The organism is Mesorhizobium sp. M0998 (genome assembly GCF_040318885.1).
Lineage (GTDB): Bacteria > Pseudomonadota > Alphaproteobacteria > Rhizobiales > Rhizobiaceae > Mesorhizobium.
In genome coordinates, this window is sequence record NZ_JAMYND010000013.1 from 55,720 (window position 1) to 111,062 (window position 55,343).

Consider the following 55,343-nt stretch of genomic DNA (forward strand, 5'->3'; position numbering starts at 1 on the left):
TCCGTCAGATCGTAGCCCGCACAGGCGCCCAGTAACGGCCCTTGCCGGTGCGCTTGGCTTCGTACAGCGCATGGTCGGAACAGGTGAGCAGGATTTCCGGATCGCCGCCGTCGGCGGGTGCGAAGGCGCTGCCGACGCTCAAGCCGACATGGATGGCAGAACCGACCCCGAGGTCGAAAGGCACCGAGACCTTTTCGATGGCCCGCTTTGCCAGGTAGGTGGCCTCGATCTCCGAGGTTGCGGGCAAAAGGATGACAAATTCATCGCCGCCAATGCGGAAGACCACGTCCCCCGGACGGAAGCCGCGCTTCAATCGTTCGGCCACCTTGCGCAGCAGCACGTCGCCGACGGCGTGGCCAAAACGGTCGTTGACCTGTTTGAAACCGTCGAGGTCCATGCTGAGCACTGCAAACGGCTTGCCGCCATTGGCGGCCGGCGCCGCAAGGTCGCGGCACATGTCGCGCAATTTCTCCTGCAGGAAGATGCGGTTTGGCAGGCCGGTCAGCGCGTCCTTGATGGCCAGGTCGCGATTGTCCAGTTCGGCGCGGATCATGCGGGCATTGATTGCGTGGTTCTGAAGCAGCACGATGATGACGCCGGCCACATAGAACGGCGTTTGAATTCCGACGATCGGCATTCCGGGCGCCGCAGAAAACAATGCACCGACCACGTAAGGCAGGCTTACGGCCAACATGACGAATATGGCGAAGCGCGGGGTCGCCGCATTGCGTGACGACACCACGCCGACGACGCCTGCGACATTCAAGGCGGCAAGTACGGAAAGCGCCATATTCCCGCTGGCAACACAGCCATAGCAGCCGAGGCCGAAAACGACCGACCAGACGCCGCTGGCTGCCATCAGGCCCGCCAGCGGCCCTTTCGAGCCGCGCCTGCTGGCCTGCTCGCATTCCCGCATCAGCAGAACGCGGACGGTGAAAAGCATCAGGTCGGCGGCAATCCAGGCGTAGGGCCACCAATCCCCGGTGGCAAGAGCGGCGCTGACTGCAACCAACAGAACGCTGATGGTGCCGAACAGGACTGCGAATTTGCGGTCGAAGGTGGTGTCGAGAAGCCGAGCGCGGACAGCTTCCGGTTCCAATTTCATCGGCGAAGAGAACCAGGCAAAGAGGCGAGCGGCGGCGCTCCACGTTTTGCGCGGCTCCTTGGTGATCAGGGATAGGTCGCTTGCCAGTCGAGCGCTCCGTGCCGGTCGACACAGTCTTCGCCGGCATGCTGGGCCAGGGTGATTAACATTCGCTTAGAGCATCCGGCGCAAACCGGGCTTTCGGAACTCCCCGCTCCGCCGCTCTGGAGCAATTCCAGGAAAAGTGTGAAGCGGTTTTCCGTCCGGAATTGCGTCAAAACAAAAAAGATAGAGCGGTTCGGCGTTTCTGCGAAACGATGAACCGCTCTAGCGGATCTGCCGCCGGGTTGCCGGTTTTAGCTTGCCGGCCCCGGTCGTCTGCGGACTGCAGGCCGGCGCGGCGGGCCCGGCTCGGGATCGGTCTTCGCCGCACGTGCCGGCTGCCCATGAGGGGTTTCGATCAGCGTGATCTTCTGCCAGATCTTTCGCGAGAGGTTCGAAGCCAGGTTCTCGATGTCATTGACGCCGTCGATGACCACGGCGTCATTCACCGATTGCGCGAACAGCGCGGCGATCTTGCCGGTGATCGACAGCATTTCGGAGCAGTAGTCGAGATAGCGGGCAAGGTCGGCGGCGTTGGTGATGCGGGCTGGCGAATGCGCAGTCGGCTTGAAACTGGCTGAAAGCGTTGCCGGATCCTTGGTCAGCTGGTGCATGTCGATGACGTGGATCAGCGACCGCAGCCCGTGGAGCTGGCGAAACACCCGCTTGCGCTTGATCCGCTCCTCGGAGCGAATCAGGGCCAGGAAGCCCAGCACCGCGAGGATGATCATGTTGAGGGAGGCTTCGATGCCTTGCACCGACTGGAAGGCATCGTGGTTTCCCGAGATGCGGCCGAGCGGCAGGATTGTGCCGACGAACAGGAACATCAGCGCTCCGACGACGAAGGCGGCGATGATGAGGCCGCGCAGCCACCAGATCGGCGCCTCCAGCGCCTTGGCTGCCTTTGCCAGATCGCGCGACAGCGACACGAGCTCGGCGGCGACGCCGCGCAAGCCTGCATCGGGAAAGCGCTCGGCGACGCGCCCTTCCAGCCGTTCGGCGGTTTCGAGGATCAGTTTCGGATCAAGCGAGCGGTAGCGCATGACGAAATGTCCGATCGGTGCTCAGGGTTCGGCCGGGGCGTTGGTGCGCTTGCCGTAGCGGTTGGGGCCGGGTTGCCCTGGAAACAGGCAAAGCACGAGGAAAGCGATGATCGAGACAACCGGCACGAACAGCACCAGCGCTGCAACGCCCGGCTTGTCGAGGTCGTGCAACCGCTTGACCGCCAGCACCACGTTCGACCAAAGCGAGGCAATGAAGGCGATGAAGAAAATGAACGACCACATGTTGCTCTCGGTGGTGCCCTCCGGCACCAGCGTGAAACGGTAGAGCGGGAAGGCCTGTATGATGGCCACCAGCAGTCCTCCAAGAAAATAGGCCGCGCGGCTGACGCGGCCCGAAGCTTTGAAGAAAAGCCAGATGAGGTCTGATCTATCAGGCAAGCGAATTCCGTCCGTATTCGTTGAGAAAGATCAATCGCGCAGCAATTCGTTGATCGATGTCTTGGAACGGGTTCTGGCATCGACCCGCTTGACGATGACGGCGCAGTAGAGGCTGGGGCCGGGCTCGTTGTTTGGAAAAGGCTTGCCCGGCAGCGAGCCGGCGACGACGACGGAATTAGGCGGCACCTCGCCGTAGAAGATCTCGCCGGTGGCACGGTCGACGATCTTGGTCGACTGGCCGATGAAGACGCCCATGCCGAGCACCGAGCCTTCGCGAACGATGCAGCCTTCGACCACTTCGGAACGGGCGCCGATGAAGCAATTGTCCTCGATGATGGTTGGGCCGGCCTGCATCGGCTCCAGCACACCGCCGATGCCGACGCCACCCGACAGATGCACATTCTTGCCGATCTGGGCACAGGAGCCGACCGAAGCCCAGGTGTCGACCATGGTGCCGCTGTCGACATAGGCGCCGACATTGACGAAGGACGGCATCAGCACGGCGCCGGGCGCGACATAGGCGGAGCGGCGCACGATCGACGACGGCACGGCGCGGAAGCCCGCCTTCTCAAAATCGACGGCGCTCCAGCCGTCGAATTTTGAGGGCACCTTGTCCCACCATACCGCCTGACCGGGACCACCCTTTATGATCTCCATCGGGGTGAGCCGGAACGACAGCAGCACCGCTTTTTTCAGCCACTGGTTGACGTGCCATTTGCCGTCGGCCTGCCGCTCGGCGACGCGGGCGACGCCCCGGTCGAGCAGGTCGAGCGCCGATTGGATGGCCTCGCGCGTCTCGCCGCGGGTTGCGGTCGAAATCGTGTCGCGTTCCTCGAAGGCGTTCTCGATGATCTCCTCGAGGCTCGCGAGATCGGGCTTCGACATGAATTCGCTCCATTACCAAGCTGTTAAGGGCCGGCGCCTTAACCTGTTTGAAAGTCGCGCGGACCCTATGTGAAGGCTTGGGGAGGGTCAATCGCGGCAGCGTCACGGGACGGCGCAGGTGAATGATTGGACGGGTAAAGCAAATATGACTCCCATGGAAAAGGCGGGATGGACGCCGCTGCCGCATTCGGACGAGGATCTGGAGCGATCGAAAAGCGTGCCGGACACGCCGCAAACGCGCGCGGAGACATATCGGCTGGCCTGGAACGACCCCGATTTCATGACGCGGCGCGAGTTGCGCGCGGTCAGGCTGCAACTCGAACTGCTGAAGCCGGAGATGATCCTGGCCGAGCGCGGCATCCAATCGACCGTCATCCTGTTCGGCGGCGCGCGCATTCCCGAGCCCGGCGGCGAAGCCTGGGCGGCCAAGAACGAGACGCAGAAGAAGAACCTCGAGCAAAACAGCAAATATTACGAGGAGGCGCGCAAATTCGCCCGCCTCTGCTCACAGCAGTCGGCCACCTCGTACTATCGCGAATTCGTCGTGGTGACCGGTGGCGGGCCGGGCGTCATGGAGGCCGGCAATCGTGGCGCCGACGATGTCGGCGCGCCATCGATCGGTCTCAACATCGTGCTGCCGCACGAGCAGGCGCCAAACGCCTACGTGACGCCGGAACTCTGCTTCAACTTCCACTATTTCGCGGTCCGCAAGATGCATTTCGTCATGCGTGCCAAGGCCGTTGCGGTGTTTCCAGGCGGCTTCGGCACGATGGACGAGTTCTTCGAGACGCTGACCCTGATCCAGACCGGCCGCATGGAACGCGTGCCGGTCATTCTGTTCGGCAAGGCTTTCTGGGCAAAGGCGATCGACCTCGATTTCCTCGCCGAGCAAGGCACGATCACACCCGGCGATCAGGATATCATCGATTTCGTCGACACCGCCGACGAGGCCTGGGGGATCGTCAGCCGCTTCTATAAACTTTGACATGCAAGCAAGGACTTGAAGCGCGCCGGCTGCCTCAAGCAGGGACTTCCACGATCGCCGTGAGAAAGCTGGCGAGGTCGTCGGTGACGAAGTCCACATCGTCCTCGTTGGCCGGGTCGCGTTCCCAGATTTCCGAGAAGGTCGGCTCGAAATTGCGCGGCACCACCAACACCGTGGTCATGCCCAGCGATTTCGGCACCGACAGGTTGCGGGCAAGATCTTCGAACATCACCGCATTTTGCCCGGTAACGGCGTGGAGTTCGGCAAATTTTTCATAGGATTGCCGCGCCGGCTTGGGGTTCAGTCCGGCTGCGACAATATCGAAAATATCGTCGAAATGCTCGAGAATGCCCAGCTGCCGCGCGGTGCGTTCGGCATGCCGGCGATCGCCATTGGTGAAGATGAATTTACGGCCGGGAAGCTGGCGAATGGCGGTGCCGAGGACGGGATCGGGCACCAGCCAGGAATAATCGATGTCGTGCACTTTCTCGAGAAAATCGTCGGGGTCGATGCCGTGGCGCGTCATCAATCCGTTCAGCGTCGTGCCATATTCGCGATAGAGCTCCTTTTGCAGCTTGCGTGCTTCCTCGCGCGGCAGCGTCAGCAATTCTCCGACGTAGGCGGTCATCTTCACATCGATCTGCGAGAACAGATTCGAATGATGCGGATAAAGCGTGTTGTCGAGATCGAACACCCAGTCGGTGACATGGGCAAAGCGGGCGGGGTCGGGAAGTGTCGTCATACGTCCTTATGGCACGAAACGATCTTTCTAACAGGAGGTTTATCCACAACCTATGCGCGCCCTGGGTGGTAAAAATGGCGCCATGATTAAAATCTTAAGCATCGCCGAAAGGTGACATTCAGCGCTTTGCTGGAACCAAGACGGACCAGTGGGAGCAAGCGATGAATCGCATATTTCTAAAGTCTGCCGCCATCGCTTTCGCCTCCGTCGCGGTCTCGCTTTTGCTGACGCTGATCGTTGTGCCGGCAATGGGATTTTCGATCAATCGCACCATCTGGCTGACATCCACCGTGTGCCCGCTCGCGCTGGCCTGGAGCGTCGGCGCCTATACGTTCTGGCAGGGCGAAAGGTTGCAGACCGCGCATCGCGAGCTCGCCCGCGCCCATGCCCAACTCGCCGCCGCGCACAGGCGCTTGGCGGAAAAGGCGAGCCGCGACGACATGACCGGCATGCTCAACCGCGAAAGTTTCTTTGCCGCTCTCGACGGCTCCCGGCGCAAATCCGATCGCGGGGCATTGCTGATCGTCGATGCCGACCATTTCAAGACCATCAACGACAGCTACGGCCATCTGATCGGCGACGATGCGCTGCTCCTGATTGCAAACGCGATAGAGCGTGGCGTGCGCAGCGGCGACGTGCTTGGCCGCATCGGCGGCGAGGAATTCTGCGCCCTTCTGATTGGTGCCACCGAACACGAGGCCAGGCGCATCGCCGAGCGCATCCGCCGTGAAGTCGAGCGTATCCGTTTCCGGCCCGTCGACGAACGAACGGTTCCGCTGACAGTCAGTATTGGCGGCATCACCTGCGGCAGAGACGCCGCAGTGTCGGAGCTAATGCGCGCCGCCGACCAGCGGCTCTACGAGGCCAAGCATCGCGGCCGTAATCTGTCGATCATCGACCGCGATATTTCCGAAGCCGCCTGAGCTCGGCCCTAAGCCTTCTGCTGCATTCAACCGCGCCGCTGCCAGACCGTCAAAATCCGAAGATGGCGATGCGGAACAGCAGGGCGGCCGCCGCCACCGCCACCAGAGCGATGCCAAGGCCAATGGGAGAGCCCCAGCCATACCACTCCATCGCCAGCTTGGCATATTTGAACTCCTCGGCCGGTGTGAGTGGGCCGCGCGTCGGGGTCTGATTCATGTTTCACTCCTTGCAGGCTGCGACAGGCCTTGCCTTGCGCCTGATGCAGCATATTACTATAATAGCCATAATGTTAGGCAGTTTGATAGTTAGATGATCGAAATAAATTCGTCAAGCATGAATCGGGCCGACATGAAGACCGCCATCAGCCTTGCCATTATGGGCTGGCAGGACGCGACGCAGGCTTATGACGAGGCAGTGGGCGATAGGCTTGGGCTGAGTATGGCGGAACGCCATTGCCTGGCGCTGCTCTATGGCGGCCCGCGATCGGCTGGCGAGGTCGCGGCCGCAACAGGGTTGACGCCGGCCGCGGTCACCGCGCTGATCGACCGGCTGGAGGCGCGCGGCCTGCTGACACGAACGCGCAGCCTTGAGGACAGGCGCAAGGTGGTCATAGAGGCGACGGAACTCACGCGAGAACTATCGACGCGCTATTATGGCGCGATCGCGCAGGAGGGGGAAAAGGTGATCGCCACATTTAGCGACACTGAGCTCGCCACGATCCTGCGCTTCGTTACGGCGTCGCTCGACCTTCAGCGCGACCAGCTGGCCCGGCTGAAGGCCGAGGCTTTGGAAACAGCCGACAGCCTATAGGCTCGCCGGGTCGAGCGCTGGCTCGCCTTTGCGGCGCGCCACGATCGCCGCAAGATCGGCGGTCTCGAAAGCATCACGCAGGGCGGCGAACGACGGCAGCACGAAATAGGCACGCTGGAACTTGTCGATCTCGTAGCCGGTGCGCATCACGGTTTCCAGGTCGAAGGGGACATGGTGCGCCTCACCGCCTTCGACCGCGAACTGAAGCTCCGTGAAGGATGACATAAGCCCGGCGCCGAAAGCCTTCAGCGGCTGGCCCGGCTCGCGTATCAGCCCGTATTCGACGGTGTACCAGTAAAGCCTGGTGATCATCTCGTCGCCGCCGAGCGCAATCACGCTGTCGGCCCTTTTGCCATACATCTGCATGAAGTCGGCAAAGACCGGCTGCGTCAGGATCGGCACGTGACCGAAGAAATCGTGGAACATGTCGGGCTCGACGATGTAGTCGAGCTCCTTTTGGGTTCGCAGCCAGTTGGTGACCGGGAACCGGCGGTTGGCGAGGTGGTCGAAGAACGGTTGGGCGGGAATGAGCCCCGGCACGGCGACGATCTCCCAGCCGGTGAACTTGCGCAGCTTCTCGCTGACCGCACCGAAATCCGGGATCTTATCGAGAAGACCGAGTGCCGCGACGCCGTCGAGGTAGGAATGGTGGGCGAGCTTCCTGGTCAGCTTCGTCTGGCGGTCGCACAGCGTGCGCCACACCGCCTGTTCTTCGTCGCTATAATTGTAGCCCTGCGCCACGGTGAAATCGGTACGGCAGACCGAATAATCGCCGCGAAGGCCTCGCGCAGCGCATTCGCGGGCATAGTCGGCAACGTTCATTGTCATGGCTTGCTCTCCCTGGAAATCATGATCAGCGGATTGCCGGAAATTCTAGCGGGATGGCGCGAGGCAAATCAGCTTTGATGGTGGCTCAAATGCGGGGTTGGAGGTAAAAGACTCCACGATCGAGCTTTGGGAGAGTGAAAATGCCTCAGTTTGATGAATTCGAGATCAAGATGCTCGACATCCTGCAGCGCGACGGGCGCAAGCCGGTCTCCGAATTGGCGCAGGAGATTGGGCTGTCGACGACACCTTGCGCGCGGCGCTTCGAGGCCCTTCAGCAGGCGGGCATCATAAAGGGCTTTGCTGCGGTGCTCAGCCGCCGCGCCGTCGGGCTGATGGTCGAAGTGTTCATCCAGGTGCGCCTCGTAACCCACAGCGACGGCTCGCCCGAAACCTTTATCGCCGCCGTGCAGCGCATGGACGAGGTGTCGTCGTGCTGGACGATGACTGGAGACTACGATTTCCTGCTGCATGTCATGGTGCCGTCGGTCGACGAGCTCAATGCCTTCGTCATGCACCGGCTGATGCGGCTCGAAGGCGTGCGCGACGTACACACGCAGCTTGTGCTGCAGAACATCAAGGGGCCTGGCCATGTGCCGCTTGCACATCTCAGACGATAGGCATTTCTGCGGAAAAGCTGCACACAAACTGCTGAAGCAAGCCAATCTCCGGAACTAGATCGCCGACTACGACATGCGGACCGCCATTGCATAAGGCCCGCCATGAAAATCGTCTTGATCAACCCGCCGCATACCGCCATCGGCAGCCGTGTGCCGGACGACCATCTGCCGCCGCTCGGTTTGCTGGCACTGGGCGGTCCGCTGATCGACGCGGGACATCAAGTGCGGCTTGTGGACGCCGAATTCGGGCCGATGGCGCTTGCCACGCTGGTCCGGGACGCCTTGAGCGACCATCCCCACTGCATTCTGATCGGCCATTCCGGCTCGACGTCTGCGCATCCGACAGCCCTGCTGATCGCCGGCATGGTCAAGCACATCGATCCGGCGGCAATCCTGATTTATGGCGGCGTGTTTCCGACCTATCACTGGCGCGACATACTGGCCGAAACGGATGCCTTCGATGTCATCGTTCGTGGCGAGGGCGAGGCGACCATAGTGGCGCTTGCCGAAGCGCTGGAGAAACGCAAGCCGCTGTCGGATGTGGCGGGCATCGCCTTTCCTGACGATTTGCGCCAGCCCTTTGCCACCAAGCCGGCAAGAACGATCGCCAACCTGGACGACTACCGCATCGGCTGGGAACTGATCGATTTCAGTCGCTACAGCTATTGGGGAGGCAAGCGCGCGGTGGTCATGCAGTTCTCGCGAGGCTGTCCGCATCTGTGCAACTATTGCGGCCAGCGCGGCTTCTGGACGCGCTGGCGGCACCGCGACCCCGTGAAGTTCGCGCGGGAGATTGCCTGGCTATACCGCGAGCATGGCGTCGAACTGATCAACCTTGCCGACGAGAACCCGACGTCGTCCAAAAAAGCCTGGCGCGCCTTTCTCGATGCGATGATCGCCGAGAATGTGCCGGTGCTGATCGTCGGCTCCACCCGCGCCGACGACATCGTCCGCGACGCCGAGAGTCTGCATCTTTATCGCCAGGCCGGCGTCATCCGCTGGCTGCTTGGCATGGAAAACACCGACGAGCAGACGCTTGCATTGATCCGCAAGGGCGGCAGCACCTCATCCGACCGCGAGGCGATACGGCTGCTGCGCCTCAACGGCATCTTGTCGATGGCGACCTGGGTGGCCGGTTTCGAGGACGAAGGCTTGCGCGACCTCTGGCGCGGCTTCCGCCAGCTGATCGCTTATGACCCCGACCAGATCCAGGCGCTCTATGTGACGCCGCATCGCTGGACGCCGTTCTTCAGGATTGCCAGGGACCGCAAGGTGATCCAGCTGGACGCCCGCCTGTGGGACTACAAGCATCAGGTCCTGCGGATGACCCGCCTCAAGCCGTGGATGCTGTTCTTCGCCGTCAAGCTGATCGAACTGGCGGTGCAGTCGCGGCCCAAGGCCTTGGCGCGCATCCTGTTCCACAAGGATCCGGAGCAAAGGCATTCGATGCGCTGGTACACCAGAATGGGCCGCCGCGTCTGGTTTCGCGAAGTCTGGGGCTTTCTGGTCCGCCACCGCCGCCTCAAAAATGGCCCGACGCTCGCCGAATTCTGGGGCGCGCCGCAAGACGAGGAAGAGGAATCGATGGTTGTCGAACGCCTGCCGCGTAAGTCCGTGACCGCTATTTCGCCAAACGCTTGAGCCCCTCAGACACCCGGCCTCACGGCACGATCAGCGTGCCGGCGCCGTGTTCGGTGAACAGCTCGAGCAGCACCGCATGCGGCGTCTTGCCGTTGAGGATGACGACGCCTGCGACGCCGCGCTCGATTGCCTCGATGCAGGTCTCGACTTTGGGGATCATGCCGCCCGAGACCGTGCCATCCTTGATCAGGGCCTTGGCCTCGGCCACGGTCAGCTCGTCGATCAGCTTCTTGTCCTTGTCGAGCACGCCGGGCACGTCGGTAAGGAACAGCAGGCGCGTCGCCTGGCAGGCGCCGGCGATGGCGCCGGCAAAAGTGTCGGCGTTGATGTTGTAGGTATGGCCGTCGCGGCCGGGCGCCACCGGCGCCAGCACCGGGATCATTTCGGACCGCGCCAGGAGGTCGAGCAATGTGCGGTCGACCTCGACAGGCTCACCAACGAAGCCCAGGTCGAGCACCCGTTCGATGTTGGAATCCGGATCGATCATGGTCTTTCGTGCCTTTTCGGCAAACACCATGTTGCCGTCCTTGCCGCACAGGCCGATCGCCCACTCGCCCTCGGCATTGATCAGCGCGACGATCTCCTTGTTGATCGACCCGGCCAGCACCATCTCGACAATCTCGACGGTTTTCTGGTCGGTGACGCGCAAGCCGCCCTCGAATTTGGATTCGATGCCCATCTTGGCGAGCATGGCGCCGATCTGCGGCCCGCCGCCATGCACGACGATCGGGTTGACGCCGGATTGTTTCAAAAGTGCGATGTCGCGGGCGAAAGCCTTGCCGAGCGCGATGTCGCCCATCGCGTGGCCGCCATATTTCACCACGACCGTCTTGTTCTCGTAGCGCTGCATGTAGGGCAGCGCCCTTGAAAGCAGCGCGGCCTGCATTTCGGCGGTGGCGGCGACATCCGTCATCGGCGTGGTTCCCAGCTTGGCATGAACGGCGGCGTCTTAGCGGGAATTAGACGACGGGGCAAACGGCTTTGCTGTCACGATCGATCAAATCACCGCCTATGCCGGCCGCTGCAGCGGCGCCCGTCGGCCCAGCCAGCCCGAGATCCTTTCCATCTGCGCGGCGAACGACAAAAGCGTTTCCTCGTCGCCGGGGCGGCCGGCGGCCTGGACGCCGAGCGGCAGGCCGGCATCGGTGACGTAAACCGGAAGCGTGATCGACGGTTGCCCGCTGACGTTCTGGATCGCCGGCCAGTGGGTGAACCACAGGCTCTTGTCCATCAGCTGGCCGAATAGCGGCTTGAACTTCAGCAGGCCGGCGAGGCGCAGTCTGTCCAGGACATTCTCGATGAATTCGTCGGCGCCTTTCGGGTCCATGGTGCCGCAGGCGAGCGGCGGGTGCGCGATGACAGGCATCAGCACTGCATCATAATGCGCGGTTTCGGTGATAAGCCGGCGCGAGGTTGCGTGCAGCCGCTGCAGGCCGGCATAGATTTCGCCGGCCGAGAGAATTTCACCGAACCGGCTCATCACGCGCGTGGCGCGTTCGATGTCGCCTGAGATGGAGCGGCCGACGCGCAAGGCCTCGCCACGCATCGTGCCGGCCACCGCCGCAGCGACGGTTCTGGCGAAATCGGCGATGAAATCGCGATCGATATAGGGCAGGTCGATCTCCTCGACGCTGTGTCCGCCTTCGCGCCCCAGCCCGATCGCCGCATCCAGAGCTTTCAACGTCTCTTCCGATATCGGCAGGCCGAGCGGCGATTTTCGATAGAAGGCGAGCTTGAGCTTGCCCGGATCGCGCCCGGCGGCCGCAGTGAAACTGCCGTTCGGCGAGGGTGCCGCGTAGGGCGACAGCGGGTCGGGCCCGTGGGTCAGGTCGAGCAGCAGGGCCGTGTCGCGCACCGAGCGAGCCAGCGCATGGTCGACGACGAAGCCGTACCAGCTTTCGGTGACGAGTGGCGTCAAGGGCACCCGGCCGCGCGACGTCTTCAGCCCGACCAGCCCGGTACAGGCCGCAGGCACCCTGATTGAGCCGCCGCCATCCGAGGCATGCGCCACCGGCACGACGCCGGCCGCGACCAGCGCAGCCGCACCGCCTGAGGAACCCCCGGTCGTATGCGCGGTGTCCCATGGGTTGCGGGTGATGCCGAAAGCCGCCGATTCGGTCACCAGCCTCAGCCCGTGTTCGGGTGCGGTGCTGGTGGCGATCGGAATCAGGCCGGCGGCCAGATAGCGTTCCGTCATCACCGAGCTGAAATCGGGGGTGAAGGCCGGGATGCGGCTGCCGCCATGCGTCGGCACGCCTTTCATGGCGATGCCGAGGTCCTTCAGCGCAAAGGGCACTCCGGCAAGCGGCAGCTTGTGGTCGACGGTTTTCGCTCGCGCCCGCGCCGCCTCAAAAAGCGGTTCGGCGATGGCGTTGATCTCCGGCAGGGTGGCCTCGGCCCGGGCGATCGCCGCATCGACGAGATCTTGCGGTGTGATCTCTCCCTTGTGCACGAGTGCGGCCTGGCCGGTTGCGTCATGCTCCCACAGAACCCGCTCGATCGACATGGTCGCCCTCCCGCTCATTGCAAGCTAGCGGGCGGCGATTTCATTGGCAATCGAGGCTGGCGCTGCCGGTGCGCAAGACCATTTCAGTCGTTGCAAATGCATTGCAATCGCCTAATTTGGCGGCGGATGACGCCGCAGGACATCAGCAACCTGATTGTCCGGACTTCGATGAAGGACCGGGCTGCGTTCGATCTGCTCTACCGGCAGACCAGCGCGAAACTTTTCGGCGTCTGCCTTCGTGTATTGAAGGATCGGGGAGATGCTGAAGAAGCGCTTCAAGAGGTCTTCGTCAAGATATGGACGAAGGCGGACCGTTTCGCCGTTTCGGATCTGAGCCCGATCTCCTGGCTGGTGGCCATTGCGCGCAATCATGCGATCGATCGGATCAGGGCGCGGCGAGAGCCTGCCGCCTATATCGATGCCGCGCTCGACGTGGCCGATCCGGCGCCGGGGCCGGAGGCCATGGCCGTGGCGGGCGGTGAGTCCGAACGCATCTACCATTGTCTCGAGGAATTGGAGAAGGATCGGGCGGCGGCCGTTCGGGGCGCCTATCTGGATGGCAAAAGCTATGCCGAACTGGCGGAGCGCTATGGCGTACCGCTGAACACGATGCGGACCTGGCTGCGGCGCAGTCTGTTGAAACTGAGAGAATGCCTGGAAAGATGACGCTGGCTGACGACAATGGACCGGAACGTGGGGGCGACGACCTGTTCGCCGCCGAATACGTTCTTGGCGTTCTGGCCGCCGATGAACGCGAGATCGCGTCGCGCCGCATCGATGCGGACGCCGCCTTCGCGCGCCTTGTCGATGCCTGGGAGGCGCATCTTTCGCCGATGGCCGCCGCCTATCCGGAGACAGAGCCTCCGATCAGGGTCAAGGAAGCATTGGACCGCCGGCTTTTCGCTGCAGAGCCGCGCGCCGGCCTGTGGTCGAGCCTTGGCTTCTGGCGCGGTCTTGCCGCCGCCGCCATTGCGGCGCTGGCGATCTACATCGCCGTGCCTTACTTCCGCCCGTCCACCGAACCGCCGCAGGCGCGGCTTGTCGCCTCGCTGGCGGCCGAAGGCAGCGACGTCAAATATCTCGTCGTCTACGATGCCGCCCGTCACGAGGTCGGTCTTTCTCACGTTTCCGGTGAGCGGGCCGCCGGCAAGGACTTCGAACTGTGGATGATCGAAGGCAAGAAGGCGCCGGTGTCGATGGGCGTCATCCCGGCCGGTGCGACCGCGCATTTGGCCATCCCGCCCGCCGTCCAGGAGAAATTGGCGCAAGGCGCCGTGCTTGCGGTCAGCGTTGAGCCGGCCGGCGGTTCACCGACCGGCCAGCCGACTGGACCGGTGGTCGCAGCGGGCGATCTGAAGAGCATCTGACCGCTTCTCATCGCGGGAAGCAGACCTGAAATCTATCTCCCGTGATTTAGACGCCTGCAAAGCTTGTTGGCGGCTGTCGATCCGCGCTAGGCAAATTGCAGCGACAAAATATTTTTTTGCGGAGAGGGCGAAACTCCAGCATTTCTATCGCGTATCTCCTTGCGTTCCCAAATGAGGGGAACGATAACCCGAGGAGATTGAAATCATGCGTAAATTCGCCACTCTTTTGCTTGCCGGCACGGTCGCCATTTCCGCGCTCGCCACCATTGCCTATGCTCAAAATCCGATGGTCGGCGGCGCCGCTATGTATGCCCAGAAAAACATCGTCGAAAATGCTGTCAACTCGAAGGACCACACGACGCTGGTCGCTGCCGTCAAGGCAGGCGGCCTGGTCGATACGCTGCAAAGCGCTGGCCCCTTCACTGTGTTCGCGCCGACCAACGAGGCCTTTGCGGCACTTCCAGCCGGCACGGTGGAGACGCTGCTCAGGCCTGAAAACAAGGACAAGCTCGTCAAGATCCTGACTTGCCATGTCATCGGCGCCAAAGCGATGGCCGCCGACGTCGCCAAGATGGTCAAGAACGACGGCGGCACCCACAAGGTCAAGACGGTCGGTGGTTGCGAACTGTCGCTCAAGGCCGACGGCGGCAAGGTCACCGTGACCGACGAGAACGGCAACGTCGCCAATGTGACGATCGCCGATGTCGAGCAGTCCAACGGCGTCATCCACGTCGTCGACAAGGTTCTCCTGCCGAAGATGTAACAAACGCACGCTGCCGGCGAAGATATCGCTAAGGGCCTCCCTGCGCACGCTCCGCGCCGTTCACGCAAGATGTGGATAGGCGCGGAGTCCCGCTTTGAGGACAGCGATCGTCACCGGCTTTTGATTTCCGTGTGGCGGTCGAATTTGGCACAAGCAATGACAGGAGGAATGGCCATGAACCGTCGCGAGCTTCTTTTGAGTGGTGCGGCAGCCATTGGCGTTGTCGCAGGCGCCACCGCGCTGCGCATGGGCGGAGCCCAGGATGCACGCGCGGCTGAGACTTTCGAGGTTACCAAGACCGAAGCCGAGTGGCGCGCCATCCTGTCCGACGCGGCCTTCAATGTGCTGCGCAAGGAGGGCACGGAATACCCGGGCACCAGTCCGCTGCTCAACGAGCACCGCAAAGGCATCTTCGCTTGCGCCGGCTGCGGCCTGCCGGTCTATTCGTCAGAGACCAAGTTCGATTCCGGTACAGGCTGGCCGAGCTTCTGGCAGGAAATCCCGAATTCCGTCGGCAAGACCGTGGACAGGTCTTTGGGCATGACCCGCACGGAGGTCCATTGTCGCCGCTGCGGCGGCCATCTCGGCCACGTATTCGACGACGGTCCGCCGCCGACCGGGTTGCGACACTGCATCAATGGCGTTGCCTTGACCTTCAAGCCGGCGACGGCGTGAGGACGGCTGCGACCCTGACTTTGTCGGAGCGCGAGAGGACTTCGTAATGGTTGATTTTGCGCATGACCCCGAAAATCGCTTTTCGGGGTCATGCGCGAGGGCGCCAGGCGGGGGATCCAGCGCGCCTCAATGGCCTCCGCCACCGCCGCCCTGAGCGGCTGGCTTGCGGATCACCAGGGTGAATAGCCCAAGCGTCGCGAACAAAACCGTCAGCATGAAGAATACGTCCATGAACGACAGCAGCGACGCCTGCTGCTGGACCATGCCTGACAGTTTGGAGATGGCCGCCTTGGAGGCGTCGAGCCCGGCGGTCTGCTCGAAGTTGAGCGTCATGTTCTGCAGCTTCTGCTGCGCAGCGGCACTTCCCCATTGCACGTGCTCGGAGAGCCTGGCGTAGTGGAAGGCATTGCGGTCGATCAGCACGGTGTTGATGACTGCCAGGCCGACGGCGCCGCCGAGATTGCGGGTCAGGTTGAACAGGCCAGACGCATTCTTCAGCCGCTCAGGCGGCAAGGTTCCGAGCGCAATGTTGTTGATCGGCACCATGCAAAGCATCATCGAGCAGCCGCGCAGGATCTGCGGGATAAGCAGTTCATAGAAATCCCAGTCGGCGGTAAGATGGGTCATCCACCAGGTCCCCGTGGCGAAGCCGAAGAAGCCGATCATCATCATGATGCGCGGGTCCATCTTGTTCGACAGGATGCCGGAGATGGGCGCAGTGAAGAACATGGCCAGGCCGCTGACGAACAGCGCCTCGCCGATCATCATCGAATCGTAGCCGCGGATCCGCCCCAGGAACACCGGATAAAGATAGGTCAGACCGTAGAGGCCGATGCCGACGACGAAGGAGAACAACGAGCCGAAGGCAAAATTGATATTGCTGAAAGCCCTCAGATCGACAATCGGCTCCTCGGCGGTGAACACGCGCCAGAAGAACAGCACCGCGCCGAAGGTCATGATGACGGCGCAGATGAACACCGCCTGATCCTGCAGCCAGTCGTTGTTGGGACCTTCCTCCAGCACATATTCCATGCAGCCCAGGAAGGCGGCCATGCCGGCAAGCCCCCACCAGTCGAACTTGCTGAACAGCTTGAGATTGGGTTTGTCGAAGTCGATCAGCGACCAGGCAGCCGTCGTCACCAGAATGCCGGGCACGACGTTGACCAGGAACAGCCAGTGCCAGGACATGGCATGGCTGATATAGCCGCCGACGGTCGGGCCGATGGTTGGCGCCAGCGTCGCCACCAGGCCGATCATCGGCGAGACGATGGCGCGACGCGACGGCGGGAAGATGGTGAAGGCGGCTGCAAAGACGCTCGGGATCATGCCGCCGCCGATGAAGCCCTGCACGGCGCGGTAGACGATCATCTGGTCGATATTGGTTGCGGTCGCCGCCAGCGCGCTGGCCGCGGTGAAACCTGCCGCCGAGATTGTGAACAGCACCCGCGTCGACAGCATCCGGCTGAGGAAGCCCGACAGCGGGATCATCACCACCTCGGCAATCAGATACGCCGTCTGCACCCACGGAATCTCGTCCGAACTGGCGCTGAGGCCCGCCTGGATCTCGGCCAGCGAGGCCGAGACGATCTGGATGTCCAGGATGGCCATGAACATGCCGAACACCATTGCCAGGAAGGCGATGACGCGGCGCGTCGAGATGTGGTCGACCGGCACCGGTATGGCTGGCGCCGGCGCCGATCCTGCAGTTAGGGTTGCGGTCGCCATGACCCTTGCTCCCGGTTCCGCTTTACTTCGATGCGGAAGGCGCGGTGCGGCTGTCGACGGCGACGACGACGCTCAGGCCGGCGCGCAGCTTGCCCGTCTTCAGCACATCCGCGGGCACGTCTATGCGAACTGGAACGCGTTGCACCACCTTGGTGAAATTGCCGGTGGCGTTTTCCGGCGGCAGCAGCGAGAACACTGCTCCCGAAGCCGGGGCCAGCGACGACACGGTACCCTCGATGTCCTGACCGTCGATCGCGTCGACCGACACTCTGACCTTTTCACCAGGCACCAGCCGGGCAAGCTGGGTCTCCTTGAAGTTGGCAACGATGTAGAGCTTGTCCATTGGCACGACGACGGCGAGCTTCTGTCCGGGGCTGATCAGGTCGCCCTGCTCGACCGAGCGGTTGCCGACCACGCCGTCATAGGGTGCGCGCAGCACGGTGAAGGACAGATCCCGCACCGCCTTGTCGTGGGCAAGCTGCAGCGAGCCCAGCGTGCTTGCCGATTCCGCCCGCTGCGCCTGGAGCACGCCGATATTCGCCTGAGCCGCCGCGATCTGCGCGTCGGCGCCGGCTAGTGCGGCATTGGCTTGCTCGACCGCCGTCTGGGCATCGTCCAACTGGGCCTGGGTACCGACGCGGGTCTTGAGCAACTGGGCGGCACGAACCTGAGCTCGCTTCGCATTATCGGCCGCGGCCTGGTCGGCCGTCTTCTGCGCCTGCGCCTGCTTGAGCGAGGCGCGCGCCGCCTCGGTCTGGGCATCGATGCGGTCGAGCGTCTTGCTCAACGTGGCGATCTGCGCCTCCGCCTGAGCAACGGCTATCTTGTAGTCACCGTCATCGACGATCAGCAGCGGGTCGCCGGCCTTCACCTGCTGGTTCTCGGTCACTTTGACCTGATCGACATAACCCGAGATTTTTGGCGAGATGAACGCCGTGTCGGCCTGGACATAGGCATCGTCAGTCGTGATCATGAAGCGCCCGTCAGTCCAGTAATCATAGCCATACCAGGCGCCGGCGCCTAGCAGGGCCAGGCCGATGATGGGCAACAACATCGAGCCCATCGACCGCTTCTTCTTGGCGGGAGCCAGCGGGGTGACGTCGGCGGGCTTGAGAGGGGTTTCCGGCGCTTCGATCGCAGGCTGGACCTTGGCATTGGGGAAGGGGCGGACTTCGGCACTGGTGGGCGCGTTCGAGGACATGATATCTCTCTAAATTAACTGGCGCTGAATTTTGTCAGACTGAACCGTTCGGTTCGATCTCGACGTTGACTTAGCGCTTAAAGAGGACCATATCAAGAGCAATCGAACCGGATGGTTCGAATTATTTTACGAGGTGTGACATTATGGCCGAAGCCCCCAAGGCCGCTCCTTTGCCTGATTCAGGCCCATTGCCCAGCGCTGGCAAGGACCAGTGCGATCTGCTGGACAGCCTGCCGCGCGGCCGCCCGGCCGCGGGTCAAGACCCGGTCAAGCGCAGCCAGATCATCGACGGTGCGCGCCGTGTCTTCATCGAAAAGGGCTTCGAAGCCGCGTCGATGAACGACATTACGCGCGAGGCCGGCGTGTCCAAGGGCACCATCTATGTCTACTTCGCCAACAAGGAAGAGCTCTTCGAAGCGCTGATCGAGGAAGAGCGCGGCACGATTTTCAAGAACATGTACGAGGTGCTCGATCAGATCGGCGACCTTCGCCAGACGTTGGTGAAGTTCGGCATCGTGCTGTCCATGAAGATCACTTCGGCGAGGGTCATCCTGGCGCAGCGGACGGTGATCGGCGCCTCGGAACGCATCCCGGAGCTTGGTGCCCGGTTCTACGAACGCGGCCCGAAGCGTGGCCATGACAGGGTCGTCGTTTTCCTCAACATGGCTATCGAACGCGGCCTGCTGAAGATCGACGACGTCGAGCTTGCCGCCTATCAGTTCACCGAGCTGTGTCTGGCCGGTCTTTTCCGCCAGTGCATTTTCGCCTATCGCACCAAGGCGCCAAGTGTGGCCGAGATCGAACACATCGTCAGGTCGGGCGTCGATGTGTTCCTGAAGGCCTACGGCACCGAACAGCTTGCAGAGCAGGAACGGGCCTCCAGCCCCGCCTGACAGGCTGCCAGGGTCGGTGGCCTATCCGCCATTGGCGGCGAGCACGATGGCCGCACGCAATTCCTCGAGGCCCTCGCTCTTTTCCGACGACGTGGCGAGCACGAAGGGGAAGGCCGCCGGGCGTTTCTTGATCTTCTGGAGCGTTTCCTCGACCAGTCGCGGTACCCCCGCCGCCTTGATCTTGTCGGTCTTGGTCAGCACGATCTGATACGACACCGCCGCCTTGTCGAGCAGCGACAGCACCTCGTCGTCCTTGGCCTTGATGCCATGGCGGGCATCGATCAGCACGTAGACGCGCTTCAGCGTCACCCGGCCCTTCAGATAGTCGAACACGAGCTTCGTCCACTCGTCGACCTTTTCCTTCGGTGCCGTGGCGTAGCCATAGCCTGGCATGTCGACCAGCGCCATCGGCGGCAGATCGGCGCCTTCTCCCGAAAATCCGCCAGGCACGAAATAGTTGAGCTCTTGCGTCCTGCCCGGCGTGTTGGAGGTGCGCGCCAGCCCCTTCTGGTTGACCAGCGCGTTGATCAGCGACGATTTGCCGACATTGGAGCGGCCCGCAAAGGCGATCTCGGGCGGACCCTCCGGCGGCAGGAATTTCATTGCCGGCACGCCGCGGATGAATATCCAGGCTCGCGTGAACAATTCGATGCCGATCGTGGTCTTGTTCAACGCGTTCAAACCGCTGCCTCCAGAAGAAAAATGTTGCTGCCACGAATGGCATTGAGATTGCGGCTGATCTTTTCTACCGGCCAGTGCCACCACGCCAGCGCCAGCAGCCGCCGGATGGTCCTGTCATCGAAGCGCATCTTCACCACCTTCGACGGATTGCCGGCGACGATCGCATAGGCCGGCACATCGTGCGTCACCACCGACTTTGCCGCGACGATGGCACCGTCGCCGATCTTCACGCCGGGCAGCATAACCGCTTCCATGCCGATCCAGACGTCGTTGCCGACGATTGTGTCGCCACGCACCTCCTTCGACCATGTCGCCGGGTCGAAACCTTCCTCCCAGCCGTGACCAAAGATGTTGAACGGATAGGTCGAAAAGCCGGACATGGCGTGATTGGCGCCGTTCATGATGAAGCGCGCGCCTTCGGCAATGGCGCAGAACTTGCCGATGATCAGCCTGTCGCCGATGAACGAATAATGATGCAGCACGCATTTTTCGGCGAATTTGTCGGGTCCGTCAGGGTCGTCATAATAGGTGAAGTCGCCGATCTCGATATTCGGCGCCGTCACCAGCGGCTTCAGAAAGCCGACGCGCGTGTGCAACGGGATCGGATGCTTGATCGATGGATTGGGTCCGGTCATATCGAGCTCCGTCGAGCAACTGCCAGGCAGGTCAAAATAGCGCGATCCGTCCGGCAGTACCAATCGCTTAATCCAGGCGGGCAGCTTGTGCAAAAAGCCCCGGACGAACCGGGGCTTTTTGGTCTCGCATCGTCGGAGTGCCGGCTATTCCGCCGGCGACGGTTTCTTACGGAACAGCGCGACCAGATTGTCCCACAATTCGATCTTGGCGCCTTGCCGCTTCATGATCACGCCCTGCTGCAGGATCGACAGCGTGTTGTTCCAGGCCCAGTAGATGACGAGGCCGGCCGGAAAACCCGCCATCATGAAGGTGAAGATCACGGGCATCCACGTGAAGATCGCCGCCTGCGTCGGGTCCGGCGGCGTCGGGTTCATGCGCATCTGCAGGAACATCGTCACGCCCATGATCAGCGGCCAGACGCCGATCATCAGCATGTGCGGCAAGGTAACGGGGATCAGCCCGAACAGGTTGAAAATCGATGTCGGGTCCGGCGCCGCCAGATCCTGGATCCAGCCGAAGAACGGCGCGTGCCGCATCTCGATGGTGATGTAGAGCACCTTGTAGAGCGAGAAGAACACCGGGATCTGCAATGCCACCGGCCAGCAGCCGGCGAGCGGATTGATCTTCTCGGTCTTGTAGAGCTCCATCATCGCCTGCTGCTGCTTCATCTTGTCGTCCGCGTATTTCTCGCGGATCTCGAGCATCTTGGGCTGCACCTTCTTCATGTTCGCCATCGACGCATAGGACTTGTTGGCGAGCGGGAAGAACAGCGCCTTGACGATGACGGTGGTGGCAAGGATCGCCAGGCCGAAATTGCCGAAGAATTTGTAGAGCGTGTCGATCAGCCAGAACATCGGCTTGGTGATGAAATAGAACCAGCCCCAGTCGATCAGCAGGTCGAACTGGCGGATATGACGGTCCTTTTCATAGGCGTTGATCGTCGAAACTTCCTTGGCGCCGGCGAATATCTCCGATTCCACGGTCGTCGATTGCCCGGGAGCGATCGTGACCGGATCGGACAGGAAATCGGACTGGTAGCTGTGCGGATGGGGCCCGCTCTTGAACTCGAAATAAGAGAATTTGGGCTGAAATTCGCGGCCGCTCGGCGGCACCAGGGTCACCGCCCAGTATTTATCGGTGATGCCGAGCCAGCCGTCGGTCGACTTGCCTGGCTTGAATTCTCTCTCCGATTCGACCTTGGAGTATTTGTATTCTTGTAGGCCTTCGCTGCCGGTAACACCGATCAGGCCCTCGTGCAGCACATAAGTGCTGGCGATAGCCGGCTTGTCGAAACGGGTGACGCGGCCATAGTTCGACAACGTCGCGGGTGCCGAGCCCCCATTCTGGACCGTGTCGGACACGGTGAACATATATTGGCTGTCGACAGAGAAGGTGCGCTTGAAGGTCAGGCCCTTGTCATTGGTGAAGGTCAGCGTGACCGGCGTCGCTGGCGTCAGAGTCGCATTGCCGTCGGTCTGCCAGACCGTGTCAGGGCCGGGCAGCCTGCCCACATCCGGCGTGCCGGAAAAGCCGATCTCGGCGAAATAGCCGTTCGGCAGGGACGCCGGGTTGAGCAACGCGATCTCGGGCGAAGTCTTGTCGACCGTCTCCGTGTAGTGCTTGAGCCGGAGGTCGTCGAGGCGCGCACCGGTGAGGTTGATCGAGCCTTCGAGGCTCGGCGTGTCGATCTTGACGCGGCTGGTCGAGGCAATCGCCTGGTCGCGGCCGGCCGCGGTGACGGCTTCGCCGCCAGGCGCGTTCGGAATGGCGCCCGGCTGCACCGGTGTTTCGCTGGCGCCCGGGCTGGTGCCTTGGGCGGCCTTCTTCTGCTCCGCCACGCGCTGCTCTTCGATGCGGGCGGCTTCGCGCTGCATCTCGCTGCGCGGCATCACATAGAAATATTGCCAAAGCGCCAGGATCAGCACCGACAGTGCGATGGTGATGAAGAAGTTGCGGTTGTTTTCCATCGAAGCCCTTGGCCTATCGTGTTCCACGCAATCTGCGGGAGAGTTCGGCCTTCAACTGGCCGAACGGAGTGGTAAGCACGTCTTCGCGCCCGACGATGACATAATCATTGCCCGGCGCCATGTCATCCGCGGCATGCGTGCGCACGGCTTCTCTCAGCCGCCGCCGGACGCGGTTGCGAACGACGGCGTTGCCGACCTTCCTGGTGACGGTGTAGCCGACGCGCGGCGCCTCGCTGTCGCCGCGGCCCAGGACCTCGACGAGGAAAAGCCGCCCGCGGCGCTTTTCGCCGCGGCGGACAGCCAGGAATTCCGCGCGCTTCAGAAGCCGCTTGGGATGGGCACCCGTTGGCTTGCCGGTTGCGGGCAACGATCTTGTCTCTCGCTTGGTGCTCAGGCGCTGAGACGCTTGCGGCCGCGGTTGCGGCGGGCTGCGACGACGCCGCGGCCACCTTTGGTGGCCATGCGGGCGCGGAAACCGTGCCTGCGTTTGCGGACGAGTTTGGACGGCTGGTAAGTACGCTTCATTTGTTTAAATACCGCGGGGTGCGGCCCTTCTTGATTCTGTCACTTTGTAACAGGAGCTTTGCCGGGCCGGTTTTGGCGCGATCGAAACCGCGCCGGGACGAATGGCCCGAGCGTGAGCGGGCTTATAGAAAGAAGGGTTTTGGAAGTCAATCCAGCGTGTCGGGCCGGCATTGTCGGACCGGCATCGAAGTCTTGCGGCCCTTTGTCCGGCTTCGACCAAGGATGAATTTGGCAAAAAAGCCGCAATCGCCTAATCTCACCCGATCAAGCGATCGTGAAGACGAGCAGTCCCTAAGACAAGCAGCCGTGATGACAGGCAGCCGTGACGACGAGCATGAGTGAAGTCCCAGCAACCGACGAAAGCATCGCCCAGGCGAAGGCCGCCACCCGCAGGGTGCCGCTGGCGCGCGGCCTGTCGACCAAGTTGCTGCTGCTCACCATCGTCTTCGTGCTCTTGGCCGAAATCCTCATCTTCGTGCCCTGGATCGCCAGCTACAGGCTGAGTTGGCTGAAGGAGAGGCTGAGCACCGCCGCCGCGGTTTCCATCGTCCTGGTGCAGGGCGAACCTGCCTCGCTGTCGCGTGCCGCCCAGAACGACGTACTGATGGCGATCGGCGCCAAGGCGATCGCCGTGCGCGACGGCGGCGTCTCGCGGCTTCTGGTCGTGGCCGAAATGCCGCCGCAGGTCGACGAGCATATCGATATCGCCAATGTCGGCATGATCAAGGGTATGACCGGCGCGCTGGACACGCTGTTTTTCGGCGGCAAGCGGATGCTGCGCGTTTTCGGGCCGGTCGGCGACAGCGACAAGGAATTCGAGCTGATCATGCCCGACCACCGCCTGCGCAATGCCATGCTGATCTATTCGCGCAACGTCGCCTTCGTCTCGCTGCTGATCTCGCTGTTCACCGCCATGCTGGTCTACGCCGCGATAGACCTGATCATGATCGGCCCGATCAGGACGATGACACGCTCGATGCTGTCCTTTTCCGAGGCGCCCGACGATCCCGGTCGGATCATTCACCCCGCCGCCCGGGCCGACGAGATCGGCGTCGCCGAACGCGAGCTGTCGCAGATGCAGGAGCGGCTGCAGAAGATGCTGACCGAGCAGAAGCATCTGGCCGATCTCGGCCTGGCCGTGTCGAAGATCAACCACGACATGCGCAACATCCTCGCCTCGGCGCAACTGATGTCGGACCGCCTGCGCCAGGTCAAGGACCCGACCGTGCAGGCCTTCGCACCAAAACTGCTGCGCGCGCTCGACCGTGCGGTGTCCTACTCGGAGGGCGTGCTGGCCTATGGCCGCACCCAGGAGCCGCCGCCGTCGCGCCGCAGGCTGCGGCTGCGCCAGCTGGTCGAGGACGTCCAGGGCCTGCTCGACATCGAATGCGGCATCGAATTCGTCAACGCCGTCGATCCGGTGCTTGAGGTCGACGCCGATTCCGACCAGCTGTTCCGCGTGCTCACCAATCTTAGCCGCAACGCCGTGCAGGCGATGGCGGCCGACACGGAGAGCGCCGTGGTGCGCCGCTTGACCATATCGGCCGAGCGCATCGGCAGCGTCAGCCGCATCGTCGTCACCGACACCGGCCCCGGCCTGCCGCCAAAGGCGCGAGAAAACCTGTTCGCGGCATTTCGCGGCTCGGCCCGCAGCGGCGGCACCGGCCTTGGCCTGGCGATCGCCCATGAATTGATCCGCGCCCATGGCGGCACGGTGGAGCTGGTCGAATCGATCGGCGGCCGCACCACATTCGCCGTCACCATTCCCGACCAGCCGGTCCGGCTCGACCAGGCCCGCAACGGTCTGCGCCGCCCGGCGTAACGAACCGTTTCGTTACGGACCGTTTCAATTCGCAAATGGTTGGTCCGAGACTACGAGCCATCGGCTCGGCCGCCGTGCAACGGCGTGTTCCGTTACGGGCCGTTCCGATTGGCAAATGACTGATCCAAGACGATGACCTATTGGCTCGGCCGCCGCGTGACGCGATCTTGCGTTCGCCGGCCGGCGCATGACGGCAAAACATGACGGCAAAACTTTTGGCCAGGATCGGCTTGCTTTTCGTAAATTCAGTCGCTAGGGAACACGTCACATCGCGGCCGGTCGCCAGGATCGGATCGCGGGGCTATGCAAAGCATGGCCTGTTGCGCGCCCGTAGCTCAGCTGGATAGAGCACCAGACTACGAATCTGGGGGTCAGGAGTTCGAATCTCTTCGGGCGCGCCATTAAACTCAATGTACGGCCCGGGGACATAGGTAACAGAATCTGCCGCCACTGGCCGGAAGGTTGCCTTGAGTGAGCGCCGTCCTTGCAAAGAGCGGATGGTCCGCTGATGCTACTCAGTCGGCCTGCTTAATCTCCGGGCCCGGTTCAGTCGGCGGGCCTAGCGTGCAATCCTGGCCGGTGCATTCCTGCACCGGATCCTTCGCCGGCGGCAGACAATTTTGGCCTTCACAATGAACGGGCGGCTGCGCTGTTGCGGCTTTATTGTTCTGCGGCACAGGCCGATCCTCAGCGCGAACGGCCGGTATTCCAAGGTCGATCACGGCCGTGCACAAGAGCGCAATCCGAAGCAAGTTCATTTTCGCCTCCGCAACTGACAGCGAGACGCAGATTATATCTTCGAACTGCGGCCAACATCCTGTCACCCGCGAACGGCGTTAACAGTGCGTTTCATTGCCGGTCGGAAGGGTGTACCGATTGAGATCGAGCGTCATCCTCTTCCTGGCGAAATAGCGCCAGAAACGGAGCTTTCGGCCAGAGGTGACTGAAGCCAACCTTCCGATTTTTCTGTACACCTGTTCGAAGGGTTCGAGGTGCGTTAGGGCCTCGCATATTCGAGGTTTTCAGTTCTTTCACGGGGGAACGTAGATGACGGCATTCAACAGCGTCCGTTTCCGGGTCAAGCCGGGTAGTGAAGACGAATTCGTCGAACTGTTCAGCAGCGCTCCGCGCAATTTCGAGGGATTGCGAAAAATGGCTCTCATCAAATCGGGAGATGGCGCCTTCTTCTCGATTGGAGAGTGGGACACGTTTCAGCATATGGTCGATGCCAGGCCCAAAATGCTGGGCAATCTTGATCGGTTCCGGCATACGTTGCAGCAGCTTGAGGGCGGATATACGGATGCTGTTTCCGGCGAGGCTGTCTTCGAAACGGACGGCAGGAGCAGCGGCAGGTCGGTATAGTTTCGCACTTCGAAAAGCTTATGCCGTGCGCCACTTCCCGGCTCTATTACCTAAACCGCACATTCCCCCTGGAAAGCTCTGCCACTGACCTGCATCCCATCAGCCGCATGTCGCGTTCGATCTCGGTTCGCATCAGGCCGAGCGCCCGTTCGACGCCGGCCTGCCCGGCGGCTGCCAGCGGGAAGAGATAGTAGCGCCCGACGCCGACGGCCTTGGCGCCCAACGACAGGGCCTTCAGCACATGCGTGCCGCGCTGGACGCCGCTGTCGATGATCACGTCGATCTTGTCGCCCACCGCGTCGACAATCTCCGCCAGTTGGTCGAAGGGGCTGCGCGAGCCGTCCAGCTGTCTGCCGCCATGATTTGACAGAACGATGCCGGTGCAGCCGATGTCTACCGCCTTTCTGGCATCGGCGACGCTCATGATCCCCTTCAGGCAAAACTGGCCGTTCCAGAAGCGGACCATGTCTTCGACGTCCTTCCAATCCAGCGATGGATCGAGGATCTCGGTGAAATAGCGGCTGATGGAAAGCGCTCCGCCACCGAGATCGATATGGCCGTCCAACTGCGGCAGGCTGAATTTTTCGTGCGTCAAATAGTCGATAGCCCATCTCGGCTTGATCGCGAACTGCATCATGCCGCCGAGCGTAAGCCGAAAGGGGATGGAAAAGCCGGTCCGCAGGTCACGCTCGCGGTTTCCGCCGGTGACGCTGTCGACCGTCAGCATCATCACCTCGACGCCGGACGTCTTGGCGCGCTCCATCATGGCGCGGTTCAGGCCGCGATCCCTGTGAAAATAGAACTGATAGACCTGCGGCGTCCTGTGCTTGCGGACCTCCTCCAGGCTGATCGTGCCGAGCGACGAGACGCCGAACATCGTGCCGAACTTCTCCGCCGCCGCGGCGACGGCGCGCTCGCCGCTATGGTGAAACAGCCGCTGGAGAGCCGTCGGCGAACAATAGACCGGCATCGCCAGCTTCTGGCCCATGACGGTGACCGACATGTCGATCTGTCCAACGCCGGCAAGGACGTTGGGGACGAGATCGCAGTCCTCGAACGCCGCCGTGTTGCGCCGCAGCGTCGTCTCGTCGTCCGCGCCGCCATCGATATAATTGAAGATCGGACCTGGCAGGCGCTGTTTTGCCAGCCGGCGGAAGTCCTGAAAATTGTAGCAGCTTTGCAATCTCATGAAATCAATCGGGTATATGCCGGGCCCGATGTCAAGCCTGTGCCATTGTCGATCGCCGGCGCTCTCGCCTCAGCCCGCCAGAGCGCCAACCGACTCCCGCTCCACCAGCGGGCATTCGAGCTTGGTGATGGGATAGCGGCCACGACCGGGAGCAGCGGGGACTTCGAGCTGCTCGATCGCCCATTGTCCCATCGCCATATGCGGCAGGATCGACGTCGTCAGCGGCGGGAACAGATGCCGCGCGATCTCCTCGTCGTCATAACCGATCACCGAAATATCCCGGGGGATGTGCAGGCCGGCCTCCTTCAGCGCCTCGTAGCAGCCGATCGCGGTGCGGTCGTTCTGGCAGAAGATGGCGGTCGGCCGGTCCTTCAGCGCCAAGAGCTCGACGGTCGCGGCATAGCCGGCGCTCGCCGACCAGTCGCCTTCGACGACCAGCGCCGGGTCGAACGGGATGTCGGCCGTCGCCAGCGCCCGGCGGTAGCCCTTCAGCCTGTCCTGCGCCGCCTGCATCCAGGGCTCGCCGGTAATGGTGGCGATACGCCGGTGGCCATGGCCGATCAAGTGGCGGGTGGAGCTCTGGCCGCCGGCGATCTCGCTCGGCACCACGGCGGGGAAGGCATAGTCGGCGGTGTAGCAGTTGAGCAGGATGACCGGAATGTCGAGGCCGTAGAGATAGTCCGGCGCGACGATCTCGCGGGTGAAAATGGTCATGTAGATCAGCGCCGAAATGCCCCGCTTGGTCAGAGCCGCGATGGCACGGGGCTCCATCACCTCGTCGCCCATGGTCTGCGCCACCAAAAGCACATTGCCGGCGTTCCACGAGGCTTGCCGCGCCCCTTCAATGGCGACGACCGCCTCCGGGCTGGTCGCCAACTGGTCGACGGCGAAGCCGATCACGCCATCCAGCCCGTCGAATGCGGCAACCGGGGCTCGCAAGGCAGAAAACACGGGCGGCGAATAGCCCAGCGTTCGCGCCGTCTCGATCACCCGCTCGCGGGTTTGCTGCGACAGCCTGATGCCCGGCGTGTTGTTGAGCACGAACGAAACCGTCGCCTGCGAACAGCCTGCCGCCCTGGCGATGTCGGTCATGGTAACGCGGCCCTTGGAGTTTTTCCCGGACAGCTTGCGCCGCCTGGTACCCTCAAGGACGGGATCACGCAGTGGTTCGTTCATGTCATTGGTCCCGCGAATCTCGCATTTATAGGGCGAAGCGATACTAATAGATATAATCGACCCTCTTACGCGATTTAGTCGCCAATCCCAAGCGGCAGCGACTCGGAAGATCTCTCTTTTGTGGCGAGAAATCCGGATCAACTAATACTCTTTACTAATATCTGGCATCCCTATAACGTCAATCCGTCATGCCCGGACGACATCGGACCGTGCGTGTTCGGAATGCAAGCCAGCCTGGTATCGGACGGTTCCCGTCAGCCGAAGTTCGCCTGCCGTTTCGGAAATGTCAGACAAATCGGACTATTTACGAACGGCGAATGAGTCTCTAAAGTCGATGATCGCGGCTGGAATGGCGTCGTTCCTCGCTGCCGGAACCCTGAGGAGGAGGGCGTCCAAGCCGCGTCGGCACGTTCATCATCAGCGAAAATTACTAAGTCAAATGGGAGGTTGAATATGAAATCTGTAATACGAAATGCGTCCGTCGCCGCTGCGGCCCTGCTGCTCGGCCTGTCCGCCAGCGCAATTGCGCGGGCCGACGACAAGCCGACACTGGCCTTCGTCGTCAACGGCGCTTCCGATTTCTGGAAGGCGGCCGAAGCCGGCGTCAAGAAGGCTCAAGGCGAACTGCCCAATTACAATCTGGAGCTCAAATATCCGGAGCAGTCCTCGGTCGCCATCCAGCAGCGCCTGATGGACGATCTGGTGACGGCCGGCGTGAAGGCGATCATGGTCTCGGCCGTCGATCCCAAGACGTCGACCGACGGGCTGAACAAGATCGCCTCGGAAACGGCGTTGTTCACCACCGACAGCGACGCACCGCAGACCAAGCGTGTCGCCTATATTGGCTCGTCCAATGTCGATGCCGGCAAGCAGGCGGCAGAGATCGCCAAGAAGGCCATGCCTGACGGCGGCAAGTGCCTCGGCTTCGTTGGCCTGCTCGGCGCCGACAACGCCAAGGAGCGCATCCAGGGCATGAAGGAAGGTCTCGCCGGCACCAAGATCGAATTGGTCGACGTGCGCGGCGACGACATCGATCAGGCTCGCGCCAAGAAGAACGTCGAGGACGCGCTGGTCGCCAGCCCTGACGTCACCTGCATGGTCGGCTTCTATTCCTACAACACGCCGCGCATCTATGAAGCGCTGCGCGATGCCGGCAAGCTCGGCCAGATCACCGTCGTCGGCTTCGACGACGATCCGATCACGCTGGGCGGCGTCAAGGAAGGCACCGTCGCCGCCACCGTCGTGCAGCAGCCCTTCGAATGGGCCTATCAGGGCATGAAGCTGATGGCTGCCTATCTCGAGGGCGATAAGTCGGGCATTCCCGCCGATGGCCTGATCATCATCCCGACCAAGATCATCGGCAAGGACGATGTCGACGCCTACGCCGCCAGCCTCAAGGCGATGTCTGGAAACTGAGCAAATTAGGTTGCGCCGGCTCAAGGTTCGTCTTGAGCCGGCGTTCTATTGACGGGCCTCGCGAGGCCCGTCAGTCTGAGACCAAACGGCTCACCGGCTGCTGTCAGGCGTGATGAATTATTCCGACCCATCCATCGTTGCATCCACGGCCGCTCCGTTCCTGAGCCTCGACGGTGTGCGCAAGACCTATCCCGGTGTCGTCGCGCTGGACGGATTCTCGATGGACGTAAGGCCCGGCGAGGTCATCGGCCTGGTCGGCGAAAACGGCGCCGGCAAATCGACGCTGATGAAGATCCTCGGGGGCGTGACCAGGCCGGACACCGGCACCATCACCGTCGATGGCGTCGCCCATGACGGGCTGACTGTCGAGGCAAGCATCGGCTCGGGCATCGCTTTCGTCCACCAGGAACTCAACCTGTTCGAAAACCTCGACGTGGCCGCCAATATCTTCTTTGGCCGCGAACCGCTGCGCGCCGGGCCGCTCAAGCTCGTCGACCGCGCCAGGCTGCGAGCGCAGGCGGCGCCGCTGCTCAAACGCGTCGGCGCCAATTTCTCGGCCGATACGCCGGTGTCGGCGCTGTCGCTGGCGCAGCAGCAAATGGTCGAGATCGCCAAGGCGCTGTCGATCAAGGCGCGGCTGGTCATCCTCGACGAACCGACATCGAGCCTGCCGATCGCCGAAACCGACAAGCTGCTCGGCGTCATCAAGGCGCTGAAGGCAGACGGCATCAGCGTCATTTTCATCTCGCACCGCCTGCACGAGGTCGAGCGCGTCGCCGACCGCGTCGTCGTGCTCAGGGACGGCATGCTCGCCGGAACCTTGCCGAAGAGCGCCATCAATCACGACCAGATGGTCAAGCTGATGATCGGCCGCATGCTGAAGGAGCGCGAGAAGGCCGCGGAATCGGCGCGCCCACCGGGCTCTGTCGCGCTGTCGGTCAAGGCCATTCGCACCGCTGCCTATCCCGACCGGCCCGTCGACCTCGATGTCAGGCATGGCGAGATCCTCGGCCTCGCCGGTCTCGTCGGCTCCGGCCGGACGGAGCTGGCGCGCGTCCTGTTCGGCATCGACAGAAGCTTTGGCGGCTCGTTCCAGCTTGACGGAAAAGATCTGGTTCTTGGTTCGGCCGCGGACGCAGTGGCCAACGGTATTTTCCTCGTCCCCGAGGATCGCAAGCTGACCGGCATCCTGCTCGACCTGTCGATTGCCCAGAACATTTCGCTGCCCAATCTGCCGGCGCATTCGCGGCGCTCGCTGGTCTCGGCCGGCGCGGAATCCGCCACCGCCGAGAAGCAGAAGACCGATCTCGGCATCAGGGCGCCCTCCGTCCAGACGCGCACCGGTACGCTGTCGGGCGGCAACCAGCAAAAGGTCGTGCTGGCCAAATGGCTGGCGATGAAGCCGAAGGTGATGATTCTTGACGAACCGACCCGCGGTATCGACATCGGCGCCAAGGCCGAGATCTACGGGCTGATGCGGGCGCTGGCCGATGCCGGCGTCGCCGTGCTGATGATCTCCAGCGACATGGAGGAGGTGATCGGCGTTTCCGACCGCATTGCCGTCATGCATGAAGGCCAGATCTCGGGCATTCTCGACAAGGACCGGTTCAGCCAGGAGAACGTGCTGCTGCTGGCGGTCGGCAAGCAGCCGAAGTAGTTCGCAGGCACTGGGAGAAGACGATGAGCAAGAAAGATCTCGGCCTGCTGATCCTGATCCTGGTGGTCGGCGCGGTGGTGGCAATCATCAACCCACGCTTCCTGCTGCCGATCAATCTCGCCAACACCTCGAACCTGATCGGGTTGTTCGGCATCCTGTCGATTGGCCAAGCCTTCGTCATCATCACCGGTGGCATCGAATTGTCGGTCGGCTCGGTGATTGCGCTGCTCGGCGTGCTGTTCATCGACTTCATCGCCACGCGCGGCATGGCCTGGCCGGTCGCCCTGCCGCTGATCCTGGTGCTCGGCGGCATCATCGGGCTGGCGCATGGCTGGCTGATCACCCGGCTCAAATTGCAGCCTTTCGTGGTGACTTTGTGCGGCCTGTTGATCTATCGCGGCGTGGCGCGCTTCTACACCGCTGACGGCACCGCCGGCTTTGCCTTCGGACAGAACTTCCCGGAACTCGAGTTCCTGACGGCGGGGCGGTCCTGGGGCGTGCCGAACAGCTTCATCGCGCTGATCGTCATCGCCGTCGTCATGTGGGTGGTGCTGCACCGGTCGGTGTTCGGGCGCTATCTCTATGCCATCGGCAAGAACGAGGAAGCGGCAAAATATTCCGGCATCCGCACCGGCCGCATCGTCATGGCCGCCTATGTCATCTGCGGCGTGCTGACGGCGCTGTCAGCTATCTATTTCGCCATGTACACACGCTCGATCTCGCCGGCGAGCCACGGCCAGTTCTACGAGCTCTATGCCATCGCGGCCGCGGTGCTCGGCGGCTTCTCGCTGCGTGGCGGCGAAGGCTCGCTGATCGGCGTCCTGCTCGGCACCGTGCTGCTGCAGGAGCTGCAGAACCTCGTCAACCTGCTCGGCATCCCGTCCTCGCTCAACTTCGCCGTCATGGGCGGGGTGATCCTCATCGGCGTGCTGGTCGACCAGCAATGGGGCGTGTTCAGGGCGCGGCGGCGGATGCTGGAAGCCACACGCAAGGGCGTGGCGGGTGCTGCCGCCGAGTGACGCAAAAATAGCTGGATGAAATACGCCGACTGCCATGGCAGGTGGCGTGAGAGAGTCAGCCGGAGCTTCGCGACAGCAGTTCAGGTCGGTCTCTATTTGGAACGAAACCCGTATCTGAGCGTTTATTTAAGCTTTGCTGCGCGGAGGCGTCCCATGCCCACGAATCCAGTTAGTACCGCCAAAGTAGGAACTCACCCCCTCCACCCGATGCTGATACCTTTTCCTGTCGCGTTTCTTGTCGGTGCGTTTGTCACCGACCTGGTTTTCTGGGGGACTGCCGATGCCTTCTGGGCACGGGCATCGATGTGGCTGATCGGGGCAGCCATCGTAATGGCCCTTCTCGCTGCGACAGCCGGTTTTATCGACTTCCTCAACGAGCCGCGCATTCGCGCCTTGTCCGACGCCTGGTACCACATGCTGGGCAACTTGACCGCGGTCGTTGTGGCACTGATCAATTTCTACCTTCGCTATGCGCAAGGCGCCGAAGCCGCGGTCCGCCCATGGGGTGCGCTCTTGTCGTTCATAGTGGTCTGCATACTGCTGTTCACCGGCTGGAAGGGCTGGGAGATGGTGTATCGGCACCACGTTGCAGTTCTGGATACACCAGCGGATGCGCCAGCGAAGCCTTCGACAACCACTGCCACGGATACTCGTCACGCTGGTCGGGACCGGCACGCCGCATGAGGCCATAATCCCGAAAACTGGATACCGATTTCCAAAAAGATATCGGTTAGACAAGTAGCGCCCATACCGAATGCATCGGATGGGCTCTACTTCAGATAAGGCCCGACATGTCGGAGAAGGCCATGGCCTTGCGCAGCACCTCGGCGAAGCGCTCGCCGGCGACTTCACGAGGGCCGCTATTGTCGATCGAGGTGACACCCGGTCCGGACAGCGCCACATTGGCACTGCGCGCCAGCCGTGCCAGCACTTCGCCGCTCGATTCGCGACCCCGCAATGCCAGCCGCTCGGCCAGGATATCCGGTGTAGCCGTGATCTCGACGACCGCCAGATTGGCGTAGCGCTCCCGCAGCGCCGGGATGATCGCGCGCGAGACGTTGGCGATCGCGACACGGCCGTTTGAGACCGACCAGTCGACTTCGGCCGGGATGCCATAGCGCAGGCCATGCGCCTCCCAGGAAATGGCGAAGGCACCATCCGCTTCGGCCTCGACGAAGGCAGCATCGGCGAGCGTATCGTGATCCTCGGTGGCCGCATCGCTCGGCCGGGTGATCACCCGGCGCACGAACTCCAGCCGGCTCTCGTCGGCAAACACGGCGCGCGCATAGCCGATCACCGTGTCCTTGCCGGCACCGCTCGGCCCGACGACGGCGACGAAGACACCGTCGCGGATCGGAAATCTCGCGGCGGACAATTCACGCTCGACCGATGCCGACACCATCATGCGACCCGGCGTCCCTGCCGCCAGACCGTGCGGACGACCGGGACATGGTCGTCGACGCGCACGCGAACCAGATCGGCGCGCCGGCCGGGCTCGATGACACCGCGATCGGTGAGGCCGACCGCCTCGGCCGGGTTCTTCGAGACCATCGCCACCGCCTGTGGCAAGGAAATGCCCTCGACCACGTCGCCGAGGAAGAAGGCTGACTGGATCAGACTGAAGGGAATGTAGTCCGACGACAGGATATCGAGCAGGCCATCGCCGGCCAGCGTGCGGGCCGAGACATTGCCCGAATGCGACGCGCCGCGCATGACGTTCGGCGCGCCCATCAATACGCCGAGCCCTGCCTCTTTTGAAGCCCGCGCCGCCTCCTCGGTGGTCGGGAACTCGGCGACGCGCACACCTTGCTCGATCGCTTCGTCGACATGGCCGACGGTCGCGTCGTCATGGCTGGCGAGCACGATGCTGCGCTCATGACAAGCCGCGGCGATGAAGCTGCGGTTCGGGCTCGAATTCCTCGCCGATTCCGCCATCCGCTTTTCGCAGAATTTCTGGAAATCGCGATCGGTCAGCTTCAGCTTGCGCTGGTAGTAATAGGCGTAGGTTTCCAAATTGACGAACTGGCGCTGTCCGGGCGCATGGTCCATCAGCGACGCCAGCCTGACCCGCTCGTCGCCGTCGAAATTGGCGAAGGCCGTGAGGCAGTCCGGCGCCGAAACCTCGCAACGCAGATGGAGGAAATGGTCGGCCCTGAGCCGGTCCTGCTGTACGCTGTCCTCGATCGCGTCGGCCAGCTTGCGTATGTCGGCGGCCGTCAGGTCGGCATCCTCGTCCATGCCGACACGCAAGGCGTCGAGCACGGTGGTAATGCCGGCGGTCGCCACCTGGGCGTCATGCGCGAGCACGGCTGCGATCGGGTTCCAGCGCACTTTCGGCCGCGGCGCGTAATGGCCTTCGAGATGGTCGGTATGGAGCTCGACCAGGCCAGGGATGATGAAGTCGCCGCCCATGTCCTCGCCGCTGCGGCCAGCGCCGGGATCGATGGCGGCGATCACCCCGTCGCGCAGCACGATCGACCCTTCGACGATCTGGTCGGCCAGCACGATACGGGCATTGTCAAGAACGGTCTCGGCAGTCATTTCAGGCAGTCCTTGCAGCATTTTGCAGCCAATTGAAAATGAATTGGCGTCGCACTATCCGGTTAAAGCAAATAGCCATTTAGGCAGTTCTTCTGGCCGGGTGGCGCCCGAGCGCGTGATGCGACAGCACCATGAACGGCGCACCCGGTTCAGTTTCCACAAACAGCGTCAGCGCGTCCACCGCCACCGGCCGTTGCAGCACGTCCGTAAACAGGCTGTCGATTGCTAGGCGAAGACGAGGGCTTTCCTGTGACGACACCCGGCCGGACAGCGTCATATGGAAGCGAAACGTCTCGAAGACATAGGGATAGCCCCACTGGCAGAGATTGCGGAACTCGTCGGGCTTCAGCGAATCGGGGCTGCGCCGTTCGATCTCGGCTTCCGTCAACGGCGCGCGGAAGCGGTCGAAGTCGCGCACAACGTCGTCGGCGAAGCGGTTGAGCGCCGGCAGCGGTGCTTCCGGCACCAGCGCGAAGAAGCCGTCGATCTGGCTGACGACGAGGCGCGGGATCGTAACCAGCGGCGTCGCCTCGGCAAAATCGTCGAGTGCTGCACGAAGCGACGTTTCCGTCTCGTTGGAGGCCAGTCTGAAGGGCGCCTTCAGTGTCGCATGAAAGCCATAGCGGCGCGCCGAGGCGGTATGGAAGGCAACTTCTGCCGCCGACAACTCGCCCGCAGCCTCGACCGGCTTTGTGGCGGCACCGAATGGGTCGCGGGCGAGCCAGTCGGCAGCGATCCGTGCCAGCGGTTCGTCCTGTCGGGGGGTGAAATAGATCGCGTAGCGCATCGAAAGTCCTCGTCAGCCCCGCTGCCATAGGTGATTTCCATGACGAATTGACGAAGCTTTGCGGCGTTTTCGGTAACAAAACCACACAGCCGGGTCGTTAGCCGACGATTTTTCGCTTGGACCAGCGGTTGGGGCGAAGGGGAAGTGGTTAGGCCTTCATCAGCCATTCGTGCTCGGGCGCGTTGTGGAATTTCCACGTCCGCTTCGGTCCGGCCATGACGTTGAGATAATAGAGATCATAGCCGTGGCAGGCGGCGCAGGGGTGATAACCCTTGGGGACCAGCACGACGTCGCCGTCCTCGATCGCCATCGCCTCGTCGAGCGAACGAGCACCGTTCTGGTCGGCATCGGTGTAGACGCGCTGGAAAGCAAAGCCCTGTGGCGGGTTGAGACGGTGGTAATAGGTCTCCTCGAGATAGGATTCGGCCGGCAGATTGTCCTGGTCGTGCTTGTGCGGCGGATAGCTCGATGTGTGGCCGCCGGGTGTGATGACTTCAACCACCAGCAAGGAATCGGCCGGCTTGCCCTCCGGCAGGATGTTGGTGACATAGCGCGTGTTGGTGCCTTTGCCGCGAACCTCCTGGCCGAGATCGTCGGGCCCGATGACACGGACCGGCAGACCGCCGCCCAGTCCTGGCGCCGAACAGACGGCAAGTTCGAGATCGGTATCGGCGCTCACCGACCACTCCGACCCCTGCGGCACATAGACCGACCAAGGCTTGCCTTCGAACGGCGACATGCGTTCGCCCAGCAAGCCGAGATCCTTGCCGCCGGCCTTGGCCTTGCCCTTGCCGGTGACGAACACCAGGCAGACCTCACGATCCGCGGTTTGCCCGGAAGCGCTCTCGCCGGGCCTGAGCCGATGCACATCGAAGCCGACATAGGTCCAGCCGGCGTTTTGCGGCGTCACATGAGCGACGCGGCCGTGGCCCTTATTGGCTTTGACGAGCAGCTTCGACATGGTCATTCCTTCGGTTCGGCGTCCGCCGATGACTTGTCCTCGTCAGCCGGCTTGTAGAGATAGAAGAATTGCCAGACGGCATAGCCGGCGAAGCCGAGCGCGATCACGCCCCAGAACGGCGTGCCGGTGGCGAATTCGATCACCGACCAGACCAGGCAGACCGCGACAACGGCAACGCGCCGCCACAGCGGCCGGAAAAACGGGTGCTCGGAGTCTTTCATCGGATCACCCCCGGCATCGGATCAGCCCTTCCTCGCGAGCCTCAAGCATTGGGAAAGCCTTGTGTCTCCACCGTATAGCCGGCCGCTGTCATCACCCGCATCAATTCCTTGTAGCCGACCTGCGCCATCTTGAGCGGCGGGTTCTTCTTCGGATCCTGCTCGGCCTCGACCACGAACCAGCCTTCATAGCCATGGTCGGCGAGCCTCTGGACGATGGCGCCAAAATCCAGCGAGCCATCTCCCGGCACGGTGAAGGCGCCAAGTGCCACCGCGTCGAGGAACGATTGCTTCTCGCGATCCAGTCCCGCGATCACCTCCATGCGCACATCTTTCACATGCACATGGTTGATGCGCGGGTGGTGGTTATCAATAGCGCGCAGCACATCGCCGCCGGCAAAGGCCAGGTGACCCGCGTCGAGCAGCAATGGAATGGCTTCTCCCGAATAGCGCATGAAGGCATCTAGCTCAGGCTCGGTCTCAACTACTGCCGCCATATGATGATGGTAGGAGAGCGGCATGCCTTGCTCTGCACACCATTCGCCGAACTGCGTGAGCCGCCGGGCGTAGGCTTTCATTTCCTCGTCCGAAAGCCTGGGCTTGCTGGCGAGCGGCTTCGAGCGGTCGCCCTGGATGGAGCGGCCGACTTCACCATAGACGATGCATGGCGCGTTCACCGCCTTGAACAGGTCGATCATCGGCTGGATACGATCCTTGTTCTTCGCCATGTCTTCGTCGACCAGCGTCCCCGAGAACCAGCCGCCGCAAAGCGTCACGTCGGCCTCTTTCAGGATCGGCAGCATGATTTGCGGATCGTTGGGAAAGCGGCGGCCCATTTCCATTCCGGTAAAGCCAGCCGAGCGCGACTGGCGCAGGCACTCCTCCAGCGACACATCATCGCTGAGTTCGGCAAGATCGTCGTTCCACCATGCAATGGGGGACATGCCCAGTTTGGCTTTCAAGTCGTCACTCCAGTTTCAGACATTCGAGGCGCGTTCGCGGATGGCTAAAGAACCCGCCCGCCCAGCGCTTCCTCGTATTTCTTGCGCGCGGCATTCACTTGCGGCCGTGCCGAGACTTCCGGCACTGCGACATCCCACCAGCTTCCACCGGCCTCGGTCGAAACCAGCGGGTCGGTGTCGATGACCAGCACCGTCGTTCGCGTGTTCTTCTTCGCTTGCGCCAACGCCGTTTCCAGCCCGGCGATCGATGGCACTTTTTCGGCAATCGCACCCATGCTCGCAGCATGCGCGGCGAAGTCGATCTCGGGCAAGGCTTCGTGACGGGCGTCCTTCAGCAGATTGTTGAAGTTGGCGCCGCCGGTCGCCATCTGCAACCGGTTGATACAGCCATAGCCGCGGTTGTCGAGCAGCACGATGGTCAGCTTGAGGCCGAGCATCACCGAGGTCGCGATCTCGGAATTGAGCATCAGGTAAGAGCCGTCGCCGATCATGACCACGACCTCTTCGTCCGGCTTGGCCATCTTGACGCCAAGCCCGCCGGCGATTTCATAGCCCATTGTCGAGAAGCCGTATTCTGCGTGGTAGGAGCCGGGCGCGCCCGCCTGCCATAGCTTGTGCAATTCGCCGGGCAAGCCGCCGGCCGCATGAAGCAGTACCACGCCGGAGCCCATGGCGCGCTGTACTGCGCCGATCACTTGCGCGTCGGACGGATAGGCGGCATTGGTCGACGCCGTCACCTTGTCGGCATCCGCTTGCCAGCTCTTCTTGCCCGTGATCGCATTGTCGGTCCAGCCTGAAGGGGCTTTCCAGCCTTTCAGCGCCGCAGCGAGTTCGGCGAGCCCTTCCGCCGCATCGGCGACCAGCGGCAGCGCCTGGTGCTTTCCGGCGTCAAAAGGCTGCACGTTGAGCCCGATGATGGTCCTGCCGGCATGCTTGAACAATGCCCAGGAGCCGGTGGTGAAATCCTGCAGTCTGGTGCCGACGGCAAGCACGACGTCGGCCTCTTCGGCCAGCCTGTTGGCCGCCGAAGTGCCGGTAACGCCGACCGCGCCCATGTTCAACGGATGATCGTCCGGGAGCGAGGATTTGCCGCCTTGCGTCTCACAACCTGGAATGCCGGCGCCTTGCACCAGTTTTGCCAGCTCCTCGGATGCCTGCGAATAGAGTACGCCGCCGCCGGCGATGATCAGCGGCTTTTTCGCTGCTTTGAGTACCGCGACTGCGGCCGCCAGTTCGTTGCGGTCCGGGCGCTGCCGTCGCGGCGTCCAGAGTCGCTCGGCAAAGAAACTCTCGGGGTAGTCATAGGCCTCGGCCTGCACGTCCTGGCACAGCGCCAGCGTCACCGGGCCGCATTCGGCGGGATCGGTCAGCACCTGCATGGCGCGGTTGAGCGCCGGCATGATCTGCTCCGGCCGCGTGATGCGGTCGAAATAGCGCGACACCGGGCGGAGGCAGTCATTGACCGTCGCCGTGCCATCGGAAAAATCCTCGGCCTGCTGCAGGACGGGATCGGGAATGCGATTGGCGAAGACGTCGCCAGGCAGAAACAGGACAGGCAACCTGTTTACATGCGCAAGTGCCGCAGCGGTCACCATGTTGAGCGCGCCGGGGCCGATCGAACTGGTCGCGGCCATGAAGCGGCGGCGGAAATTGGCCTTGGCGTAGGCGATCGCCGCATGCGCCATTGCCTGCTCGTTATGGGCACGGAAGGTCGGCAGTTCGTCGCGAACCTGGTAGAGCGCCTCGCCGACGCCGGCGACATTGCCGTGGCCGAAGATCGCCCAGACTCCGCCGAAGATCGGCACTTTCTTGCCGTGCATCTCGGTCATCTGTCGGGCAAGAAAGCGGGTCAGCGCCTGCGCCATCGTCAGGCGGATTGTCTTGGTCATGTCGGTTCCTCCGCAGTGCTTATGTCGCGCCTTCTTATGCTGCTTTGCGACCGCGCGCGGCAAGCCATGCCTCGGTCAGTTTTTCGAAACGCGATGCCATGTCGGCCACCGCCTCCTCGTCCGACATCTTGCCGGCAAGCCATTGTTCGGCCGCGTTAATGAAGATGGTGCGGCCGACAGCGAAGCCTTTGACGATAGGCGCCTTGGCGGTGGCGGCGAAGGCCGCTTCCAACTCGTCCTGCGGCGCTTCCAGGCCAAGCAGCACAATCCCGCGGCACCACGGATCGTGCTTCAGGATCACCGCTTCGATCTTTGCCCATGCGCCGGCCGAAGCCTGCGGCTCGAGCTTCCACCAGTCGGGCTTGATGCCGAGCGCATAGAGTTCCTCCAGCGCCCGCGGGATCGTCATGTCGTCGAGCTTGCCGTGCTTGCCGGCGATGATCTCGATGAGAAGTTCTCTACCCACTTTCCGCGCGGCCTCGAACAAAGCGCGCAGTTTCTGCTGCTGTTCGCTCTTCAGCGCCGCGGGATCGTCGGGATGATAGAAGCACAGGCACTTGATGCAGTGGTCGACCGGCCATTCGGTCAGTTGCGAACCTATGTCTTGCGAGAACTCGAAGCGAAGCGGCCGCGAACCCGGCAACTCGACCGGCCGGCCGAGCCAGGCGAAGGAATGGTGGGCGAATTCGAACATCGCCTCGCGTCCGTATTTTTCGTCGAGCAGCATGCCGTAGCCGGCGCGGCCAGCCGCAACCTTGGCCGCAGCCTTGACCGTCAGCACCTTGAAAGCCGGGATTCGCGACGGATCGGCGCCGGCTTTTGCCGCGACATCCTCCAGCTGGACGCGGTGGTCGCAGGCGAACGCCATCAGCGAGGGGATGTCGCGCCGGCGCGTGGTCGCCCAATGGATGTGATTGATCGCCTCGTCCTTGCGCAGCGCCAGATGCTTGCTGCCGTTTTTCAGGAAGAACTGCAATTCCTCGAAAGTCGGGTATTCCGGTGCGCAGAGGAGCCGCGACACGGCAAAGGCGCCGCAGGCATTGGCCCAGGTCGCCGCCGTCGCCAAGCCTTCCTCGCCGAGCCAGCCGCGCAGGAAGCCCGACATGAAGGCGTCGCCGGCGCCGAGCACATTGTAGACCTCGATTGGAAATCCCTTGCCGACGATACCGTCCTCGAGGTCGTCGCTGATCGGCCCGTCATAGACGATGCAGCCCATGGCGCCGCGTTTTAGCACGATGGTTGCCGCCGACAGCGAGCGGATGGTTTTCAGCGCGCTCAGGCAATCGTCTGCGCCCGACGCGATCATGATTTCCTCTTCGGTGCCGACGATGAGATCGCAATCGGGCAGCACCGTCTTCAACTGCGCCGAGACGCGGTCGGATTTCACATAGCGCTCGAAGCCTTCGGCGTGGCCGGCGAGACCCCAGAGGTTGGGGCGGTAGTCGATGTCGAACACCACCTTGCCGCCCTTGGCCTTCATGACACGGATCGCCTTGCGTTGGGCGGCGTCGCTGTTGGGCCGCGAAAAATGCGTGCCGGTGACGACGATCGCGCGTGCCGAAGCGATGAACGCCTCGTCGATATCGTCTTTCGAAAGCGCCATGTCGGCGCAATCGCTGCGATAGAAGATCATCGGCGAGACCCCGTCATCCTCGACCGACAGCAGCACCAGGGCGGTCAGCCGCTCCGGATCGGTCTTGAGGCCTTGGACCGAAACGCCCTCGCGGGTCAGCTGCTCGCGGATGAAGCGGCCCATCTGCTCATTGCCGACGCGGGTGAGCAGCGCCGAGCGCAGGCCGAGCCTGGCAGTACCGACCGCGATATTGGCCGGACAGCCGCCGACCGACTTGGCAAAGGAAGTAATGTCCTCGAGGCGCGAGCCGATCTGCTGGCCGTAGAGATCGACGGAAGCGCGGCCGATGGTGATGATGTCGAGCGGCGCATGTCTCGCTTCCACGGCTTCGCCCATTCGAACCTCCCATCGGCTTTGTTGTCTTGGGTAACACGCGCGAGCGGCAGCGTGGCGCCGGCAATATGAAATAATAATTCCAATCCATAGTCAATATGGAACGAGCATTCCCAAGGCTGAAAAGTGCTGTGCAAGGCTCGCGCGTTCAGAAACTTTGAAGTCAGACGAACGTCAAGTGTCTACCACTGAAACCAGCTGATTTACCAAGGAAGCGGGCCATCATCGTTGAAGTACCCGGCGGTCGGGCCATCGGCGTCCAAGGTCGCCAGGTGAATGGCGATCTCGGCCGCCTGCTGCACCGTGCGGTGACCTTTATACCCGTTGAGATCGGTGGCTGTGTAGCCGGGCGCCGCGGCGTTGACCTTGATGCCTTGCGGCGCGAGCTCCCTGGCGAACGCCACCGTGATGGCATTCAACGCTGTCTTGGAGCTGCCGTAGCCCATCATGTTAACGGCGTGGTTCGCAGTGGCGGGATCGAGCGCCCGGCCGATGGACCCGGTGGAGCTGCTCACCATCACGATCCGGGCAGCAGGTGCTGCCAGCAGCAGCGACAGGAATGCCTGGGTCACGCGGATCGGGCCGAAGACATTGACGTCGTAGGTGGCCTGGATGTCGGCGATCCGCTGCTGGCTCGGCGGCAGGTCGTAATTGATGGCGACGCCGGCGTTGTTCACCAGCACGTCGAGGCAGGGGCTGGCCTGCCTGAATGCCTCGGCTGCCGCCTTCACACTGTCATCCCGCGTGACGTCCAGCTCAAGCCACTCCACGTCGAGGCCTTCGGCGCGCAATGCCTGCGCCGCCGCCATGCCGCGTTCGGCGCTCCTGGCGCCGAGCCAGACCTTGAAGCCCTTGGTCGCCAGTTGCCGGGCGATTTCACGGCCTATACCCTTGTTGGCGCCGGTCACCAGCGCGCTTTTCGATGTCGTCATATCGGTGTCTCCATGTTTGCTGTGGAAGACCCACAAATGGCGCGAGACAGCGGGCGCCGCGCGCCGGAAATTCTCCGGTTCTTGCCTAATCCTCTCACGCTGTTGCGCAGCTGGTGCGAATGCGCGATGCTGGCGCAATGAGCGAAGCGCTGCAGGAGTTGATCGAGATCGCCGGCCGCCATGCGCGCGGGCGAAGAACAAGAACGGCGATTCCCCGCGTTTCGATCGGCCGCAGCGAAGTCGCCACGGCGCCAATACCAGGGGTGTGGGGGTCGGGGATCTTATTCGTACTGCAGGGCGCGAAGACGGTTCTGATCGGCGACCGGGCTCTTCGTTACAATCCGGCCAGCTATTTCATCTATACTGTCGAGACGCCCACCATCAGCCAGATAATCGAAGCGAGCGCGGCGCGTCCTTACCTGGCCATTGGCTTGACCCTTGACCTGCAGGCCGTCGCCGCGCTCCTCGTCGAGCACGCGCCGGCCCTCAGTGGCGACAGTTTCTCCACCTCTCCCGCTGATGACGACCTGCTCGACGCGTTGCGTCGAATGATGCGGCTGCTTGACCGGCCAGCGGAGATTCCCGTGCTCGCGACCATGATCGAGCGAGAGATGCTGTTTCGGCTCCTGCAAGGCTCCCAAGGCGGAAAGCTTCGTGAACTTGCGCGCGCCGATGGCCATCTGTCCCGGATTGGCCGGGCGATCGCCTGGATCCGTTCGCATCCCCATCAGCCGGTCCGGGTCGGCGACCTGGCCGAGATTGCCCGTATGAGCAGTGCTGCGTTTTATCGTCACTTCAAGGCGGCGACGGCCATGAGCCCAATCCAGTATCAAAAGCAAATCCGCTTGCTGGAAGCCCGCCATCTGCTGATTGCCCAGCCGGGCAACGTCGCACGTGTCGCCTTCGCCGTCGGCTATGAGAGTGCTTCCCAGTTCAGCCGGGAGTATGCCCGCCAGTTCGGGTCGCCGCCCGCCCGCGACGCAGCGCGGCTTTCGGCAGAAGGCGAAACGGCAATAGAGGTGATCTAAGGCTTGCGCTTGCGGCCGCTGTCGCGCCGCTTCTCGCCGACCGCGACGGTCAGCGCCATAGCCAAAGCCATCGTCGCCGACAGCGAGCGGAAGCCGGCGAAATCGGCCTCGGCGACCTCGAACCAGACCCTGGCGAATTGGGCGAGTGGCGAAAAGGAGCTGTCGGTAATCGCCACGATCGGCACGCCTTGCTCCGAAATGACGCGCGCCTCCTCGATGGTGGCCGGGGCATAGGGCGAAAAGCTGATGGCGATCACGGCGTCCCTTGGGGAGGCAAAGCCGATCATCTCTGCATTGAGGCCGGCGGCCGATTCGATCAGCTGGTTGCGGATCTTGAGCTTGCCCAATGCATAGGCGATATAGGAGGCGACCGGGTAGGAGCGCCGCTTGGCCAGCACGTAAATGGTTTCGGCCTTGGCCAGCACGGTGATCGCATCTTCGAAATGGTCTTCATTCAGCGTGCGCGAAATGTCGTTGAGCGAGGTACTGGCTGCGGCAACAAAACCGTCGAAAATCGCGCGGTGGCCGGCGCCTTCCTCGGCCTTGGCGCGCAATGCCGCCAGCCTTTCATCATAGGATGAGTTGCGCTCGCGCAGGCGCTCGCGAAACACCAACTGCAGGCTGGTGAAACCATCAAAACCAAGCTGCTGGGCAAAGCGGATCAGGGTCGAAGGCTGGACACCGGCGGAAGCGGCGATGCTGGCAGCGGTGCCGAAGGCGATATCGTCTGGGTTGTCGAGCGCATAGGCGGCGATCTGGGCGATACGTTTCGGCAGGCTCTGACGCCGCTCCAGTATCGTCGCCCGCAGCGTCTCGAAATCGCGCGGCACCCGTTCGTCCATCGTCGCTCCGCCCAGGCTCATCGTCTGGTTCCCTCTGTGGCCCATCATAGCGGGCCTGTGCAAGAACACCATAAAAAATGAGACAAGCGTTCCATCTGCAGACAAAATGGACTAATTCATCCACACAAATTTTGCGCACAGGGAGGCAAGCGGATGGTCGGGGTAGGTCTTATCGGCACGGGTTTCATGGGCAAGTGCCACGCCATTGCCTGGAACGCGGTCGGCACCGTCTTTCCCGATGTGGCCAAGCCAAGGCTGGTCCATCTGGGCGAGGTCAACGAGGATCTTGCCAAACGCCGTGCCAGCGAATTCGGCTTCGCCAAGGCGTCCGGTGACTGGCGCGCCGTCGTCGACGACCCGGATGTCGATGTCATCTCGCTGACCACGCCGAACCAGTTCCACCCGGAAATGGCCATCGCCATCCTCGAAGCCGGCAAGCATCTGTGGTGTGAAAAACCGATGGCGCCGAATTTTGCGGAGGCGCAAGCAATGGCTGCGGCGGCCCAAAAGTCCGGCAAGGTCGCCGCGCTGGGCTATAACTACATCCAGAACCCAGCGATCCGCCATATCGGGGCGCTGCTCGACGAGAAGATCATCGGCGAGGTCAACCATCTGCGTATCGAGATGGACGAGGACTTCATGGCCGATCCGGAGGCGCTGTTCTTCTGGAAGCACGAGGCGGCGTCCGGCTACGGCGCGCTCGACGATTTCGCCGTGCACCCGCTGTCGCTCATCGCCATACTGTTCGGCCGCGTTGCCCGCGTCATGTGCGACATGGCCAAACCCTATGCCGACCGCCGCGTCGCCTCGGGCGGGCGCCGCGCGGTCGAGACCTACGACATCGCGAGCATCCTGATGCATCTCGAAAACGGCATCGCCGGCACGCTGCTGGTCAACCGTTCGGCCTGGGGCCGCAAAGGCCGGATCGCCATCCAGATTTTTGGCTCGAAGGGCTCGATACTGTATGACCAGGAGCGGATGAATGAGTTCCAACTCTATTTGACGGCCGACCGGCCGACCGAGCAAGGCTATCGCACCATCCTCGTGGCGCCGCATCATAAGCCTTATGATGCCTTCCTGCCGGCGCCCGGCCACGGCCTTGGCTTTAATGACCTCAAGATTATCGAATGCCGGGAACTGTTGACGCGACTTGCCGGCAAGCCGGCGCGGATCATCGATTTCGACGAAGGCCTGGAGATCGAGCGCACGGTGCACGCGATGGCGCGCTCGTTCGCGGAACAGCGCTGGATGGAGGTGCGGTAGTAAGCCCGCGCTGGTCTCCCCTTCCCCCCTTGTGGGAGAAGGTGGCCGAGCGAAGCTCGGTCGGATGAGGGGTGTTGGACGGATCGCTACAGCGAAGAAATAAACGCTTAAAATCCCTCAATATTTTTGCGCCGAGTTTCTTCCAGCACCCCTCATCCGGCTCGGCGCTGCGCGCCGATCCACCTTCTCCCACAAGGGGAGAAGGGCCAGGGCCGGCATTGGCTGCCTCAGGCGGCTCCTGGCCGGCCGGCGATTATGGCGCGGCGCACCGACCGGCGCTGCTCGACGGCGTCGGCAAGGCCGTGCAGCACGGTCTCGGTGGTCGCCCAGTCGATGCAGCCATCGGTGATGCTCTGGCCATAGAGGAGCGGCTTGCCGGGCACGACATCCTGCCGGCCGGCGACAAGGTTGCTCTCGATCATGACGCCGATGATGCGCTCGTCGCCTGCCGCGATCTGGCCCGCCACGTCAGCCGCCACCAGCGGCTGGTTTTCCGGCTTCTTGTTGCTGTTGGCATGACTGACATCGATCATCAGCCGAGGTGCCACGCCGATCCGGCCGAGCTCAGCGGAGGCAGCAGCTATGCTTGCCGCGTCGTAGTTGGGCACAATGCCGCCGCGCAGGATGACGTGGCAGTCCTCGTTGCCGGTGGTCGTCGCGATGGCGCTGCGCCCACCTTTCGTCACCGCCATGAAATGGTGCGGCTGGGCGGCGGATTTCACCGCCTCGGCCGCGATCCGCAAATTGCCGTCGGTGCCGTTCTTGAAGCCGACCGGGCAGGACAGGCCTGATGCGAGTTCGCGGTGGATCTGGCTCTCGGTCGTGCGCGCGCCGATCGCGCCCCAGGCGACGAGGTCGGCAATGTATTGCGGAGTTGTCATGTCGAGGAACTCGGTCGCTGAGGGAAGGCCGAGATTGTTGACCGCCGAGAGCACGTTGCGGGCCATCCGCAGACCCTTGTCGATGTTGAAGCTGCCGTCGAGGTCGGGATCGTTGATCAGGCCCTTCCAGCCGATCGTCGTGCGCGGCTTCTCGAAATAAACCCGCATCACGATCTCCAGCCGGTCCGACAGGTTTTCACGCAGCGATGCCAAACGGCTGGCATAGTCTACGGCGGCGGCCGGGTCGTGGATTGAACAGGGGCCGACGACGACCACCAGCCGATCGTCGGTGCCGGTCAGCACCGCGTGGATCGCATTGCGTGACGCGGCAACGGTGCGCGTCGCCGTCAGCGTGCGCGGTATCTCCCGCATCACCTCGTCCGGCGTGCTCAATTCCCTTATTTCTTTGACCCGAAGATCGTCTGTGGTCGTCAACACGGCTTATGCTCCTGATTGGGAGACCTGCCGGCTGAAACAAAAAAGCCGCCAGGTCTGGCGGCTGTTCGGATATTGTTGCTGCAATCTTCAGATCGAGCGCAATCCTCCCGCCGCCAGCGAGCTCATAAAGTACCAATATGTGGCGGTCAGGTTGATCATGAGGGCTGATATAGTCGATGCGGATGCGCTTGTCACGTGCCTGGTGAGGAGGAGGTTTACTCCAGCCCATTCGCGATTGGCTGAAGCCCCCCGAACTTCGTCATCCTCGGGTCTGCGCCGCGTCGCTGCGCTCCTTGCTCCGCCCGTGGATGACGAAGCGTTCCGCTAGACTTGCCGGCGTTATTCCGGCGACGACCCGGCGACGCTCTGGTCGTAATCGACCAGCGACCCGGTCATGACGCCGGACTGCGGGCTGATCATATAGCTGATCAACCGGGCAAGCTGTGCCGGCTTCACCAATTGACCCATCGGCTGCGCGGCCTCGGCCCTTTCCAGCCAGTCGTCCGGGGCGTCGTGCCATTTCTTCTGCACGATCGCCTCGCCTTCGGTGTCCATCCAGCCGGGCAGCACCGCATTGCAGCGGATGCGATTGCCGCGATAGGCATTGGCGACATTCTTGGTGAGTGTCGCCAGCGCTCCCTTGCTTGACGAATAAGGCGCCAGGAACGACTGGCCGCAATGCGCCGACATCGACAGCACATTGACGATCGAGCCCGGTACCTGGCGCGCCAGCAAATGCGCCACCACGCCCTGCATCAGGAAAAACGGGCCGCGCACATTGGTCTGGAATATCTGGTCGAACAGATCCTCGGAGGTCTCGACCAGCGAGCCGCGAGCCGAGGTGGCAGCGGCGTTGACCAGCGCGTTGACGGAACCAAAATGGCCAATCGCCGTTTCGACCGCACGCTTGCAGTCGGCCACTTTTGAGACGTCGGCGCTGATGAAGATGGCATCGACGCCTGCCCCCTTGAGGATGGCGACAGCCTTGTCGCCCTTCTCCTGCGAGCGGCCGATCAGCGCCAGCGCCCGGCAACCCTCATCGGCCAGCGCTTCGGCGACGGCAAAGCCGATGCCTTGTGCGCCGCCGGTGACGATGGCGCGTGTTTCGGAATTGCGACCGGCTGAACCGTTCATCGCCTTGCTCCTGTGCTTGATAGTCAGATTGTTTTGTCGAGGCGGACGGTCTTGCCTTCCTTGGCCGATTTCAGCGCCGCATCCGCCAGCCTGAGCGCCACCAGCCCGTCCTTGCCGCTCGGCGCCGCCTTCTTGCCTGACGTCGCTGCCGCGATGAAGGCAGCGATCTCGTTGGCATAAGCGTCGAGATAACGGGTCATGAAGAAATCGTGCAGCGGCGGCCGCGTATAGCCTTTCTCATTGGCCAGTTCGATCGACACCGGCCGCTGGTTCTCGGCCGCAATCATGCCTTTCGAGCCATGCACCTCGATGCGCTGGTCGTAGCCGTAGGTGGCGCGGCGCGAGTTGGAGATAACGCATTGCTTGCCGGAGGCAGTTTCGAGGATGACGCTGACGCTGTCGAAGTCGCCGGCCTCGCCGATCTTCTTGTCGACCAGCACCGAAGCATGCGCGCTGACCGCCACCGGCTCCTCGCCGAGCAGGAAGCGCGCCATGTCGAAATCATGAATGGTCATGTCGCGGAAGATGCCGCCCGAGCGGCCGATATAGTCGAGCGGCGGCGGGCCGGGATCGCGCGAGGTGATTGTCACCATTTCGACAGTGCCGATGGCGCCGTCGTCGATCGCCTTGCGCACGGCGGCAAAATGCGGATCGAAGCGGCGGTTGAAGCCGACCATCAGGGTGGCGCCGGCCTTGTCGACGACGGCCAGGCATTCTTCCACTCTGCCGGCGTCGAGATCGATCGGCTTTTCGCAGAAAATCGCCTTGCCCGCTTTGGCGAAGCGTTCGATCAGATCGGCATGGGTATCGGTCGGCGTGCAGATGACGACCGCATCGATATCGCCGGCCTTCTCGATGGCATCGATGCTGCGCACTTCGGCGCCGTAGGCAGAGGCCAGATCGGTCGCCGCCTTCTCGAAGGCGTCGGCAACTGCGACCAGCCTGGCCTCAGGATTGGAACCGACGGCGCGAGCATGGACCTTGCCGATACGGCCGGCACCGAGAAGAGCAAAGCGAAGAGGCATGAAGAGTTTTCCTTTGAGGATGGTTCGGAAGGGAGGGCGTGTCAGCGCCTGTGGCTCGGCGTTGGCCGTTACGCCGCAAGTTCCGCCTGCCCGGTCTTGGCGCCGGTGATGTAGGAGACGATATCGTTGCCGTCGGTGTCCTGCTTGCGCAAATTGGCGACGATGCGGCCGCGCCGGAAAACGACGATGCGGTCGACCAGGTCGAACACCTGGCGCATGTTGTGAGAGATCAGGATCAGCGGTTCGCCATTCTCCTTCAGCGTGCGGATGATGTTTTCGACCTGCATCGTCTCCTGCACGCCGAGTGCCGCCGTCGGCTCATCCATGATGATGAGCTTGGAAGCAAAGGTCGCGGTTCTGGCAATTGCTACGCACTGGCGCTGGCCGCCCGACATGTGGCGGATAGTATTGGAAAGATTGGGGATCTTGACCGCTGTCCGGACCAAGGCTGCCTCGGTCGCCTTGCGCATGAACTTGCGATCGAGGATCGAGAAGGGCCCGAGATTGAACAGCACCCGCTCGCGGCCGAGGAACAGGTTCGACGGCACGTCGAGGTCGTCGGCGAGCGCCAGGTTCTGGAACACCGTCTCGATGCCTGCCTCGCGGGCTTCGATGGGGCCGGCAAAATTCACTTCCTTGCCGTCGAACCACATCCTGCCACTGGTGCGCTGCTCGACGCCGGTGATCTGGCGTACGAAGGTCGATTTCCCCGCGCCGTTGTCGCCCATGATAGCGACATGCTCGCCCTTGCGCAGCTCGAAGTCGGCACCCTCCAGCGCATGGACGCCGCCATAATACTTGGTCAGGTTTTCGGTCTTCAGGACGATGTCCGACATGATCAAGCCCTCATTGCCCGCAGGCGTTGGCGCCACTGGTCGAGAACGACTGCGCCGACGATGATCACGCCTTTGACCATCTCCTGATAATAGGCGTCGAGGCGCAGAAAGGTGAAGCCGGAGATGATCACGCCGAAGATCAGCGAGCCGATCACCGTTCCGATGATCGAGCCGCGGCCGCCCGACAGCGAGACACCGCCGATAACCGCCATGGCGATCGCATCGAGCTCGTACATTACACCCATGCCGGCCTGGGCGGTGAGATTCTTGGAGCTCAGCACCACGGCGGCGAGCGCGGCGAGGACGCCGGCAATGACGTAGACGAGGATCTTGTGGTTGGCGATGTTGATGCCGGACATGCGCGCGGCGTCCTCATTGGAGCCGATCGCATAGCAGTGCTTGCCATATTTGGTGTAACTCAGGATCAGCTGGAACAGCACTGCGAGCGATATGAAAATGATGACCGGCATCAGCCCCTTGCCGATGGCGGCGAAACTCTCGGTCGGAAACGAGATCGGCTGCCCCTTTGACCACCATTTGGCGATGCCGCGCGCGGTGACCATCATGCCGAGCGTGGCGATGAACGGCGGGATGCGCGTGTAGGCGATCAAAGCGCCGTTGACCAGGCCGGCCAGCAGGCCGCAGCCGATCGCGACCAGCACGGGCACGATCACCGGCAGGTCGGTCCAGCCCTGGGCGATGAACATCGCCTTGGGGTTCGGGTTGCCGTTGACCGTCGCCACCTGGGCGAAGCTCATGGCTATCATCGCCGTGGCGCCGACGATCGAACCTGAGGACAGGTCGATGCCGCCGGTAATGATCACCTGCGTCACGCCGATGGCAATAATGCCGACGATCGACACCTGCAGGATGATGATCTGCAGGCGCGCTTCGTTGAAGATCGCATCGATATTGTCGCGGGTATTGAACAGGAAGCTGTCGCCCAGGAAAACCCGGCCGATCAGCTCGAAAGCGCCGACCAGGATGACGAGCGCCAGGAAGACGTTGAATTCGGCCGGCCATGCGCGCCGTTTCGCATCATAGCTGAGCCCGCCGACGCCGTGAGATGTCTGTGCCAATCGTGCTTCCTCCGTCAGCCACGGTCTCCACTCGGCGCTGTTCAGGCCGAGAGGGAAAAAGCGGAGCGGCGCTGTCTTACTTTGGCGCGCCGCTCCGTATCGGACAGGTCCGCCTCAGTTCTTCTTCAGGAACTTGTCGATATTTGCCGGCGTGACCAGCTGGAACGGGATGTAGACCTTGTGCTCGACCTTCTCGCCCTTCGCCAGCTTGAGCGCCGCGTCAAGCGCGCCGGCACCCTGGCCGGCCGCGTCCTGGAACACCGTCGCATCGAGGTCGCCCGCCTGCATCGCGGCAAGCGCATCCTGGGTAGCGTCGACCCCGCCGACGACAACCGACTTCATGTCGATGTTGGCGGCCTTCATCGCCTGGATGGCGCCGATGGCGCTTTCGTCATTATTGGCGATGACGCCGTCGAACGGCTTGCCGGTCGACAGCCAGTTGGTCATCAGGTTCTGCGCTTCTTCGCGCTTCCAGTTCGACGTCTGCTTGTCGATGATCTTGATGAAGCTGCACTCCGGTGTGGCGATCACGTCATCAATGTCCTTGGTGCGCTGCACCGCTGCCTGGTTCGACAGCTCGCCCATGATCACATAGACATTGGCTTCAGTCTTGCCGGCCTCCTTGAACAGGCGGCAGACCTCCTTGGTCTCGAGCGTGCCGGAATCGGCTTCGTTCGAGGCGACGAAGGCCTGGTTTTCGGGCAGCTTGTCGACGTTGACCGGCTCGCGATTGACATAGACCAGTGGAATCTTGGCAGCGGCGGCTGCGTCCGACATCGCCTGGGTCGCCGAGGTGTCGACCGGGTTGACGATGATGGCGTCGACGCCTGAGGCGGCGAAGTTCTTGATCTGGTCGAGTTGCTTGGCGACGTCGTTCTGCGCATCCTCCACCTGCAGCTCGACGCCGTCCATGCCCTTGGCCTGTTCAATCATGCCGTTGCGCAGCACGGTGAGAAAATTGTCGTCGAACAACGCCATCGACACGCCGATCTTGGCGGCAAAGGCGGACGAACTCATCAGCGCCGCGAACGCGACGCCCAAAAGCAGTTTTTTCATTTTATTTCTCCTCCACATTGGTGTCCGGCTGCACCGATCTACCCGGAATCCCCGATCTCGCAGGGAATTCTCTCCCGATTGCCATTTTTGGTTCCGGAGGCATTTGCCTGAAACAGATCTTCCGGAACGAAAGAACCAAAATGCTCAGATGGTGAAATATTTATTCCATTTCGCGTGGGCGTCAAGCGAGATTTCGCCATGAGGAATGGATTTTCGGCATTTCGAGCGCTTTTGGACGGACGCTCAGGCAAGCGAGGCCTGAAAGCATTCTGATAGATTACATCATGTCTGCCGCCGATGACCGCGACGTCAGATGTTTTCTGGCAGATAAATGTCGAAGGGCAGAAAGGTCTGGCCCGGCGCATTCGCAGCGCCGGTCTCGATGGCATGCGCCATCAGCCCGACAAGCTCGCGGCAAAGCGCCGCCAGTGGCGTCGAGATCACCATGGTCAGGAAATTATCTGCCAGCGCCGCGCGGGAGTCGGGCGTGATCTCGTTGCAGACGACCGCCGGCATCTCAGCCGGCTTTGCCTCCCTCAGCGCCGAGATCGCGCCTTCCATGCCGCCACCGGCGACATAGCAACCGGCGAGATCAGGGTGGCGGGCCAGAAGCTCGATCATTGCATCATGCGTGATCTGGTTCGCTTCCAGATTGACCAACGTCTCGAGGAGAGTGAATTCCGGCGCCTGCTCGCGAAAGAAGGAGCGAAAACCGATCTCGCGGAGCTCATGGCCATGGAAGCGATGGCTGCCGACGAAGAGGGCAACCTTGCCAGGTCTCTTCGCGGCCTTCGAGATCATCCAGGCAGCGGTGCGGCCGACCTTGCGATTGTCCAGGCCAACATAGCCCTCGCGAATACCGGATGCAAAGTCGGAAAGCAGGGAGAACACCGGTACGCCATTGGCTTTCAGAGCCTCGACGGCGACCGTCAGCGTCGGGTGATCAGGCCCGACCAGGGCGACGGCCCTGGATTTGGCGGCCAGCTTGCGCATCCGCTCGACGATCTCGTCCGGCGCCAGCGAAGCGGCGAAGTCGATGGTCGCCACGCCGCGAAAGCGCGGCGACTGCGATACCGCCAGTTCAAGCTCGCGGGCAAATTCGCTGTAGAAGACGTCCTCCCGCCTCAACAGCAGGAACCCGAGCCGGTATTCGGGCAATTCATGGCGCATCCGCTGCTTGATCAATCCGGCTGCGTGATAGCCGATGCTGGTCGCGGCCTCATAGACGCGGCGCGCGGTTTCCTCGCGCACCGGCAAGCGGTTGTTCAGCACTCGATCGACGGTGGCAACGCTGACCCCCGAAATGCGCGCCAGGTCGGTGATCGTCGGCCGTTTCGCCATCGCTGCCTCATTCCACTGTTTGGCCCTTTTACACCATTCTGAGGGAAAATGATAGAAACTATCTTTGTGATATTGAGCCTATCAGGGGTCGGCGTTATTTTGAACGCTGACCGAATATGATCGAGGCCTCCGCTATGGTGGATATTGGACTCCGAACCGGGAATACGAGCTCCGCAGCAGCGTCCCGACGCGACTACAGCCTGATCGGCCGCGACGCGAAGCTTGCCGTCGAGAGCGGGCTGGCGGCGGCCGAGTGGTATCACACCGACGTGCCGCGCAAGCAGATGAAGGAGCTGATGCAGCGCTCCGACGGCCCGGCGATCCGCGACACCATCATCTGGCTCGGCACCATGATCCTCAGCGGCGCCGGCGCCGCCTGGTTCTGGGGCAGCTGGTGGTGCGTGCCGTTCTTCTTCGTCTACGGCGTCCTCTACGGTTCCTCCACCGACTCACGCTGGCACGAATGCGGCCACGGCACCGCTTTCAGGACGCAGTGGATGAACCACGTGGTCTATCAGGTCGCCTGCTTCATGATCATGCGCAACCCGGTGACCTGGCGCTGGAGCCACACGCGACATCATACCGATACCATCATAGTCGGCCGCGATCCGGAGATCTCGGTGATGCGTCCGCCCGATCTGCTGCGCGTGGTGCTCAACTTCGTCGGCATTCTTGACGCCTGGCATGCGATGAGCGACATGCTGCGCAATGCAGCCGGTATCGTCAGTCCGGCCGAAAGAACCTTCATTCCCGACCAGGAGCAGCCGAAGGCAATTCGCATTGCCCGCATCTGGACGACAATCTATGCCGCGACCATTGCGCTGGCGCTCTACACGGGCTCGTTCCTGCCGCTGATGCTGGTCGGGCTGCCCAGGCTTTACGGCGCGTGGCACCATGTCATGGTCGGCCTGCTGCAGCATGGCGGCCTGGCTGAAAACGTCACCGATCACCGGCTCAACAGCCGCACCGTCTACATGAACCCGATAAGCCGCTTCATCTACTGGAACATGAACTACCACGTCGAGCATCACATGTTTCCCATGGTGCCCTATCACGCGCTGCCCAGGCTGCACGAACTGATCAAGCACGATCTGCCGGCGCCGACACCATCCATCCTGGCCGGCTACCGCGAGATGATACCGGCTTTCCTGCGCCAGCTGCGCAATGAGGATTATTTCATCAAGCGCGAACTGCCGCCGACGGCGAGGCCCTATCGCGAGGATTTCCACAGCGATAACGCTGCTGTTGCGGTGGCTGCTGAATGACAAGCCCATGCCAACGCACCAAACATCGAGGGACCCGTAAATGAGCGACTGGGTCGAGGCCTGTGACGCCGAGGACATCGACGAAGAGGACGTGATGCGCTTCGACCATGGCGGCCGCACCTTTGCCATCTATCGCAGCCCCGACGACGGGTATTTCGCCACCGACGGGCTTTGCACGCATGAGAAGGTGCATCTGGCCGACGGGCTGGTGATGGACGATATCATCGAATGCCCGAAGCATAATGGCCGCTTCAACTAC

At 62.5% G+C, this 55,343-nt stretch carries 56 protein-coding genes and 1 tRNA gene (2 of these 57 only partly in view); 22 read left to right on the plus strand and 35 right to left on the minus strand.

Annotation, left to right across the window (positions count from 1 at the left end):
• Positions 1–15: the 3' portion of a 2-dehydropantoate 2-reductase gene (locus NKH59_RS14695; protein ID WP_352539948.1), read on the plus strand. 1,017 nt of this gene lie to the left of the window's left edge; 15 of the gene's 1,032 nt are visible here — the last part of the coding sequence; its start codon lies beyond the left edge, outside the window; it ends in the stop codon at positions 13–15.
• Here the strand turns inward: NKH59_RS14695 and NKH59_RS14700 are convergent.
• From NKH59_RS14700 to dapD, 4 genes are all read right to left on the minus strand, one after another.
• Positions 5–1,105, minus strand: coding sequence for a GGDEF domain-containing protein (locus NKH59_RS14700; protein ID WP_353022227.1), 1,101 nt, complete (start codon positions 1,103–1,105; stop codon positions 5–7). The genes NKH59_RS14695 and NKH59_RS14700 overlap by 11 nt on opposite strands.
• 335 nt (positions 1,106–1,440) lie before the next feature.
• Positions 1,441–2,229, minus strand: a complete 789-nt coding sequence (locus NKH59_RS14705; protein ID WP_352455973.1) for a hypothetical protein — start codon at positions 2,227–2,229, stop codon at positions 1,441–1,443.
• A gap of 21 nt (positions 2,230–2,250) precedes the next feature.
• Positions 2,251–2,628, minus strand: a complete 378-nt coding sequence (locus NKH59_RS14710; protein WP_352455974.1) for a DUF805 domain-containing protein — start codon at positions 2,626–2,628, stop codon at positions 2,251–2,253.
• A 30-nt stretch (positions 2,629–2,658) separates the two neighbouring features.
• Positions 2,659–3,513: a 2,3,4,5-tetrahydropyridine-2,6-dicarboxylate N-succinyltransferase gene (gene dapD, locus NKH59_RS14715; protein WP_023677474.1), complete on the minus strand. Its 855-nt coding sequence runs from the start codon at positions 3,511–3,513 to the stop codon at positions 2,659–2,661.
• A gap of 145 nt (positions 3,514–3,658) precedes the next feature.
• Between dapD and NKH59_RS14720 the strand changes: the two genes are divergently transcribed.
• Entirely contained in the window at positions 3,659–4,498 is an 840-nt protein-coding gene (locus tag NKH59_RS14720; protein ID WP_352832661.1) for an LOG family protein, read from the plus strand.
• A gap of 34 nt (positions 4,499–4,532) precedes the next feature.
• On the opposite strand, the gene NKH59_RS14725 is transcribed toward NKH59_RS14720, so the two are convergent.
• Positions 4,533–5,240 (minus strand): pyrimidine 5'-nucleotidase, encoded by a 708-nt coding sequence (locus tag NKH59_RS14725; RefSeq protein ID WP_352455977.1) that lies wholly within the window; start codon positions 5,238–5,240, stop codon positions 4,533–4,535.
• A 161-nt stretch (positions 5,241–5,401) separates the two neighbouring features.
• Between NKH59_RS14725 and NKH59_RS14730 the strand changes: the two genes are divergently transcribed.
• Positions 5,402–6,163, plus strand: coding sequence for a GGDEF domain-containing protein (locus tag NKH59_RS14730; RefSeq protein ID WP_353022229.1), 762 nt, complete (start codon positions 5,402–5,404; stop codon positions 6,161–6,163).
• Between the two features lie 49 nt (positions 6,164–6,212).
• On the opposite strand, the gene NKH59_RS14735 is transcribed toward NKH59_RS14730, so the two are convergent.
• Positions 6,213–6,380: a hypothetical protein gene (locus tag NKH59_RS14735; RefSeq protein ID WP_352455979.1), complete on the minus strand. Its 168-nt coding sequence runs from the start codon at positions 6,378–6,380 to the stop codon at positions 6,213–6,215.
• A 93-nt stretch (positions 6,381–6,473) separates the two neighbouring features.
• Between NKH59_RS14735 and NKH59_RS14740 the strand changes: the two genes are divergently transcribed.
• On the plus strand, positions 6,474–6,974 hold the full coding sequence (locus NKH59_RS14740) for a MarR family winged helix-turn-helix transcriptional regulator (protein ID WP_352539951.1): 501 nt from the start codon (positions 6,474–6,476) through the stop codon (positions 6,972–6,974).
• Here the strand turns inward: NKH59_RS14740 and phhA are convergent.
• Entirely contained in the window at positions 6,969–7,802 is an 834-nt protein-coding gene (gene phhA / locus NKH59_RS14745) for a phenylalanine 4-monooxygenase (RefSeq protein ID WP_352919941.1), read from the minus strand. The two genes, NKH59_RS14740 and phhA, sit on opposite strands and share 6 nt — an antisense overlap.
• 140 nt (positions 7,803–7,942) lie before the next feature.
• Here phhA and NKH59_RS14750 point away from each other — a divergent pair, with 140 nt between their 5' ends.
• Positions 7,943–8,419, plus strand: a complete 477-nt coding sequence (locus NKH59_RS14750) for an Lrp/AsnC family transcriptional regulator (protein WP_023677481.1) — start codon at positions 7,943–7,945, stop codon at positions 8,417–8,419.
• 102 nt (positions 8,420–8,521) lie between these two features.
• Positions 8,522–10,060, plus strand: coding sequence for a magnesium-protoporphyrin IX monomethyl ester anaerobic oxidative cyclase (gene bchE, locus NKH59_RS14755; protein ID WP_353022231.1), 1,539 nt, complete (start codon positions 8,522–8,524; stop codon positions 10,058–10,060).
• 19 nt (positions 10,061–10,079) lie between these two features.
• Here bchE and argB read toward each other — a convergent pair whose 3' ends face one another.
• Together argB and NKH59_RS14765 are read right to left on the minus strand one after the other, a co-directional pair.
• Positions 10,080–10,973 (minus strand): acetylglutamate kinase, encoded by an 894-nt coding sequence (gene argB, locus NKH59_RS14760; RefSeq protein ID WP_352472350.1) that lies wholly within the window; start codon positions 10,971–10,973, stop codon positions 10,080–10,082.
• A gap of 96 nt (positions 10,974–11,069) precedes the next feature.
• Positions 11,070–12,566, minus strand: a complete 1,497-nt coding sequence (locus tag NKH59_RS14765; protein WP_353022233.1) for an amidase — start codon at positions 12,564–12,566, stop codon at positions 11,070–11,072.
• A gap of 126 nt (positions 12,567–12,692) precedes the next feature.
• On the opposite strand from NKH59_RS14765, the gene NKH59_RS14770 reads away from it, so the two are divergent.
• From NKH59_RS14770 to msrB, 4 genes are all read left to right on the plus strand, one after another.
• A complete protein-coding gene (locus NKH59_RS14770; RefSeq protein ID WP_352501141.1) occupies positions 12,693–13,232 on the plus strand; it encodes a sigma-70 family RNA polymerase sigma factor in 540 nt (179 codons plus the stop codon).
• Positions 13,229–13,933 carry an anti-sigma factor gene (locus NKH59_RS14775; RefSeq protein WP_352472348.1) on the plus strand — a complete coding sequence of 235 codons (705 nt, stop codon included), beginning with the start codon at positions 13,229–13,231 and terminating at the stop codon, positions 13,931–13,933. The genes NKH59_RS14770 and NKH59_RS14775 overlap by 4 nt, the downstream gene beginning before the upstream one ends.
• Before the next feature lie 205 nt (positions 13,934–14,138).
• Complete coding sequence (locus NKH59_RS14780; RefSeq protein ID WP_023677486.1) at positions 14,139–14,696, plus strand: fasciclin domain-containing protein; 558 nt, start codon at positions 14,139–14,141, stop codon at positions 14,694–14,696.
• Positions 14,697–14,870: 174 nt separating this feature from the next.
• A complete protein-coding gene (gene msrB / locus NKH59_RS14785; protein WP_023677487.1) occupies positions 14,871–15,371 on the plus strand; it encodes a peptide-methionine (R)-S-oxide reductase MsrB in 501 nt (166 codons plus the stop codon).
• Positions 15,372–15,497: 126 nt separating this feature from the next.
• Here the strand turns inward: msrB and NKH59_RS14790 are convergent, their stop codons facing one another.
• Both NKH59_RS14790 and NKH59_RS14795 read right to left on the minus strand, forming a co-directional pair.
• Positions 15,498–17,096: a DHA2 family efflux MFS transporter permease subunit gene (locus NKH59_RS14790; RefSeq protein WP_352682279.1), complete on the minus strand. Its 1,599-nt coding sequence runs from the start codon at positions 17,094–17,096 to the stop codon at positions 15,498–15,500.
• A 22-nt stretch (positions 17,097–17,118) separates the two neighbouring features.
• Positions 17,119–18,297: an HlyD family secretion protein gene (locus NKH59_RS14795; protein ID WP_353022235.1), complete on the minus strand. Its 1,179-nt coding sequence runs from the start codon at positions 18,295–18,297 to the stop codon at positions 17,119–17,121.
• A gap of 143 nt (positions 18,298–18,440) precedes the next feature.
• Between NKH59_RS14795 and NKH59_RS14800 the strand changes: the two genes are divergently transcribed.
• The gene (locus tag NKH59_RS14800; RefSeq protein ID WP_352539958.1) at positions 18,441–19,190 is read left to right on the plus strand and encodes a TetR/AcrR family transcriptional regulator; all 750 of its coding nucleotides are present in this window, start codon (positions 18,441–18,443) and stop codon (positions 19,188–19,190) included.
• 21 nt (positions 19,191–19,211) lie between these two features.
• Here the strand turns inward: NKH59_RS14800 and yihA are convergent, their stop codons facing one another.
• The 5 genes from yihA to rpmH all read right to left on the minus strand — a co-directional run bounded on the left by yihA (position 19,212) and on the right by rpmH (position 22,999).
• Positions 19,212–19,871 carry a ribosome biogenesis GTP-binding protein YihA/YsxC gene (gene yihA / locus NKH59_RS14805; protein ID WP_352472343.1) on the minus strand — a complete coding sequence of 220 codons (660 nt, stop codon included), beginning with the start codon at positions 19,869–19,871 and terminating at the stop codon, positions 19,212–19,214.
• A complete protein-coding gene (locus tag NKH59_RS14810; protein WP_353022237.1) occupies positions 19,868–20,506 on the minus strand; it encodes a CatB-related O-acetyltransferase in 639 nt (212 codons plus the stop codon). Before NKH59_RS14810 ends, yihA begins: the two co-directional genes overlap by 4 nt.
• A 144-nt stretch (positions 20,507–20,650) precedes the next feature.
• Entirely contained in the window at positions 20,651–22,474 is a 1,824-nt protein-coding gene (gene yidC / locus NKH59_RS14815; RefSeq protein WP_352539959.1) for a membrane protein insertase YidC, read from the minus strand.
• Positions 22,475–22,487: 13 nt separating this feature from the next.
• Positions 22,488–22,841, minus strand: coding sequence for a ribonuclease P protein component (gene rnpA / locus NKH59_RS14820; protein WP_352769640.1), 354 nt, complete (start codon positions 22,839–22,841; stop codon positions 22,488–22,490).
• A gap of 23 nt (positions 22,842–22,864) precedes the next feature.
• On the minus strand, positions 22,865–22,999 hold the full coding sequence (gene rpmH / locus NKH59_RS14825; RefSeq protein ID WP_008833937.1) for a 50S ribosomal protein L34: 135 nt from the start codon (positions 22,997–22,999) through the stop codon (positions 22,865–22,867).
• Between the two features lie 334 nt (positions 23,000–23,333).
• Between rpmH and NKH59_RS14830 the strand changes: the two genes are divergently transcribed.
• The 3 genes from NKH59_RS14830 to NKH59_RS14840 all read left to right on the plus strand — a co-directional run bounded on the left by NKH59_RS14830 (position 23,334) and on the right by NKH59_RS14840 (position 26,183).
• Complete coding sequence (locus NKH59_RS14830; protein WP_023677495.1) at positions 23,334–24,821, plus strand: ATP-binding protein; 1,488 nt, start codon at positions 23,334–23,336, stop codon at positions 24,819–24,821.
• Between the two features lie 324 nt (positions 24,822–25,145).
• Positions 25,146–25,222: transfer RNA gene (locus NKH59_RS14835), tRNA-Arg, on the plus strand.
• Positions 25,223–25,868: 646 nt separating this feature from the next.
• Positions 25,869–26,183: an antibiotic biosynthesis monooxygenase family protein gene (locus NKH59_RS14840; RefSeq protein WP_352619465.1), complete on the plus strand. Its 315-nt coding sequence runs from the start codon at positions 25,869–25,871 to the stop codon at positions 26,181–26,183.
• 46 nt (positions 26,184–26,229) lie between these two features.
• Here NKH59_RS14840 and NKH59_RS14845 read toward each other — a convergent pair whose 3' ends face one another.
• Together NKH59_RS14845 and NKH59_RS14850 are read right to left on the minus strand one after the other, a co-directional pair.
• Positions 26,230–27,372 carry an alpha-hydroxy acid oxidase gene (locus NKH59_RS14845; protein ID WP_352919930.1) on the minus strand — a complete coding sequence of 381 codons (1,143 nt, stop codon included), beginning with the start codon at positions 27,370–27,372 and terminating at the stop codon, positions 26,230–26,232.
• A gap of 69 nt (positions 27,373–27,441) precedes the next feature.
• Positions 27,442–28,464, minus strand: coding sequence for a LacI family DNA-binding transcriptional regulator (locus tag NKH59_RS14850; protein WP_352899538.1), 1,023 nt, complete (start codon positions 28,462–28,464; stop codon positions 27,442–27,444).
• A gap of 537 nt (positions 28,465–29,001) precedes the next feature.
• Between NKH59_RS14850 and NKH59_RS14855 the strand changes: the two genes are divergently transcribed.
• The 4 genes from NKH59_RS14855 (at position 29,002) to NKH59_RS14870 (ending at position 33,324) form a co-directional block, all read left to right on the plus strand.
• Complete coding sequence (locus tag NKH59_RS14855; RefSeq protein WP_352539964.1) at positions 29,002–29,964, plus strand: sugar-binding protein; 963 nt, start codon at positions 29,002–29,004, stop codon at positions 29,962–29,964.
• A 112-nt stretch (positions 29,965–30,076) separates the two neighbouring features.
• Positions 30,077–31,621: a sugar ABC transporter ATP-binding protein gene (locus NKH59_RS14860; RefSeq protein ID WP_352769653.1), complete on the plus strand. Its 1,545-nt coding sequence runs from the start codon at positions 30,077–30,079 to the stop codon at positions 31,619–31,621.
• A gap of 23 nt (positions 31,622–31,644) precedes the next feature.
• Positions 31,645–32,640, plus strand: a complete 996-nt coding sequence (locus tag NKH59_RS14865) for an ABC transporter permease (RefSeq protein WP_353022239.1) — start codon at positions 31,645–31,647, stop codon at positions 32,638–32,640.
• A gap of 153 nt (positions 32,641–32,793) precedes the next feature.
• Positions 32,794–33,324: a DUF2231 domain-containing protein gene (locus tag NKH59_RS14870; protein WP_352472336.1), complete on the plus strand. Its 531-nt coding sequence runs from the start codon at positions 32,794–32,796 to the stop codon at positions 33,322–33,324.
• A gap of 91 nt (positions 33,325–33,415) precedes the next feature.
• Here NKH59_RS14870 and phnN read toward each other — a convergent pair whose 3' ends face one another.
• From phnN to NKH59_RS14915, 9 genes are all read right to left on the minus strand, one after another.
• A complete protein-coding gene (phnN, locus tag NKH59_RS14875; protein WP_353022241.1) occupies positions 33,416–34,045 on the minus strand; it encodes a phosphonate metabolism protein/1,5-bisphosphokinase (PRPP-forming) PhnN in 630 nt (209 codons plus the stop codon).
• Entirely contained in the window at positions 34,042–35,181 is a 1,140-nt protein-coding gene (locus NKH59_RS14880; protein ID WP_352472334.1) for an alpha-D-ribose 1-methylphosphonate 5-triphosphate diphosphatase, read from the minus strand. The genes phnN and NKH59_RS14880 overlap by 4 nt, the downstream gene beginning before the upstream one ends.
• Positions 35,182–35,260: 79 nt before the next feature.
• Positions 35,261–35,968 carry a DUF1045 domain-containing protein gene (locus tag NKH59_RS14885; protein WP_352614987.1) on the minus strand — a complete coding sequence of 236 codons (708 nt, stop codon included), beginning with the start codon at positions 35,966–35,968 and terminating at the stop codon, positions 35,261–35,263.
• Positions 35,969–36,116: 148 nt separating this feature from the next.
• Positions 36,117–36,929: a 5-deoxy-glucuronate isomerase gene (iolB, locus tag NKH59_RS14890; RefSeq protein ID WP_353022243.1), complete on the minus strand. Its 813-nt coding sequence runs from the start codon at positions 36,927–36,929 to the stop codon at positions 36,117–36,119.
• A gap of 2 nt (positions 36,930–36,931) precedes the next feature.
• Positions 36,932–37,150: a DUF3329 domain-containing protein gene (locus NKH59_RS14895; RefSeq protein WP_352453009.1), complete on the minus strand. Its 219-nt coding sequence runs from the start codon at positions 37,148–37,150 to the stop codon at positions 36,932–36,934.
• A gap of 41 nt (positions 37,151–37,191) precedes the next feature.
• Positions 37,192–38,109, minus strand: coding sequence for a myo-inosose-2 dehydratase (iolE, locus tag NKH59_RS14900; protein WP_353022245.1), 918 nt, complete (start codon positions 38,107–38,109; stop codon positions 37,192–37,194).
• Positions 38,110–38,153: 44 nt separating this feature from the next.
• Positions 38,154–39,998 carry a 3D-(3,5/4)-trihydroxycyclohexane-1,2-dione acylhydrolase (decyclizing) gene (gene iolD, locus NKH59_RS14905; protein ID WP_353022246.1) on the minus strand — a complete coding sequence of 615 codons (1,845 nt, stop codon included), beginning with the start codon at positions 39,996–39,998 and terminating at the stop codon, positions 38,154–38,156.
• Between the two features lie 34 nt (positions 39,999–40,032).
• Complete coding sequence (locus tag NKH59_RS14910; protein ID WP_352819561.1) at positions 40,033–41,967, minus strand: bifunctional 5-dehydro-2-deoxygluconokinase/5-dehydro-2-deoxyphosphogluconate aldolase; 1,935 nt, start codon at positions 41,965–41,967, stop codon at positions 40,033–40,035.
• A gap of 200 nt (positions 41,968–42,167) precedes the next feature.
• Positions 42,168–42,896, minus strand: a complete 729-nt coding sequence (locus tag NKH59_RS14915) for an SDR family oxidoreductase (RefSeq protein ID WP_353022248.1) — start codon at positions 42,894–42,896, stop codon at positions 42,168–42,170.
• Between the two features lie 137 nt (positions 42,897–43,033).
• Here NKH59_RS14915 and NKH59_RS14920 point away from each other — a divergent pair, with 137 nt between their 5' ends.
• Complete coding sequence (locus NKH59_RS14920) at positions 43,034–43,924, plus strand: AraC family transcriptional regulator (RefSeq protein ID WP_353022250.1); 891 nt, start codon at positions 43,034–43,036, stop codon at positions 43,922–43,924.
• Here NKH59_RS14920 and NKH59_RS14925 read toward each other — a convergent pair.
• Entirely contained in the window at positions 43,921–44,766 is an 846-nt protein-coding gene (locus NKH59_RS14925; RefSeq protein WP_352540037.1) for a MurR/RpiR family transcriptional regulator, read from the minus strand. The two genes, NKH59_RS14920 and NKH59_RS14925, sit on opposite strands and share 4 nt — an antisense overlap.
• Positions 44,767–44,919: 153 nt before the next feature.
• Between NKH59_RS14925 and NKH59_RS14930 the strand changes: the two genes are divergently transcribed.
• Entirely contained in the window at positions 44,920–46,029 is a 1,110-nt protein-coding gene (locus NKH59_RS14930) for a Gfo/Idh/MocA family protein (RefSeq protein WP_353022252.1), read from the plus strand.
• A 227-nt stretch (positions 46,030–46,256) separates the two neighbouring features.
• Here the strand turns inward: NKH59_RS14930 and NKH59_RS14935 are convergent, their stop codons facing one another.
• The 7 genes from NKH59_RS14935 to NKH59_RS14965 form a co-directional block, all read right to left on the minus strand.
• Positions 46,257–47,348, minus strand: a complete 1,092-nt coding sequence (locus NKH59_RS14935; protein ID WP_353022254.1) for a 3-deoxy-7-phosphoheptulonate synthase — start codon at positions 47,346–47,348, stop codon at positions 46,257–46,259.
• Positions 47,349–47,687: 339 nt separating this feature from the next.
• Positions 47,688–48,482: an SDR family oxidoreductase gene (locus tag NKH59_RS14940; protein ID WP_352682250.1), complete on the minus strand. Its 795-nt coding sequence runs from the start codon at positions 48,480–48,482 to the stop codon at positions 47,688–47,690.
• A gap of 23 nt (positions 48,483–48,505) precedes the next feature.
• Positions 48,506–49,507, minus strand: a complete 1,002-nt coding sequence (iolG, locus tag NKH59_RS14945; RefSeq protein ID WP_352919907.1) for an inositol 2-dehydrogenase — start codon at positions 49,505–49,507, stop codon at positions 48,506–48,508.
• A 68-nt stretch (positions 49,508–49,575) separates the two neighbouring features.
• The gene (locus NKH59_RS14950; RefSeq protein WP_023677519.1) at positions 49,576–50,343 is read right to left on the minus strand and encodes an ATP-binding cassette domain-containing protein; all 768 of its coding nucleotides are present in this window, start codon (positions 50,341–50,343) and stop codon (positions 49,576–49,578) included.
• A gap of 2 nt (positions 50,344–50,345) precedes the next feature.
• Positions 50,346–51,422, minus strand: coding sequence for an ABC transporter permease (locus tag NKH59_RS14955; protein ID WP_292655972.1), 1,077 nt, complete (start codon positions 51,420–51,422; stop codon positions 50,346–50,348).
• A 114-nt stretch (positions 51,423–51,536) separates the two neighbouring features.
• Complete coding sequence (locus NKH59_RS14960) at positions 51,537–52,478, minus strand: sugar ABC transporter substrate-binding protein (protein ID WP_352614967.1); 942 nt, start codon at positions 52,476–52,478, stop codon at positions 51,537–51,539.
• 309 nt (positions 52,479–52,787) lie between these two features.
• Positions 52,788–53,819 carry a LacI family DNA-binding transcriptional regulator gene (locus NKH59_RS14965; protein WP_023677522.1) on the minus strand — a complete coding sequence of 344 codons (1,032 nt, stop codon included), beginning with the start codon at positions 53,817–53,819 and terminating at the stop codon, positions 52,788–52,790.
• A gap of 134 nt (positions 53,820–53,953) precedes the next feature.
• On the opposite strand from NKH59_RS14965, the gene NKH59_RS14970 reads away from it, so the two are divergent.
• A complete protein-coding gene (locus tag NKH59_RS14970; protein ID WP_352850020.1) occupies positions 53,954–55,084 on the plus strand; it encodes a fatty acid desaturase family protein in 1,131 nt (376 codons plus the stop codon).
• Between the two features lie 40 nt (positions 55,085–55,124).
• On the plus strand, positions 55,125–55,343 hold the 5' portion of the coding sequence (locus NKH59_RS14975) for a MocE family 2Fe-2S type ferredoxin (protein ID WP_352454826.1). The gene runs 96 nt beyond the window's last position; only the first 219 of its 315 coding nucleotides appear in the window; the start codon lies at positions 55,125–55,127; the stop codon falls past the right edge of the window.

Coding starts and splice junctions, on each gene's coding strand:
- NKH59_RS14860 (WP_352769653.1), top strand. CDS start 30,077: ATGAATTATTCCGACCCATCCATCGTTGCATCCACGGCCGCTCCGTTC.
- NKH59_RS14750 (WP_023677481.1), top strand. CDS start 7,943: ATGCCTCAGTTTGATGAATTCGAGATCAAGATGCTCGACATCCTGCAG.
- NKH59_RS14800 (WP_352539958.1), top strand. CDS start 18,441: ATGGCCGAAGCCCCCAAGGCCGCTCCTTTGCCTGATTCAGGCCCATTG.
- argB (WP_352472350.1), bottom strand. CDS start 10,973: ATGACGGATGTCGCCGCCACCGCCGAAATGCAGGCCGCGCTGCTTTCA.
- NKH59_RS14885 (WP_352614987.1), bottom strand. CDS start 35,968: ATGCGCTACGCGATCTATTTCACCCCCCGACAGGACGAACCGCTGGCA.
- NKH59_RS14700 (WP_353022227.1), bottom strand. CDS start 1,105: ATGAAATTGGAACCGGAAGCTGTCCGCGCTCGGCTTCTCGACACCACC.
- iolB (WP_353022243.1), bottom strand. CDS start 36,929: ATGTCGAAGCTGCTCGTCAAAGCCAATAAGGGCCACGGCCGCGTCGCT.
- NKH59_RS14725 (WP_352455977.1), bottom strand. CDS start 5,240: ATGACGACACTTCCCGACCCCGCCCGCTTTGCCCATGTCACCGACTGG.
- msrB (WP_023677487.1), top strand. CDS start 14,871: ATGAACCGTCGCGAGCTTCTTTTGAGTGGTGCGGCAGCCATTGGCGTT.
- bchE (WP_353022231.1), top strand. CDS start 8,522: ATGAAAATCGTCTTGATCAACCCGCCGCATACCGCCATCGGCAGCCGT.
- NKH59_RS14705 (WP_352455973.1), bottom strand. CDS start 2,229: ATGCGCTACCGCTCGCTTGATCCGAAACTGATCCTCGAAACCGCCGAA.
- NKH59_RS14770 (WP_352501141.1), top strand. CDS start 12,693: ATGACGCCGCAGGACATCAGCAACCTGATTGTCCGGACTTCGATGAAG.
- NKH59_RS14720 (WP_352832661.1), top strand. CDS start 3,659: ATGACTCCCATGGAAAAGGCGGGATGGACGCCGCTGCCGCATTCGGAC.
- NKH59_RS14920 (WP_353022250.1), top strand. CDS start 43,034: ATGAGCGAAGCGCTGCAGGAGTTGATCGAGATCGCCGGCCGCCATGCG.
- phnN (WP_353022241.1), bottom strand. CDS start 34,045: ATGATGGTGTCGGCATCGGTCGAGCGTGAATTGTCCGCCGCGAGATTT.
- NKH59_RS14765 (WP_353022233.1), bottom strand. CDS start 12,566: ATGTCGATCGAGCGGGTTCTGTGGGAGCATGACGCAACCGGCCAGGCC.
- NKH59_RS14840 (WP_352619465.1), top strand. CDS start 25,869: ATGACGGCATTCAACAGCGTCCGTTTCCGGGTCAAGCCGGGTAGTGAA.
- NKH59_RS14870 (WP_352472336.1), top strand. CDS start 32,794: ATGCCCACGAATCCAGTTAGTACCGCCAAAGTAGGAACTCACCCCCTC.
- NKH59_RS14795 (WP_353022235.1), bottom strand. CDS start 18,297: ATGTCCTCGAACGCGCCCACCAGTGCCGAAGTCCGCCCCTTCCCCAAT.
- phhA (WP_352919941.1), bottom strand. CDS start 7,802: ATGACAATGAACGTTGCCGACTATGCCCGCGAATGCGCTGCGCGAGGC.
- NKH59_RS14960 (WP_352614967.1), bottom strand. CDS start 52,478: ATGAAAAAACTGCTTTTGGGCGTCGCGTTCGCGGCGCTGATGAGTTCG.
- NKH59_RS14730 (WP_353022229.1), top strand. CDS start 5,402: ATGAATCGCATATTTCTAAAGTCTGCCGCCATCGCTTTCGCCTCCGTC.
- NKH59_RS14970 (WP_352850020.1), top strand. CDS start 53,954: ATGGTGGATATTGGACTCCGAACCGGGAATACGAGCTCCGCAGCAGCG.
- NKH59_RS14940 (WP_352682250.1), bottom strand. CDS start 48,482: ATGAACGGTTCAGCCGGTCGCAATTCCGAAACACGCGCCATCGTCACC.
- NKH59_RS14895 (WP_352453009.1), bottom strand. CDS start 37,150: ATGAAAGACTCCGAGCACCCGTTTTTCCGGCCGCTGTGGCGGCGCGTT.
- NKH59_RS14780 (WP_023677486.1), top strand. CDS start 14,139: ATGCGTAAATTCGCCACTCTTTTGCTTGCCGGCACGGTCGCCATTTCC.
- NKH59_RS14930 (WP_353022252.1), top strand. CDS start 44,920: ATGGTCGGGGTAGGTCTTATCGGCACGGGTTTCATGGGCAAGTGCCAC.
- NKH59_RS14790 (WP_352682279.1), bottom strand. CDS start 17,096: ATGGCGACCGCAACCCTAACTGCAGGATCGGCGCCGGCGCCAGCCATA.
- NKH59_RS14855 (WP_352539964.1), top strand. CDS start 29,002: ATGAAATCTGTAATACGAAATGCGTCCGTCGCCGCTGCGGCCCTGCTG.
- NKH59_RS14845 (WP_352919930.1), bottom strand. CDS start 27,372: ATGAGATTGCAAAGCTGCTACAATTTTCAGGACTTCCGCCGGCTGGCA.
- iolD (WP_353022246.1), bottom strand. CDS start 39,998: ATGACCAAGACAATCCGCCTGACGATGGCGCAGGCGCTGACCCGCTTT.
- NKH59_RS14830 (WP_023677495.1), top strand. CDS start 23,334: ATGAGTGAAGTCCCAGCAACCGACGAAAGCATCGCCCAGGCGAAGGCC.
- iolG (WP_352919907.1), bottom strand. CDS start 49,507: ATGCCTCTTCGCTTTGCTCTTCTCGGTGCCGGCCGTATCGGCAAGGTC.
- NKH59_RS14880 (WP_352472334.1), bottom strand. CDS start 35,181: ATGACTGCCGAGACCGTTCTTGACAATGCCCGTATCGTGCTGGCCGAC.
- NKH59_RS14810 (WP_353022237.1), bottom strand. CDS start 20,506: ATGACCGGACCCAATCCATCGATCAAGCATCCGATCCCGTTGCACACG.
- NKH59_RS14850 (WP_352899538.1), bottom strand. CDS start 28,464: ATGACCGACATCGCCAGGGCGGCAGGCTGTTCGCAGGCGACGGTTTCG.
- NKH59_RS14865 (WP_353022239.1), top strand. CDS start 31,645: ATGAGCAAGAAAGATCTCGGCCTGCTGATCCTGATCCTGGTGGTCGGC.
- rpmH (WP_008833937.1), bottom strand. CDS start 22,999: ATGAAGCGTACTTACCAGCCGTCCAAACTCGTCCGCAAACGCAGGCAC.
- NKH59_RS14950 (WP_023677519.1), bottom strand. CDS start 50,343: ATGTCGGACATCGTCCTGAAGACCGAAAACCTGACCAAGTATTATGGC.
- NKH59_RS14915 (WP_353022248.1), bottom strand. CDS start 42,896: ATGACGACATCGAAAAGCGCGCTGGTGACCGGCGCCAACAAGGGTATA.
- yidC (WP_352539959.1), bottom strand. CDS start 22,474: ATGGAAAACAACCGCAACTTCTTCATCACCATCGCACTGTCGGTGCTG.
- NKH59_RS14910 (WP_352819561.1), bottom strand. CDS start 41,967: ATGGGCGAAGCCGTGGAAGCGAGACATGCGCCGCTCGACATCATCACC.
- dapD (WP_023677474.1), bottom strand. CDS start 3,513: ATGTCGAAGCCCGATCTCGCGAGCCTCGAGGAGATCATCGAGAACGCC.
- NKH59_RS14775 (WP_352472348.1), top strand. CDS start 13,229: ATGACGCTGGCTGACGACAATGGACCGGAACGTGGGGGCGACGACCTG.
- NKH59_RS14965 (WP_023677522.1), bottom strand. CDS start 53,819: ATGGCGAAACGGCCGACGATCACCGACCTGGCGCGCATTTCGGGGGTC.
- NKH59_RS14740 (WP_352539951.1), top strand. CDS start 6,474: ATGATCGAAATAAATTCGTCAAGCATGAATCGGGCCGACATGAAGACC.
- NKH59_RS14925 (WP_352540037.1), bottom strand. CDS start 44,766: ATGGACGAACGGGTGCCGCGCGATTTCGAGACGCTGCGGGCGACGATA.
- NKH59_RS14735 (WP_352455979.1), bottom strand. CDS start 6,380: ATGAATCAGACCCCGACGCGCGGCCCACTCACACCGGCCGAGGAGTTC.